At 71.6% G+C, this 56,467-nt stretch carries 51 protein-coding genes and 1 tRNA gene (2 of these 52 cut by a window edge); 28 read left to right on the forward strand and 24 right to left on the reverse strand.

Annotated elements, in window-relative coordinates:
* A protein-coding gene (locus AMK26_RS29880; RefSeq protein ID WP_064069109.1) for a response regulator crosses the window boundary here: on the forward strand, positions 1-593 show its 3' portion. 79 nt of this gene lie to the left of the window's left edge; 593 of the gene's 672 nt are visible here — the last part of the coding sequence; the start codon falls outside the window, past its left edge; it ends in the stop codon at positions 591-593.
* Between the two features lie 65 nt (positions 594-658).
* Here the strand turns inward: AMK26_RS29880 and AMK26_RS29885 are convergent, their stop codons facing one another.
* The 4 genes from AMK26_RS29885 to metH form a co-directional block, all read right to left on the reverse strand.
* Positions 659-2,248, reverse strand: a complete 1,590-nt coding sequence (locus AMK26_RS29885; protein ID WP_198944199.1) for an ABC transporter substrate-binding protein — start codon at positions 2,246-2,248, stop codon at positions 659-661.
* Between the two features lie 63 nt (positions 2,249-2,311).
* The gene (locus AMK26_RS29890) at positions 2,312-3,910 is read right to left on the reverse strand and encodes an ABC transporter substrate-binding protein (protein ID WP_073758336.1); all 1,599 of its coding nucleotides are present in this window, start codon (positions 3,908-3,910) and stop codon (positions 2,312-2,314) included.
* A 480-nt stretch (positions 3,911-4,390) separates the two neighbouring features.
* Positions 4,391-5,092 carry an HAD family hydrolase gene (locus AMK26_RS29895; protein WP_073758338.1) on the reverse strand — a complete coding sequence of 234 codons (702 nt, stop codon included), beginning with the start codon at positions 5,090-5,092 and terminating at the stop codon, positions 4,391-4,393.
* A 146-nt stretch (positions 5,093-5,238) separates the two neighbouring features.
* Positions 5,239-8,772 (reverse strand): methionine synthase, encoded by a 3,534-nt coding sequence (metH, locus tag AMK26_RS29900; protein WP_073758340.1) that lies wholly within the window; start codon positions 8,770-8,772, stop codon positions 5,239-5,241.
* A 234-nt stretch (positions 8,773-9,006) separates the two neighbouring features.
* Here metH and AMK26_RS29905 point away from each other — a divergent pair, with 234 nt between their 5' ends.
* From AMK26_RS29905 to AMK26_RS29930, 6 genes are all read left to right on the forward strand, one after another.
* Positions 9,007-9,771 carry an IclR family transcriptional regulator gene (locus tag AMK26_RS29905; RefSeq protein WP_073758676.1) on the forward strand — a complete coding sequence of 255 codons (765 nt, stop codon included), beginning with the start codon at positions 9,007-9,009 and terminating at the stop codon, positions 9,769-9,771.
* Between the two features lie 232 nt (positions 9,772-10,003).
* Positions 10,004-10,795 carry an MIP/aquaporin family protein gene (locus AMK26_RS29910; RefSeq protein WP_073758342.1) on the forward strand — a complete coding sequence of 264 codons (792 nt, stop codon included), beginning with the start codon at positions 10,004-10,006 and terminating at the stop codon, positions 10,793-10,795.
* 32 nt (positions 10,796-10,827) lie between these two features.
* Positions 10,828-12,354 (forward strand): glycerol kinase GlpK, encoded by a 1,527-nt coding sequence (gene glpK, locus AMK26_RS29915; protein ID WP_073758344.1) that lies wholly within the window; start codon positions 10,828-10,830, stop codon positions 12,352-12,354.
* Between the two features lie 6 nt (positions 12,355-12,360).
* Complete coding sequence (locus tag AMK26_RS29920; RefSeq protein WP_073758346.1) at positions 12,361-13,971, forward strand: glycerol-3-phosphate dehydrogenase/oxidase; 1,611 nt, start codon at positions 12,361-12,363, stop codon at positions 13,969-13,971.
* An 82-nt stretch (positions 13,972-14,053) separates the two neighbouring features.
* A complete protein-coding gene (locus AMK26_RS29925) occupies positions 14,054-14,737 on the forward strand; it encodes a FadR/GntR family transcriptional regulator (RefSeq protein ID WP_073758348.1) in 684 nt (227 codons plus the stop codon).
* Between the two features lie 151 nt (positions 14,738-14,888).
* Positions 14,889-15,863, forward strand: a complete 975-nt coding sequence (locus AMK26_RS29930; protein WP_073758350.1) for a PAC2 family protein — start codon at positions 14,889-14,891, stop codon at positions 15,861-15,863.
* Positions 15,864-15,922: 59 nt separating this feature from the next.
* Here the strand turns inward: AMK26_RS29930 and mshC are convergent, their stop codons facing one another.
* The 4 genes from mshC to AMK26_RS29950 form a co-directional block, all read right to left on the reverse strand.
* Complete coding sequence (gene mshC, locus AMK26_RS29935) at positions 15,923-17,152, reverse strand: cysteine--1-D-myo-inosityl 2-amino-2-deoxy-alpha-D-glucopyranoside ligase (RefSeq protein WP_073758352.1); 1,230 nt, start codon at positions 17,150-17,152, stop codon at positions 15,923-15,925.
* 484 nt (positions 17,153-17,636) lie between these two features.
* Complete coding sequence (locus AMK26_RS29940) at positions 17,637-18,464, reverse strand: SCO1664 family protein (RefSeq protein ID WP_073758354.1); 828 nt, start codon at positions 18,462-18,464, stop codon at positions 17,637-17,639.
* Entirely contained in the window at positions 18,428-19,018 is a 591-nt protein-coding gene (locus AMK26_RS29945; protein ID WP_073758356.1) for a DUF3090 domain-containing protein, read from the reverse strand. Before AMK26_RS29945 ends, AMK26_RS29940 begins: the two co-directional genes overlap by 37 nt.
* A 67-nt stretch (positions 19,019-19,085) precedes the next feature.
* Positions 19,086-19,772: a histidine phosphatase family protein gene (locus tag AMK26_RS29950; RefSeq protein ID WP_073758358.1), complete on the reverse strand. Its 687-nt coding sequence runs from the start codon at positions 19,770-19,772 to the stop codon at positions 19,086-19,088.
* 53 nt (positions 19,773-19,825) lie between these two features.
* Here AMK26_RS29950 and AMK26_RS29955 point away from each other — a divergent pair, with 53 nt between their 5' ends.
* Positions 19,826-20,857, forward strand: coding sequence for a magnesium and cobalt transport protein CorA (locus tag AMK26_RS29955; RefSeq protein ID WP_073758678.1), 1,032 nt, complete (start codon positions 19,826-19,828; stop codon positions 20,855-20,857).
* Between the two features lie 15 nt (positions 20,858-20,872).
* Here the strand turns inward: AMK26_RS29955 and AMK26_RS29960 are convergent, their stop codons facing one another.
* Positions 20,873-21,658, reverse strand: coding sequence for a hypothetical protein (locus AMK26_RS29960; protein WP_073758360.1), 786 nt, complete (start codon positions 21,656-21,658; stop codon positions 20,873-20,875).
* 268 nt (positions 21,659-21,926) lie between these two features.
* The gene (locus AMK26_RS29965; protein WP_073758362.1) at positions 21,927-22,979 is read right to left on the reverse strand and encodes an LLM class F420-dependent oxidoreductase; all 1,053 of its coding nucleotides are present in this window, start codon (positions 22,977-22,979) and stop codon (positions 21,927-21,929) included.
* 164 nt (positions 22,980-23,143) lie between these two features.
* Between AMK26_RS29965 and AMK26_RS29970 the strand changes: the two genes are divergently transcribed.
* Both AMK26_RS29970 and AMK26_RS29975 read left to right on the forward strand, forming a co-directional pair.
* On the forward strand, positions 23,144-24,127 hold the full coding sequence (locus AMK26_RS29970) for an aldo/keto reductase (protein ID WP_073758364.1): 984 nt from the start codon (positions 23,144-23,146) through the stop codon (positions 24,125-24,127).
* 200 nt (positions 24,128-24,327) lie between these two features.
* Positions 24,328-26,568: a helix-hairpin-helix domain-containing protein gene (locus tag AMK26_RS29975; protein ID WP_107421075.1), complete on the forward strand. Its 2,241-nt coding sequence runs from the start codon at positions 24,328-24,330 to the stop codon at positions 26,566-26,568.
* Positions 26,569-27,012: 444 nt separating this feature from the next.
* On the opposite strand, the gene AMK26_RS29980 is transcribed toward AMK26_RS29975, so the two are convergent.
* On the reverse strand, positions 27,013-27,672 hold the full coding sequence (locus AMK26_RS29980; RefSeq protein WP_073758368.1) for a hypothetical protein: 660 nt from the start codon (positions 27,670-27,672) through the stop codon (positions 27,013-27,015).
* Positions 27,673-27,719: 47 nt separating this feature from the next.
* On the opposite strand from AMK26_RS29980, the gene AMK26_RS29985 reads away from it, so the two are divergent.
* Complete coding sequence (locus tag AMK26_RS29985) at positions 27,720-27,908, forward strand: DUF5703 family protein (protein ID WP_005319466.1); 189 nt, start codon at positions 27,720-27,722, stop codon at positions 27,906-27,908.
* Between the two features lie 70 nt (positions 27,909-27,978).
* On the opposite strand, the gene AMK26_RS37445 is transcribed toward AMK26_RS29985, so the two are convergent.
* From AMK26_RS37445 to AMK26_RS30000, 3 genes are all read right to left on the reverse strand, one after another.
* The gene (locus AMK26_RS37445) at positions 27,979-28,806 is read right to left on the reverse strand and encodes a chaplin (protein WP_073758370.1); all 828 of its coding nucleotides are present in this window, start codon (positions 28,804-28,806) and stop codon (positions 27,979-27,981) included.
* 138 nt (positions 28,807-28,944) lie between these two features.
* Entirely contained in the window at positions 28,945-29,178 is a 234-nt protein-coding gene (locus AMK26_RS29995; protein WP_073758372.1) for a chaplin, read from the reverse strand.
* Positions 29,179-29,363: 185 nt separating this feature from the next.
* The gene (locus AMK26_RS30000) at positions 29,364-30,695 is read right to left on the reverse strand and encodes a M20/M25/M40 family metallo-hydrolase (protein WP_073758374.1); all 1,332 of its coding nucleotides are present in this window, start codon (positions 30,693-30,695) and stop codon (positions 29,364-29,366) included.
* 141 nt (positions 30,696-30,836) lie between these two features.
* On the opposite strand from AMK26_RS30000, the gene AMK26_RS30005 reads away from it, so the two are divergent.
* A tRNA-Leu gene (locus tag AMK26_RS30005) sits at positions 30,837-30,921 on the forward strand.
* A gap of 76 nt (positions 30,922-30,997) precedes the next feature.
* Positions 30,998-32,245 carry an ROK family transcriptional regulator gene (locus tag AMK26_RS30010; protein ID WP_073758376.1) on the forward strand — a complete coding sequence of 416 codons (1,248 nt, stop codon included), beginning with the start codon at positions 30,998-31,000 and terminating at the stop codon, positions 32,243-32,245.
* 498 nt (positions 32,246-32,743) lie between these two features.
* Here AMK26_RS30010 and xylA read toward each other — a convergent pair whose 3' ends face one another.
* Positions 32,744-33,913 carry a xylose isomerase gene (gene xylA, locus AMK26_RS30015; protein WP_073758378.1) on the reverse strand — a complete coding sequence of 390 codons (1,170 nt, stop codon included), beginning with the start codon at positions 33,911-33,913 and terminating at the stop codon, positions 32,744-32,746.
* Between the two features lie 86 nt (positions 33,914-33,999).
* Between xylA and xylB the strand changes: the two genes are divergently transcribed.
* From xylB to AMK26_RS30030, 3 genes are read left to right on the forward strand one after another with little or no spacing between them, the layout of a single operon-like run.
* Positions 34,000-35,439, forward strand: a complete 1,440-nt coding sequence (gene xylB / locus AMK26_RS30020; protein ID WP_073758380.1) for a xylulokinase — start codon at positions 34,000-34,002, stop codon at positions 35,437-35,439.
* Positions 35,436-37,703 carry an alpha-xylosidase gene (yicI, locus tag AMK26_RS30025; protein WP_073758382.1) on the forward strand — a complete coding sequence of 756 codons (2,268 nt, stop codon included), beginning with the start codon at positions 35,436-35,438 and terminating at the stop codon, positions 37,701-37,703. The genes xylB and yicI overlap by 4 nt, the downstream gene beginning before the upstream one ends.
* Positions 37,700-38,629, forward strand: coding sequence for an RluA family pseudouridine synthase (locus AMK26_RS30030; RefSeq protein ID WP_073758384.1), 930 nt, complete (start codon positions 37,700-37,702; stop codon positions 38,627-38,629). Before yicI ends, AMK26_RS30030 begins: the two co-directional genes overlap by 4 nt.
* On the opposite strand, the gene AMK26_RS30035 is transcribed toward AMK26_RS30030, so the two are convergent.
* The 3 genes from AMK26_RS30035 to AMK26_RS38110 all read right to left on the reverse strand — a co-directional run bounded on the left by AMK26_RS30035 (position 38,613) and on the right by AMK26_RS38110 (position 40,579).
* On the reverse strand, positions 38,613-39,242 hold the full coding sequence (locus AMK26_RS30035) for an MBL fold metallo-hydrolase (protein ID WP_073758386.1): 630 nt from the start codon (positions 39,240-39,242) through the stop codon (positions 38,613-38,615). The genes AMK26_RS30030 and AMK26_RS30035 overlap by 17 nt on opposite strands.
* Complete coding sequence (locus tag AMK26_RS30040; RefSeq protein WP_073758388.1) at positions 39,242-40,327, reverse strand: S-(hydroxymethyl)mycothiol dehydrogenase; 1,086 nt, start codon at positions 40,325-40,327, stop codon at positions 39,242-39,244. The genes AMK26_RS30035 and AMK26_RS30040 overlap by 1 nt, the downstream gene beginning before the upstream one ends.
* Before the next feature lie 87 nt (positions 40,328-40,414).
* Positions 40,415-40,579: a hypothetical protein gene (locus tag AMK26_RS38110; protein WP_241838113.1), complete on the reverse strand. Its 165-nt coding sequence runs from the start codon at positions 40,577-40,579 to the stop codon at positions 40,415-40,417.
* Here AMK26_RS38110 and AMK26_RS38115 point away from each other — a divergent pair.
* Complete coding sequence (locus tag AMK26_RS38115) at positions 40,532-40,684, forward strand: HIT domain-containing protein (protein ID WP_241838124.1); 153 nt, start codon at positions 40,532-40,534, stop codon at positions 40,682-40,684. The genes AMK26_RS38110 and AMK26_RS38115 overlap by 48 nt on opposite strands.
* Before the next feature lie 84 nt (positions 40,685-40,768).
* Here the strand turns inward: AMK26_RS38115 and AMK26_RS30050 are convergent, their stop codons facing one another.
* Both AMK26_RS30050 and AMK26_RS30055 read right to left on the reverse strand, forming a co-directional pair.
* A complete protein-coding gene (locus tag AMK26_RS30050) occupies positions 40,769-42,235 on the reverse strand; it encodes an amino acid permease (RefSeq protein ID WP_073758390.1) in 1,467 nt (488 codons plus the stop codon).
* A 201-nt stretch (positions 42,236-42,436) separates the two neighbouring features.
* Positions 42,437-43,138: a FadR/GntR family transcriptional regulator gene (locus AMK26_RS30055; RefSeq protein WP_073758680.1), complete on the reverse strand. Its 702-nt coding sequence runs from the start codon at positions 43,136-43,138 to the stop codon at positions 42,437-42,439.
* Between the two features lie 141 nt (positions 43,139-43,279).
* On the opposite strand from AMK26_RS30055, the gene AMK26_RS30060 reads away from it, so the two are divergent.
* From AMK26_RS30060 to AMK26_RS30075, 4 genes are read left to right on the forward strand one after another with little or no spacing between them, the layout of a single operon-like run.
* Positions 43,280-43,789, forward strand: a complete 510-nt coding sequence (locus AMK26_RS30060) for a gluconokinase (RefSeq protein ID WP_073758392.1) — start codon at positions 43,280-43,282, stop codon at positions 43,787-43,789.
* 27 nt (positions 43,790-43,816) lie between these two features.
* The gene (locus AMK26_RS30065) at positions 43,817-45,214 is read left to right on the forward strand and encodes a GntP family permease (RefSeq protein ID WP_073758394.1); all 1,398 of its coding nucleotides are present in this window, start codon (positions 43,817-43,819) and stop codon (positions 45,212-45,214) included.
* 52 nt (positions 45,215-45,266) lie between these two features.
* Positions 45,267-45,692 (forward strand): ASCH domain-containing protein, encoded by a 426-nt coding sequence (locus AMK26_RS30070; protein ID WP_073758396.1) that lies wholly within the window; start codon positions 45,267-45,269, stop codon positions 45,690-45,692.
* Entirely contained in the window at positions 45,689-46,051 is a 363-nt protein-coding gene (locus AMK26_RS30075) for a nuclear transport factor 2 family protein (RefSeq protein ID WP_073758398.1), read from the forward strand. Before AMK26_RS30070 ends, AMK26_RS30075 begins: the two co-directional genes overlap by 4 nt.
* Here AMK26_RS30075 and AMK26_RS30080 read toward each other — a convergent pair.
* A complete protein-coding gene (locus AMK26_RS30080) occupies positions 46,048-47,706 on the reverse strand; it encodes an FAD-binding dehydrogenase (protein ID WP_073758400.1) in 1,659 nt (552 codons plus the stop codon). The two genes, AMK26_RS30075 and AMK26_RS30080, sit on opposite strands and share 4 nt — an antisense overlap.
* A gap of 86 nt (positions 47,707-47,792) precedes the next feature.
* Between AMK26_RS30080 and AMK26_RS30085 the strand changes: the two genes are divergently transcribed.
* From AMK26_RS30085 to AMK26_RS30095, 3 genes are read left to right on the forward strand one after another with little or no spacing between them, the layout of a single operon-like run.
* A complete protein-coding gene (locus tag AMK26_RS30085; protein WP_073758402.1) occupies positions 47,793-48,320 on the forward strand; it encodes an NUDIX hydrolase in 528 nt (175 codons plus the stop codon).
* Entirely contained in the window at positions 48,317-48,709 is a 393-nt protein-coding gene (locus tag AMK26_RS30090) for a YidH family protein (RefSeq protein ID WP_073758404.1), read from the forward strand. Before AMK26_RS30085 ends, AMK26_RS30090 begins: the two co-directional genes overlap by 4 nt.
* Positions 48,709-49,020: a DUF202 domain-containing protein gene (locus AMK26_RS30095; RefSeq protein ID WP_073758406.1), complete on the forward strand. Its 312-nt coding sequence runs from the start codon at positions 48,709-48,711 to the stop codon at positions 49,018-49,020. The genes AMK26_RS30090 and AMK26_RS30095 overlap by 1 nt, the downstream gene beginning before the upstream one ends.
* Before the next feature lie 105 nt (positions 49,021-49,125).
* Here AMK26_RS30095 and AMK26_RS30100 read toward each other — a convergent pair whose 3' ends face one another.
* Positions 49,126-50,064, reverse strand: a complete 939-nt coding sequence (locus AMK26_RS30100) for an NADP-dependent oxidoreductase (protein ID WP_073758408.1) — start codon at positions 50,062-50,064, stop codon at positions 49,126-49,128.
* A gap of 108 nt (positions 50,065-50,172) precedes the next feature.
* On the opposite strand from AMK26_RS30100, the gene AMK26_RS30105 reads away from it, so the two are divergent.
* Complete coding sequence (locus AMK26_RS30105; protein WP_073758410.1) at positions 50,173-50,469, forward strand: hypothetical protein; 297 nt, start codon at positions 50,173-50,175, stop codon at positions 50,467-50,469.
* Positions 50,470-50,478: 9 nt separating this feature from the next.
* Here AMK26_RS30105 and AMK26_RS30110 read toward each other — a convergent pair whose 3' ends face one another.
* Positions 50,479-51,777 carry a glucarate dehydratase family protein gene (locus tag AMK26_RS30110; protein WP_073758412.1) on the reverse strand — a complete coding sequence of 433 codons (1,299 nt, stop codon included), beginning with the start codon at positions 51,775-51,777 and terminating at the stop codon, positions 50,479-50,481.
* A gap of 140 nt (positions 51,778-51,917) precedes the next feature.
* On the opposite strand from AMK26_RS30110, the gene AMK26_RS30115 reads away from it, so the two are divergent.
* The 3 genes from AMK26_RS30115 (at position 51,918) to AMK26_RS30125 (ending at position 56,195) form a co-directional block, all read left to right on the forward strand.
* On the forward strand, positions 51,918-52,940 hold the full coding sequence (locus AMK26_RS30115) for a phosphotransferase family protein (RefSeq protein ID WP_073758414.1): 1,023 nt from the start codon (positions 51,918-51,920) through the stop codon (positions 52,938-52,940).
* 9 nt (positions 52,941-52,949) lie between these two features.
* Entirely contained in the window at positions 52,950-54,173 is a 1,224-nt protein-coding gene (locus tag AMK26_RS30120; RefSeq protein ID WP_073758416.1) for an acyl-CoA dehydrogenase family protein, read from the forward strand.
* A 276-nt stretch (positions 54,174-54,449) separates the two neighbouring features.
* Positions 54,450-56,195, forward strand: coding sequence for a lysyl oxidase family protein (locus AMK26_RS30125; protein ID WP_073758418.1), 1,746 nt, complete (start codon positions 54,450-54,452; stop codon positions 56,193-56,195).
* Between the two features lie 10 nt (positions 56,196-56,205).
* On the opposite strand, the gene AMK26_RS30130 is transcribed toward AMK26_RS30125, so the two are convergent.
* Positions 56,206-56,467 carry the end of a TetR/AcrR family transcriptional regulator gene (locus AMK26_RS30130; protein ID WP_073758420.1) on the reverse strand. Its footprint extends 332 nt past the window's final position, so only the last 262 of its 594 coding nucleotides appear in the window; the start codon falls outside the window, past its right edge; it ends in the stop codon at positions 56,206-56,208.

The following is a 56,467-nucleotide window of genomic DNA, read 5'->3' on the forward strand; positions in this document are numbered from 1 at the left end:
ACATCGCGGTCGTCGGTGAGGCCGGGGACGGCCTCCAGGCTCTCGACCAGGTGCGGGCGCTGCAGCCCGATGTGGTGCTGATGGACATCCGGATGCCCCGCATGGACGGCGTGGAGGCGACCCGGCAGATCACCGGCCCCGGCCGGGACGGACCGGCCAAGGTGCTGGTGCTGACGACCTTCGATCTGGACGAGTACGTGGTGGAGGCGCTGCGCGCCGGGGCCAGCGGCTTCCTGCTGAAGGACGCGCCCGCCAATGAGCTGGTGCAGGCGATCCGGGTGGTCGCGGCGGGCGAGGCGATGCTCGCGCCGAGCATCACGCGCCGGCTGCTCGACAAGTACGCGGACCACCTGCCCTCCGGTGAGGAGCCCGTGCCGGACGCGCTGAACACGCTGACGGACCGTGAGGTCGAAGTGCTGAAGCTGGTGGCGCGCGGGCTGTCGAACGCCGAGATCGCCGCCGACCTGTTCGTCAGCGAGACGACGGTCAAGACTCATGTGGGTCATGTGCTGACCAAGCTGGGCCTGCGCGACCGGGTCCAGGCCGCCGTGTACGCGTACGAGAGCGGTCTGGTGCGTCCCGGCGCCCAGTGACCGGTAGTACGTGAAAGCGGGGTGCCCGACCGGCGTCGGGCACCCCGCTTTCGTATGGGCTGGTATCAGCCCTTCTTGATCTCCCAGAAGCGGAAGACGGTGGACGCGTCCAGCGTCCACTCCAGACCCGTGATGCCGTCGCGGGCGACCGCGTACTGCTTGCCCTGCCACAGCGGCAGGACCGGGAGGTCCTCGGCCACCAGGTCCTGGAGCTTGCCGAAGTCCTCGCCGGCGGCGGTCCGGTCGGCGGTCGCGGCGGTGCGCGGGACGAGCGTGCCGGTGATCTTGCTGTTCTCGTAGTTGTTGTCGAGGACGTTGCCCTCGCCGAAGAACGGCTGCGTGAAGTTGTCCGGGTCCGGGTAGTCGGGGACCCAGCCCTTCACGTAGACGCCGTACTTGCCGGCCTGGATGTCCTTCTCGTACTGGGAGAACTCGACGGACTTGACCGTCGCGTCGAACAGCCCGCTGGTGTTGAGCTGCTTGGCGATCGCCTTGAGCTCCTCGTCGGTGGAGGGGCCGTAACGGCTGGGCGTCGACCAGAGGGTGAGCTTCACCTTGCCGTCGATGCCGGCGGAGCGCAGCGCCTGCTCGGCCTTCTCGGGCTGCGGCTGGTCGCCGTACTCGTTGACGAAGGCCGTGTTGTGGCCGACGATGCCCGCCGGGATGATCGAGTACAGCGGGGTGGTGGTCGACCGGTGGACGTTGGTGACGAGGGCGTCGCGGTCGACGAGGTAGGCGATGGCCTTGCGTACGCCGAGCTTGCCGACGACCGGGTCGTCCACGTTGAACACCAGGTGCTGCACCTCGGCGCTGGACCCCTCGATGACCTCTATCTCGTTCTCGGCCGACGTGTCGGTGGCCTGGATCTCGGCGATGTCGGCCGCGGCGAGGCCACGGTAGGCGACGTCGATGTCGCCCTTCTGCAGGGCGGTGCCCAGAGCCTTGCGGTCACCGTGGAAGAACTTCAGCGTGACGCCGCCGTTCTTCACCTTGGCCGTGCCGCGGTAGTCGGGGTTGGGCGAGAAGACGGCCTCGCCCTCGGTGAACGAGTCGAGCTTGTACGGGCCGGAGCCGACGGCCTTGCCGTCCTCGCGCAGTTCCCCGTCCTTGTACTCGCGGTGGTCGACGATGGAACCCGCACCCGAAGCGATCTTGCTCGGGAAGGTGGCGTCGGGGACCTTCAGGGTGAAGACGACCGTCTTGTCGTCCGGCGTGTCGATCTTGTCGATCGTGGCGAGCAGCGGCGCGGGGCCCGCCGGATCGTTGATCTTCAGCGCCCGCTCGAAGGAGAACTTGACGTCCTCGGAGGTGAGCGGGTTGCCATTGCTGAACTTCAGCCCGTCGCGCAGCGTGCAGCGGTACACCTTGCTGCCGCCCTGGTCGAAGCCGCACTTGTCGGCCGCCTCCGGCTGGGGCACCGAGGCGCCCTTGGGGAAGCTGAGCAGGGACTGGAAGACGTTGTTGAACAGCAGCCACGAGCCCGGGTCGTAACCGGCGGCGGGGTCCGTCGCCAGAACTTCGTCGGACATGCCGACGGTCACCGAACCACTGGAGCCACCGGCGTCGCCGCTCTTCTCCTCGCCGCAGCCGCTCAGCAGGGCGGCCGCAAGCCCCGCGGCGAGCGGGGCCGTCAGCCACTTGTTGTGTGCCTTCACAGGAACCTTGCCTCTGGATCTCATCGCCGGCCGAGCCCGTGTGCGCGGCCGGGTACAGCAGGGTCAGGCGATACCTCGGCCGAGCTCCCAGAGCTGCAGGTCCGAGGAGGTGTTCAGCGCCCACTCGACACCGGTCACGTCGTCGCGGGCGGCGACGTACTGCTTGCCCTGCCACAGCGGCAGCACCGGGACGTCGTCGGCGACGATGTCCTGGATCTGCGCGAAGGCGGACGAGGCGGCGTTGCGGTCTGCCGCGCGGCGCGACTCGGGGAGGAGCCGGCTGCGCGTGGCGCTGTTGACGTAGGGGGTGTTGAGGAAGTTGTCCGCGTCGAGGAACGGCGCGATGTAGTTGTCGGGGTCCGGGAAGTCGGGGAACCAGCCCAGGCCGTACACCGCGTACTCACCGCGCTTCTGGGCGGGGCGGAACTCGGACCACTTGGCGCCTTCGACGGTGACGTCGAAGAGGCCGGTGGCATTGAGCTGGTCGCGCAGCGCCGCGAACTCCTTGGCGGTGCCGTCGCCGTAGTGGTCGCTGGTGTAATGCAGCGTCAGCTTCACCGGGGCGGTGATGCCGGCGTCACGCAGGATGGCGGTGGCCTTCTTGCGGTTCGGCTCGCCGTACTTGTCGAGGAAGGAGTTGGTGTGTGCGGTGATGCTGGACGGGATCAGCGAGTACAGCGGGGTCGCGGTCGCCCCGTACACCTTGCCGGCGAGCTGGTCCCGGTCGACGACGGCGGCCATGGCCTGGCGGACCGCCTTGTCCTTGACGGACGGATCGTCGGTGTTGAAGCCGAGGTAGCGGATCTCCAGGCCGGGAACCTCGGTGACCTTGATGCCGGGCTTGGGGTTCTCGTTGAGGTCCTCGACCTGCTCGGGCGACATCGTCCGGGTGATCATGTCGATGTCGCCGGCTTCGAGGGCCTCGCCCATCGCGCGGGCACCGTCAAAGGACCGCAGCTCGACCTTGTCGTTGCGGAGCTTGATGTCGCCCTTGTAGTGGGCGTTCCTGGTGAAGACGACCTTGGTGACGTGGTCGCCGCTGACCTCGGCCTTCATGGTGTACGGGCCGGAGCCGTCGACCTGGAAGCCGTCGCGGAGCTTCTTGGCCTCGTACTTCTCGCTGCTGACGATGCCGGCGACGGGGGTGGACAGCTTGTACGGGAAGGTGGCGTCCGGGCTCTTCAGGTGGAAGACGATCTCGTCGTCGCCCTTGGTCTCGATCGTGTCGATGTTCGACAGGAGGCCGGCCGCGCCGTTGTCCGACTTGATGGCCAGGGCCCGCTCGATGGAGAACTTCACGTCCTTGGCGGTCAGGGGGGTGCCGTCCGCGAAGACCAGGCCGTCGCGCAGGGTGCAGCGGTAGCTCTCGCTCGCCCGGTCGGTGAAGCCGCACTGGGAGGCCGCCTCGGGCACCGGGGAGCCGCTGCCGCGCGGTACGCGCATCAGGGTCTGGACGGTCTGGCGCAGCACGTTCCAGACGCCGGTGTCGTAGGCGAAGGCCGGGTCGAAGGGGGCGGAGGCGTCCTTGGACGCGGTGAACCGGTCCGTGGTACCGACGACGATGGCGTCACCGCCGGAGCCGCCGCCGGTGCCGCCGCAGGCGACGAGCACGGGGGCGAGCAGGCCGAGCACGGCCGGCAGCACCAAGGTCTTGCGGTTCATTCTGGACGTTCTCCTCATCCGGCACTGGGTACAGCGGTGTGCGGACACTCCGCCGCGTCCGCCCGGTCGGGGCGGAGCGATCGGGCCGGGATACAGAGCGATCGATCCTGTGTTCCCGTGGGCTTGGTGGCCGGACGGGGACACGCGGAAACTGCGGCGAAGTTCTCGGCAAGAGATTAGTAGGCGACGCCACACGTGCAGGAACGGGGCCGAGTTGAGACCGCATCAGACAGTGATCAGTAATGCGGGACCCTCGATCTCTATGCGCCGGAATGATTCGTACACCACTCCACGTATGCGGACACATGGTCATGGAGGAAGTGCCGTGTTCCGGGCATGTGGGCCTTTCCGTCCATGCGGACCGCGACACTCAGAGTGACGAAGGTCACTCTCGAAAAGCCTTTGCCGGGGTAACGGAAAATGCACGGTCAGGTGCGTTGAGTTTTCGCCGCTATTCCGCGTCGCACCCTGGGTGTGCGATCAGTTCATTCGCGTGATCAATGTCCGCAGAAAGCGCAGATCGATCTCTTCCAGCGACCGCACGACGAGACGGCCGTCCGCGGGGGCGATGGGTGCCACGGACGGCACGGCGACCACCCGGCAGCCCGCCGCCTCGGCGGCCGCGACACCGGTGGCGGTGTCCTCGATGACGGCGCATCTGCCCGGCTCGGCGCCGACCCCGCGCGCGGCCAGCAGGTACGGGTCGGGGTGCGGCTTCGTACGGGACACCTCGTCGCCCGCCACGGTGAGCGTGAAGCGGTCGCGGCCGAGCGAGTGCAGGACGCGGTCGATGATGCGGCGGTGCGAGGCGGAGACCAGCGCGGTGGGCACGTTGTGCGCGGCGAGCTCGGCGAGCAGCCGCTCGGCGCCCGGCATGAGGGGGACGCCGCGGCCGATGCGCTGCTCGAAGCGTTCGTTGAGCAGCACGGTCAGCTCGGCGAGGGTGATGTCGGCACCGGTGGCCTCGATGAGGTAGCCGGCGCTGCGGGTCATCGGCCCGCCGACCACCACGTCCCGCCATGACTCGTCGAGGGTGTGACCCAGCTCACCGAAGACCTCGACCTCCGCGTCCCACCAGAAACCCTCGGTGTCGACGAGTGTGCCGTCCATGTCGAGGAAGACCGCCTGCAGGGCGGAGCCCTCGGCCATGCGGGTCAAGGACGCGGGGACCGTACTGGTCATCCGGCACACCTCCATGGAGGGACGAGAAGGCCGATCGCTCTCCCGGTGGGAAGTCTCCTGGGGAGTCCGCTGAGAAATCCCGCTGAGTTCCCACAGGGAAAGCGACCGGCCTGCACTGGACCGACCAGTGTACGTCGTGTCCTGTGTTATCGCGCGTTGAAGTACTTCGCCTCGGGGTGGTGGATGACGATGGCGTCGGTGGACTGCTCGGGGTGGAGCTGGAACTCCTCGGAGAGGTGGACGCCGATCCGTTCCGGCTGGAGCAGGTCGGCGATCTTGGCGCGGTCCTCCAGGTCGGGGCAGGCGCCGTAGCCCAGCGAGAAACGCGCGCCGCGGTACTTCAGCGCGAACATGTCCTCCACGTCCGCCGGGTCCTCGGCCGCGAAGCCCAGCTCGGCACGGACCCGCGCGTGCCAGTACTCGGCCAGCGCCTCGGCCAACTGCACGGACAGGCCGTGCAGTTCGAGGTAGTCGCGGTAGGAGTCGGAGGCGAACAGCTCGGCGGTGGCCTCACCGATCCTCGATCCCACGGTGACGACCTGGAGACCGACGACATCGGTCTCGCCGGACTCCTCGGGGCGGAAGAAGTCCGCCAGGCACAGGCGCCGGCCGCGGCGCTGGCGCGGGAAGGTGAAGCGGGTGCGCTCGTTGCCGCTGTCGTCGAGGATGATCAGGTCGTCGCCCTTGGACACGCAGGGGAAGTAGCCGTGGACGACCGCGGCTTCCAGCAGGTTCTCGGTCTGGAGCTTGTCCAGCCAGCCACGCAGCCGCGGCCGGCCCTCGGTCTCCACCAGCTCCTCGTACGTCGGTCCGTCACCGGTGCGGGCCTGCTTCAGGCCCCACTGGCCCTTGAACAGGGCGCCTTCGTCCAGCCAGGACGCGTACTCCTTGAGCTGGATGCCCTTGACGACCCGGGTGCCCCAGAACGGCGGCGTGGGTACGGGGTTGTCGGTGGCCACGTCGGACCGGACCCCGCTCTCCGGCTCCTGCTCCTCGGCCAGGGCGCCGGCCGTGGGGCGCACCCGGCGCTGCTTGAGCTCGGGCAGGGCGGCCCCGGGCACGCCGCGTTTGACGGCGATGAGCGCGTCCATCAGGCGCAGGCCCTCGAACGCGTCCCGGGCGTAGCGGACTTCGCCCTGGTAGATCTCGTGCAGGTCCTGCTCGACGTAGGCGCGGGTCAGGGCGGCGCCACCGAGGATGACGGGGTAGTCGGCGGCCATGCCGCGCTGGTTGAGCTCCTCCAGGTTCTCCTTCATGATCACGGTCGACTTGACCAGGAGACCCGACATGCCGATGACATCGGCCCGGTGCTCCTCGGCCGCTTCGAGGATCGCGGAGACGGGCTGCTTGATGCCGAGGTTGACCACGTTGTAGCCGTTGTTGGACAGGATGATGTCGACGAGGTTCTTGCCGATGTCGTGCACATCGCCCCGGACCGTGGCCAGGACGATGGTGCCCTTGCCCTCGTCGCCCTCCACCTTCTCCATGTGCGGCTCCAGGTGGGCGACCGCCGTCTTCATCACCTCGGCGGACTGCAGCACGAACGGCAGCTGCATCTGGCCCGAGCCGAACAGCTCGCCGACCACCTTCATGCCGTCCAGCAGGGTGTCGTTGACGATGTCCAGGGCGGGGCGGGTCGTGAGGGCCTCGTCGAGGTCGGCCTCCAGGCCGTTCTTCTCGCCGTCGATGATGCGGCGCTTGAGGCGCTCGTCCAGCGGCAGCGCGGCCAGCTCCTCGGCCTTGCCCGCCTTCATCGACTTCGTGTTGACGCCCTCGAACAGCTCCATCAGCTTCTGCAGCGGGTCGTAGTCTTCACGGCGCCGGTCGTAGATCAGATCGAGCGCGGTGGTGACCTGCTCCTCGTCGAACCGTGCGATCGGCAGGATCTTCGAGGCGTGCACGATCGCCGAGTCCAGGCCGGCCTTGACGCACTCGTCGAGGAACACGGAGTTCAGCAGGATCCGCGCGGCCGGGTTCAGACCGAAGGAGATGTTCGACAGGCCGAGGGTGGTCTGGACGTCGGGGTGGCGGCGCTTGAGCTCCCGGATCGCCTCGATGGTGGCGATACCGTCCTTGCGCGACTCCTCCTGACCCGTGCAGATGGTGAACGTCAGGCAGTCGATCAGGATGTCCGACTCGCAGATGCCCCAGTTCCCTGTCAGGTCGTTGATCAGCCGCTCGGCGATCGCCACCTTCGTCTCGACCGTGCGGGCCTGGCCCTCCTCGTCGATGGTCAGCGCGATCAGCGCCGCACCGTGCTCCTTGGCCAGGGCGGTCACCTTCGCGAACCGCGACTCCGGTCCGTCCCCGTCCTCGTAGTTCACCGAGTTGATCACCGCGCGGCCACCGAGCTTCTCCAGCCCGGCACGGATGACCTCCACCTCGGTGGAGTCCAGCACGATGGGGAGGGTGGAGGCGGTGGCGAACCGGCCGGCCAGCTCCTCCATGTCCGCCACACCGTCCCGGCCCACATAGTCGACGCACAGGTCGAGCATGTGGGCGCCCTCACGGATCTGGTCCCGGGCCATCTCCACACAGTCGTCCCAGCGGCCGTCCAGCATGGCCTCACGGAACTTCTTCGACCCGTTGGCGTTGGTCCGCTCACCGATCGCCATGTACGCCGTGTCCTGCCGGAACGGCACCGTCTGGTACAGCGACGCGGCGCCCGGCTCCGGACGCGGATCGCGCGGCGCCGGCTGCAGCTCCCGCACCCGCTCCACGACCTGCCGCAGGTGCTCCGGCGTCGTACCGCAGCAGCCGCCGACCAGCGACAGCCCGTATTCGCGTACGAACGTCTCCTGCGCGTCCGCCAGCTCGACGGGCGTCAGCGGGTAGTGCGCGCCGTCCTTGCCCAGCACCGGCAGGCCCGCGTTCGGCATGCACGACAGCGGGAGGCGGGAGTGGCGGGCCAGGTAGCGCAGGTGCTCGCTCATCTCGGCCGGCCCGGTGGCGCAGTTCAGGCCGATCATGTCGACGCCCAGCGGCTCCAGCGCCGTCAGTGCCGCACCGATCTCCGAGCCGAGCAGCATCGTGCCGGTCGTCTCCACCGTGACCGAGACGATGAGCGGGAGGTCGACGCCGATGGCGTCAAGGGCGCGGCGGGCGCCGAGGACGGCGGACTTCGCCTGCAGCAGGTCCTGGCACGTCTCGACGACCAGGGCGTCCGCCCCGCCCGTGATCATGCCCTCGGCGCTCTGCTGGTAGGCGTCGCGCAGCTTGAGGTACGGGACGTGTCCGAGGGTCGGCAGCTTGGTGCCGGGGCCCATGGAGCCGAGGACCCAGCGCTGCTGTCCGGTGGAGGAGGTGCACTCGTCGGCGGCCTCGCGGGCGATCCGGGCGGCGGCCTCGGACAGCTCGTACACGCGGTCGGCGATGTCGTACTCCGCCAGCGCGGAGAGGTTCGCGCCGAAGGTGTTCGTCGAGATGCAGTCGACGCCGGCGGCGAAGTACTCGTCGTGGACCGAACGGACGATGTCGGGCCGGGTGATGCTGAGGACCTCGTTGCAGCCCTCGAGGTTCTGGAAGTCCTCGAGGGTGGGGTCCTGTGCCTGGAGCATGGTGCCCATGGCTCCGTCGGCCACGACCACACGGGTGGTGAGGGCCTGGCGGAGGGCTGCGGCTCGGGTCCTGCTGTCAGTGTTCTGAGTGCTGTCAGCGGCGAGGGTCGGCGACGAGGCCATGGAAGTGCTCCCTGGAGTGCGACGGCTGTCGGCTTTGCACCTTCAGGGGAAGGTGCACCGGGCCAGAGTAACCGCGTACCCGCCGGGGTGGACATTTTGTTCCAGAGGTTGGACGGCATGCTGGAGCGGCGGCGTCCGGTCGCACGGGTGCTCGGGGGGTTCCTCGATGTGGCTCATGGTCGGCAACGACCGATAGTGTTCAGCATTGTCGAACTGAGGGAGAAGGGCCGGGCGATGCCGAAGAACATCCAGTCGCTGGAACGTGCGGCGGCGATGCTGCGACTGCTCGCGGGCGGGGAGCGCCGTCTGGGCCTGTCGGACATCGCGTCGTCGCTGGACCTGGCGAAGGGCACGGCGCACGGCATTCTGCGCACTCTGCAGGCGGAGGGGTTCGTCGAGCAGGACGCGGCCTCCGGCCGCTACCAGCTGGGCGCGGAGCTGCTGCGCCTCGGCAACAGCTACCTCGACGTGCACGAGCTGCGCGCCCGCGCCCTGGTGTGGACGGACGACCTGGCCCGCTCCAGCGGTGAGAGTGTCCACCTCGGGGTGCTTCACCAGCACGGCGTACTCGTCATCCACCACGTCTTCCGCCCCGACGACAGCCGCCAGGTCCTGGAGGTCGGGGCCATGCAGCCGCTGCACTCCACGGCCCTGGGCAAGGTGCTGTCGGCGTACGACCCGGTGGCGCACACCGAGGCGCTGGAGGTGGAGCGCGAGGCGTTCACCCCGCGCACCGTCACGGACCTGGAGGACTTCGAGGCCGTGCTGGACATGACCCGGGCGCGGGGCTGGGCGGCGGACGTGGAGGAGACCTGGGACGGCGTCGCCGCGGTGGCCGCCCCCATCCACGACCGGCGCCGGATGCCGGTCGGGGCGGTGGCCATCACGGGCGCCGTGGAGCGGGTCTGCAACGGCGGTGAGCTGCGCCCCGAGCTGGTGGCGGCGGTACGGGACTGCGCCCGCGCGGTCTCCCGCGACCTGGGCGCCGGGCGATTCTGACGCCACGCGCGCATCATCGGTAACGAACGCATTTCGGCCAACAGAACTCTTGACGTCACGTTTATGCGGGGGCAAAACTGCCGTGCATCGGTCGGCATTGTCGAACACCTACCGGCAATCACGCTAGAGTGTGGCAATGCCAGAGGCCGGTTAACGCCCTCACCTGAGGGCGCGGACCACCGGAGGGACCCGGGGTTCGCCTTCCCCTGGACGAAGGACAAAGGAGTCGCGGGTGTCCAGCTCCGACATCTTCATCGGCGAGATCATTGGTACCGCCGTACTCATCCTGCTCGGCGGTGGCGTGGTCGCCGCCGTCGTACTCAAGCGCTCGAAGGCGCAGAACGCCGGCTGGCTGGCCATCACCCTCGGGTGGGGCTTCGCGGTCCTGACCGCCGTCTACATGACCGGCTCCCTCTCCGGCGCGCACCTCAACCCGGCCGTCACGGTCGGCATCGCGGTCAAGGACGGGGACTGGAAGAACGTCCCCGTCTACTTCGCGGGCCAGCTCCTCGGCGCCATGATCGGCGCGGCCCTGGTCTGGATCGCCTACTACGGCCAGTTCCACGCGCACCTCACCGATCGCGAGATCGTGGGCGACCCGGCCGACAAGGCCATCGAGGGTCCGCACAACGAGGCCGCGAGCAAGGCCGGCCCCGTCCTCGGTGTCTTCTCGACCGGCCCCGAGATCCGCAACGTCTGGCAGAACCTGGCCACCGAGATCATCGGCACGCTCGTACTGGTGCTCGCGGTCCTCACCCAGGGCCTCAACGACAGCGGCAAGGGCCTGGGAACCATCGGCGGCCTGATGGTGGCCCTGGTCGTGGTCGGTATCGGCCTCTCGCTGGGTGGCCCGACCGGCTACGCCATCAACCCGGCCCGTGACCTCGGACCGCGCATCGTGCACGCCCTGCTCCCGCTGCCGAACAAGGGCGGCTCCGACTGGGGCTACGCCTGGATCCCCGTCGCCGGCCCGCTGATCGGCGGAGCCCTCGCCGCGGGTATCTACAACATCGCGTTCGCCTGAGCCGTCCTTCTCACAGACTTAACGGAGCAACCGTGACCGACGCACACACCACCGGCCCGTTCATCGCGGCCATCGACCAGGGCACCACCTCCAGCCGCTGCATCGTCTTCGACCGCGACGGGCGCATCGTCTCCGTCGACCAGAAGGAGCACGAGCAGATCTTCCCCAAGCCCGGCTGGGTGGAGCACGACGCCGCCGAGATCTGGACCAACGTCCGGGAAGTCGTCGCCGGCGCCATCGAGAAGGCCGGGATCACCTCGGCCGACGTCAAGGCCATCGGCATCACCAACCAGCGCGAGACCACGCTGCTGTGGGACAAGAACACCGGTGAGCCCGTCCACAACGCCATCGTCTGGCAGGACACCCGCACCGACGCCCTCTGCAAGGAGCTCGGCCGCAACGTCGGCCAGGACCGCTTCCGCCGCGAGACGGGCCTGCCGCTCGCGTCGTACTTCGCCGGTCCGAAGATCCGCTGGATGCTCGACAACGTCGAGGGGCTGCGCGAGCGCGCCGAGCGCGGCGACATCCTCTTCGGCACCATGGACTCCTGGGTCATCTGGAACCTCACGGGCGGCGTCGACGGCGGTCACCACGTCACCGACGTCACCAACGCCTCCCGCACCATGCTGATGAACCTCCACACCATGGAGTGGGACCAGAAGATCCTCGAGTCCATGGGCGTCCCGGCGGCCGTGCTGCCCGAGATCCGCTCCTCCGCCGAGGTGTACGGCCACGTCAAGGGCGGCGTCCTCGACGGCGTCCCGGTCGCCTCCGCGCTCGGCGACCAGCAGGCGGCCCTGTTCGGCCAGACCTGCTTCGCCGAGGGCGAGGCCAAGTCGACGTACGGCACCGGCACCTTCCTGCTGCTGAACACCGGCGAGAAGATCATCAACTCGTACTCGGGTCTGATCACCACCGTCGGCTACAAGATCGGCGACCAGGCCCCGGTGTACGCCCTGGAGGGCTCCATCGCCGTCACCGGCTCGCTGGTGCAGTGGATGCGCGACCAGATGGGCCTGATCAACTCCGCCGCCGAGATCGAGACCCTCGCCTCCTCGGTCGAGGACAACGGCGGCGCGTACTTCGTACCGGCCTTCTCCGGCCTGTTCGCCCCGTACTGGCGCTCCGACGCCCGCGGTGTGATCGCCGGCCTGACCCGGTACGTCACCAAGGCGCACATCGCGCGCGCCGTGCTCGAGGCCACCGCCTGGCAGACCCGCGAGATCACCGACGCCATGACGAAGGACTCCGGCGTCGAACTGGCCGCGCTCAAGGTCGACGGCGGCATGACCTCCAACAACCTGCTGATGCAGACCCTCTCGGACTTCGTGGACGCGCCCGTGGTGCGCCCCATGGTCGCCGAGACCACCTGCCTCGGCGCCGCCTACGCCGCCGGCCTGGCCGTCGGCTTCTGGCCCGACACCGACGCGCTGCGCGCCAACTGGCGCAGGGCCGCCGAGTGGACCCCCCGCATGGACGCTGACAAGCGTGACAGCGAGTACAAGAACTGGCTCAAGGCCGTCGAGCGGACCATGGGCTGGATCGAGGACGAGGAGTAAATCGACATGACCACCCTGCAGAGCGTCCCGGCCCTCGGGACGCACCCGGCTGCCGGTTCCCTGCCGAGCCGTGCCGAGACGCGGGAGCAGCTCTCCAAGGCCACCTACGACCTCCTGGTGATCGGCGGCGGCATCCTGGGCATCTCCACGGCCTGGCACGCCGCGCAGTCCGGGCTGCGGGTGGCCCTGGTGGACGCCGGCGACTTCGCCGGCGCCACCTCCTCCGCCTCCTCCAAGCTCCTCCACGGCGGTCTGCGCTATCTGCAGACCGGCGCGGTGAAGCTGGTCGCGGAGAACCACTTCGAGCGCCGTGCGGTCTCCCGCCAGGTCGCCCCGCACCTGGCGAACCCGCTCACCTTCTACCTGCCGGTCTACAAGGGCGGGCCGCACGGCGCCGCGAAGCTCGGCGCCGGCGTCTTCGCCTACTCGGCCCTGTCCGCCTTCGGCGACGGCGTCGGCCACCTGCTCAGCCCCGCCAAGGCCGCGCAGGACGTGCCGGAGCTGCGCACCGACAACCTCAAGGCCGTGGCCGTGTACGGCGACGACCAGATGAACGACGCCCGCATGGCCCTGATGACGGTCCGCGCCGCCGTCGACGCGGGTGCCACCGTCCTCAACCACGCCGAGGTCACCGGACTGCGCTTCACCAAGGGCCGGGTCACCGGCGCCGACCTCCGCGACCGCACCAGCGGTGACGAGTTCGGGGTGGACGCCCGCCTGGTCCTCAACGCCACCGGCCCCTGGGTCGACCACCTACGCCGGATGGAGGACCCGAAGGCGGCCCCCTCCATCCGCCTGTCCAAGGGCGCGCACCTCGTCCTCAAGCGCACCTCCCCCTGGAAGGCGGCTCTCGCCACCCCGATCGACAAGTACCGCATCACCTTCGCCCTCCCCTGGGAGGACATGCTCCTGCTCGGTACGACCGACGAGGAGTACGAGGGCGACCCCGGCGAGGTCGCGGTGAACGAGAAGGACATCACCCAGATCCTGGACGAGGCCGCGTTCTCCATCCGCGACCAGCAGCTGTCCCGGGACCTGATCACGTACTCCTTCGCGGGTCTGCGGGTGCTGCCGGGCGGGCCCGGCGACACCTCCAAGGCCAAGCGCGAGACGGTCGTCACCGAGGGCCGCGGCGGCATGCTGTCGGTCGCCGGCGGCAAGTGGACGACCTTCCGCCACATCGGCCGTACGGTGATGAACAAGCTGGCGTCCCTGCCCGGCCACCCGCTGGGCGAGGACATGGAGCCGATCTCCCGGCTCCCGAAGAAGCTGCCGCTGCCCGGCATAGCCAACCCCAACGCGGTCGCCCACCGGCTGCTGGTCGACGGCGGTACGCCCGGCCCGCGCATGGCCGCCGACACCGCCCGACACCTGGCCACGCACTACGGCTCGCTCTCCTTCGACATCGCGCGCCTGGCCAACGACGACCCGGAGCTGGCCGAGCGCATCCACCCGGACGCGCCGGAGATCTGGGCGCAGGTCGCCTACGCCCGGGACCACGAGTGGGCCGAGACGGCGGACGACGTGCTGCGCCGCCGTACGACGCTGACGATCCGCGGCCTGGCGACGGACGAGATCCGCGCCAGGGTGGAGGACATGCTCGGCAAGAAGGCCTGACGTACCGGATGACGAGGGCGGCCCCTGAGGGGCCGCCCTCGTTGTACGCTCAGAGATCGGATGTCTGAGGGGGGACCCAGCCATGGCCGTGACCGACGAGGCGATCCAGAGGATCAAGGGGATGATCGTCTCGGGCGCGCTGCGCCCCGGTGACCGGCTCCCCAAGGAGAGCGAACTCGCCGCCGAGCTGGGCCTGTCGCGCAACTCCCTGCGGGAGGCGGTGCGGGCCCTGTCGCTGATCCGCATCCTCGACGTACGCCAGGGAGACGGCACGTACGTCACCAGCCTCGACCCGCAACTGCTGCTGGAGGCGCTCGGCTTCGTCGTGGACTTCCACCGCGACGACACGGCGCTGGAGTTCCTGGCCGTACGCCGCATCCTGGAGCCCGCCGCCACCGGTATGGCCGCGAGCCGCATCTCGGAGGCGGAGCTGGACGCGCTGGAGCGCCGGCTGGAGGCGCTGGGTGACGAGGCGTCGGTGGAGGAACTGGCCGCCGCCGACCTGGAGTTCCACCGCACCATCGTCATGTCCGCGGGCAACGCGGTCCTCGGCGCGCTGCTGGACGGCCTGTCCGGGCCGACGACCCGGGCCCGCGTCTGGCGCGGTCTTGCCCAGCAGGACGCGGTCGGCCGCACGCTCCACGAGCACCGGGCGATCCTCGCGGCGCTCCGCGACCGGGACGCCGAGGCGGCCCGCTCGTGGGCGACGGCGCATGTGGCCGGCGTGGAGCGGTGCCTCAGGACGACGACCGCAGCGCTCGGATGAATCGGCTGGATTCCCGCCGTGTTTCCGCCGGTCGTCGTGGGTAGTGGATCTCGGTCGGTACAGCACTCGGACGTGTACAGGGGCTGCGGGCGGGGCCCCGGAAAGCCGTAAGGTTGGTCCGTACGCACGGAACTTTCGGAAGGAGGCCTGGGTGATCGAGCTCGAGGGGGTTCCCGAGCTGATCGACCCGGTCATGGTGGCCGCGTTCGAGGGCTGGAACGACGCCGGCGACGCCGCCTCCACCGCGGTCGCACACCTGGAACGGGAGTGGAAGGGCGAGGTGTTCGCGGCGCTCGACGCCGAGGACTACTACGACTTCCAGGTCAACCGGCCCACGGTGTACCTGGACGGCGGGGTACGGAAGATCACGTGGCCCACCACCCGGCTGTCGGTGGTCCGGGTGGGCGGCGACAAGCCGCGCGACCTGGTGCTGGTGCGCGGTATCGAGCCGTCCATGCGCTGGCGCTCCTTCTGCAACGAGCTGCTCGGCTTCGCCCACGAGTTGGGCGTGGAGATGGTGGTGATCCTGGGCGCGCTGCTCGGCGACACCCCGCACACCCGGCCGGTGCCGGTCAGCGGCGTCACGTCCGACCCGGACCTGGCGCGCACCATGGACCTGGAGGAGACCCGGTACGAAGGGCCGACGGGCATCGTCGGCATCCTCCAGGAGGCCTGCACGCACGCGGGCGTACCGGCGGTGAGCCTGTGGGCGGCGGTGCCGCACTACGTGTCGCAGCCGCCGAACCCCAAGGCGACGCTGGCCCTGCTCAACCGGCTGGAGGACCTGATCGACCTGCGCATCCCGCTGGGTGAGCTGGCCGAGGACGCGCGGGCCTGGCAGGTCGGCGTGGACCAGCTGGCCTCGGAGGACAGCGAGGTCGCGGAGTACGTCCAGACGCTGGAGGAGGCGCGGGACACCGCGGAGCTCCCGGAGGCGTCGGGCGAGGCCATCGCCCGTGAGTTCGAGCGGTACCTGCGGCGGCGCGACGGCGGCCCGGGGCATGCAACCGAGCTCGGCGACAGCTCGTACCTGCGTGACACGTCGAGCGGGCGGACGCGGCCGCCGAAGCCGCCGAAGGCGGAGGAATCCGACGACGACGGTCCCCCGGACACCCAGGAGGACTGACAGCCGCGGGGCGGCACCTCGGATGAGGTGCCGCCCCGCCGCCGTAACAGGACCCGCGCCTACAGCGCCACGCCCAACAGGGCGTCGACCGTACGCGACACGAGACCGGGCGCGCCCTCGTCCGTACCGCCCTCCGCCTCCTGGCGGGCGACCCAGCGGTCCACGGCCGCGAGGGCGGCGGGGGCGTCCAGATCGTCCGCCAGCGCCTCACGCACCTCGTCGACCAGCCCGTCGGCGGACGGCCCGTCGGGGCGCGAGACCGCGGCACGCCAGCGGCCGAGCCGCTCCACGGCGTCCCGGAGCACCTGGTCGGTCCACTCCCAGTCCGCGCGGTAGTGGTGCGACAGCAGGGCGAGCCGGATGGCGGCCGGGTCGACGCCCTCGCGGCGCAGCGCGGAGACGAAGACGAGGTTGCCCTTCGACTTGGACATCTTCTCGCCGTGCAGGGCGACCATCCCGGCGTGGACGTAGGCCTTGGCGAACGGGTACTCGCCGGTGAGCGCCTGGGCGTGCGAGGCGCCCATCTCGTGGTGCGGGAAGACCAGGTCGGAGCCGCCGCCCTGGACGTCGAAGCCCATGCCCAGATGGTCCAGGGCGATGGCCACGCACTCGATGTGCCAGCCGGGGCGGCCGGCGCCGAGGCTGCCGCCGTCCCAGCTGGGCTCGCCCTCGCGGGCGGCCATCCACAGCATCGGGTCGAGCGGGTTCTTCTTGCCGGGGCGGTCCGGGTCTCCGCCGCGCTCGGCGGACAGGGCCCGCATGAACTCGGCGTCGTAGTGCGAGACCTCACCGAAGTGCGGGTCGACCTCGACGGAGAAGTAGATGTCGCCCTCGAGTTCGTACGCGGCACCCGCGTCCCGCAGCCGCTCGATGAGCGGCACGATGCCGGGTATCGCCTCGACGGCGCCGATGTAGTGCTGGGGCGGAAGCATCCGCAGGGCGGTCATGTCCTCACGGAACAGCGACGTCTCGCGCTCGGCGAGCCCGACCCAGTCGATACCGTCCCGGGCGGCCCGCTCCAGGAGCGGATCGTCCACGTCGGTGACGTTCTGGACGTAGTGAACCTGCCGCTTGGTGTCGAGCCACACGCGCTGAACGAGGTCGAACGCGTTGTAGGTCGCCGCGTGACCGATGTGGGTCGCGTCGTACGGCGTGATGCCGCAGACGTAGATACGGGCGACGGGGCCGGGGTCGAGGGTCACTCGTCCACCGGTCGCGGTGTCGTGGATCCGGAGGTCGCGGCCCTTGCCGGGCAGGGCGGGGACCTCAGAAGCGGGCCAGGCATGCATGTCACGAGCGTAACCGGACGGGTGTTCCGGATACGAACCGGATGCGGGATCATGACCGAATAGGCCCTCTTGCGCGTCCGTACGACCTGTGCATCCGCTGCCGCCCCGCTCGGGTACCCACGAGGCACCCCCTGCGGGCCGTCCCCCACCCACCGCCGGTCGGCAGACGGCGTAAGGCTCCGCCAGGGCCGACGCGGGCCCGCGTCAGAACGCGTCAGAACCGGGGCCAAGGGACCCCGGGCCACCTGCCCGAAGGCTCAGGGCGACGACCCGAACACACGCAACGCGGCACCCGGAGCCGTGCCGCCACGGGGCCTGCGTCAGACAAGGGGTCAAGGCACCGAGGGCTCAGGATGCCGAGCCCCACGGCAAGGCGGTGGCGCGGGACCGTACCGCCGTGCGGACCACGTCGGGCCCAGGGCTCAGGGTGCCCAGCCCGACGGGCAAGCCGGTGGCCCCGGGCCGTACCGCCGTGCGGGTCGGGTCAGACCGGGGGCCAGGGGATGGCGGGCCACTGGCCCGAAGGTTCCGGGTGGTGTCCCGACGCGCGCAGGGCGGCGACGCGGGAGCGTACCGCCGCGATCTCGTCGGGGGTGATCAGCTCCGCCAGACGGGTGGCCAGGGGGGCGCCGGGCGCCAGGGAGGCGGCCAGGCGGGCGAGGACCTCCAGGGCCTCCTCCGGGAGCGGTTCGCCCGCCCAGCCCCACAGCAGGGTCCGCAGCTTGTCGTCCACGTTGAAGGTGACGCCGTGGTCGATGGCGTACAGCCGGCCGTCCGGCGCGGGCAGCAGGTGGCCCCCCTTGCGGTCACCGTTGTTGATCACCGCGTCGAGCACGGCGAGCCGCCGCAGCCGTACGTCGTCGGCGTGCACCAGCAGGGCGGTGCGGTCCTCCCCCACCTGCGCGAGGCCCACCGCCTTCCAGCCCTCCCCCGGTACCTCGTCCTCGACGAGCGCCAGGAGGGAGACGGACGGATCGCCCTCGATCCACAGCTGGACCATGCCCTGGCCGAACGGCCCGTCCCGCAGGACGGTCGGCGGCACCAGGCCCCACCCGGTCGCCTCGGACACCTCGTACGCCGCGACCTCGCGCTGCGCCAGCGTCCCGTCGGGGAAGTCCCACAGGGGGCGCTCCCCGGCGACGGGTTTGTAGACGCAGTCGGCTTCCTGGTCTTCGTACGCGACGGAACAGAACAGCACCGCGTTGGACGCCTCGCGAACCTGGCCGCGTACCGTCAACTCGCCCTTGGCGAGCAGGTCGAGCAGCTCCACCGCCGTCAGGCTCCCCGGCGGTATCCGTTCTGGCGCGGGCATACGTGTCCTTCCGGATCGAGCGGCAGGCTGCACAGCGGGCACGGCGGCCGCCCCGCGTTGACCACGTCCAGGGCGCGCTTGGCGAATGCCCTCGCCTGCGCCCCGGTGAGCCGGACGCGCAGCATGGGCGGGCCGTTCTCCTCGTCCTGGAGGAGCCGTTCCTCGGCCTCCGCGAGGTCCTCCTCGGACTCCACGTCCAGCTCGACGAGCGCCTGCGCCTCGACGATCATGCGCTCTTCCTCGCCGTCCCAGGCCAGCGCCATCGTGCCGACCCGGAACTCCTCCTCCACCGGGGAGTCCAGGGGCGCGGTGTCGGTGACGTCGGAGGGCGCGACGGCCGGCACCGGGGCGTTGCCCCCGGTGCGCCGCACCACCTCGTCGAGCAGCTCGTCGATCCGCTCGGCGAGCGCGGCCACCTGGGTCTTCTCCAGGGCGACGCTGGTGACCCGGCCCCCTGCCGATGCCTGGAGGAAGAACGTACGGCGACCAGGCAGCCCGACCGTGCCGGCCACGAAGCGCTCCGGTGGGTCATAGAGGAATACCTGACGGGACACGTTCCCTCTCCCTTGCTTCAGTTCGGACGGCGGCGCTGCGGCCCGTCCACCCTACTGTGCGAATCGATCACGGTGCTCCCGCGCCGCCGCCGACCTCCGCGGCCTCGCCGCCGGGCTCCTCGCGCGGGATCAGCCCGCCGAAGTCGCCGGTGTCGCCGAGCCGCAGAAGAGACGGCCGCAGGCGGGTGTAACGGATCGCCGTCACGGAACAAGGATCCACATGGATCCGCTGGAACAGATCGAGATGCATTCCGAGGGCGTCGGCCACGAGCGACTTGATGATGTCGCCGTGCGAGCACATCACATAGACCGCGTCCTCCCCGTTTTCCGCCTCCACGCGCGCGTTCCAGTCGCGTACGGCCTCGACGGCGCGCGCCTGCATGGCGCGCATCGACTCGCCGCCGGGGAAGGCCACGTTGGAGGGGTGCCGCTGGACGACCTCCATGAGGGGCTCGTCGGCGAGTTCGGCGAGCTTGCGCCCGGACCAGTCGCCGTAGTGGCACTCTCCGATCCGCTCGTCGGTGTGCAGCGGCAGGCCGGGGCGGGCGTCCAGCAGCGGCTGGAGGGTCTCACGGCACCGCTGGAGCGGGCTGGTGACGGCGGCCGCGAGCGGCACCCCCGCCAGCCGGCCGGGCAGCGCGGCGGCCTGCGCGGAGCCGCGCTCGTCGAGGGTGACACCGGGCGTCCAGCCGGCGAGCACGCCGGCGGTGTTGGCGGTCGAGCGTCCGTGCCGTACGAGGATCAACGTGGCCATGCCTGCCAGCCTAGGCGGCTGGACGGGTGCAAGGTGCCGGGGGCCGGGGAAGAATACGCGCCGTGATCGTGGACTGTGCCATCTACCGGGACGGGCGCCGCAGTGAGGGCCCGTCCGACTTCTCCGCCGCCCTTGCGGAGGCGCGGGCCGCCGATTCGGGCGACTCGTTCCTCTGGATCGGGCTGCACGAGCCGACGGAGGAGGAGTTCGACCACGTCTCGGACGAGTTCGGCCTGCACCCGCTGGCCGTGGAGGACGCCCTCAAAGCGCATCAGCGGCCGAAGCTGGAAGTGTACGACGACTCGCTGTTCATGGTCCTCAAGCCGGTGCTGTACGAGCCGGAGAGCGACGCCGTCAGCACCGGTGAGCTGATGGTGTTCATGGGCGACTCGTTCGTGGTGACGGTCCGGCACGGCGAGGGAGCGCCCTTGTCGGCCGTACGCAAGCGGCTGGAGGCGGAGCCCGAGGTGCTCAAGCACGGGCCGACGGCCGTGCTGTACGCGATCAGTGACGCCGTGGTCGACCACTACATCGAGGTGGCGGGCGAGCTCCAGGTGGACCTCGAGGAGATGGAGACGGAGGTCTTCCAGCCGACGGGCGGCGAAGCGAAGACTGTGTTTTCCCGGGGGGCCGCCCCCGGACCCCCGATCGCGTCACGCATCTACATGTTCAAGCGCCAGGTGCTGGAGTTCCGCCGGGCCACCGGTCCGCTGGCCGGGCCGATGTCCCGGCTGGCGGGCGCGGGCGTGCCGTTCGTCAGCGAGCACGCCCAGCCGTTCTTCCGGGACGTCAGCGACCATCTGACCCGTGCCACCGAGCAGGTGGAGGGGCTCGACCGGCTGCTTTCGGACATTCTGTCGGCCCACCTCGCGCAGATGGGCGTGCGGCAGAACGACGACATGCGGAAGATCTCGGCGTGGGCGGCGATGGCCGCGGTGCCCACGATGGTCGCGGGCGTCTACGGCATGAACTTCGACCACATGTGGGAGCTCCACCAGGTGTGGGGCTACCCGGCTGTGATCGTCCTGATGGGCGTGGCGGTCGTCGGCCTGTACCGGCTGTTCAAGCACCGGGGCTGGCTGTAGGAGCCCGTCCGCCGTTCAGAATGCCGGGGCCGGTTCGGCGGGCCCGCCCAGCGCGTCGCGCCGCTCCGGCATCCGGAGGTCGACCATGCGCCGCCAGCCGCCGGCCCTTTCGTACGCGTACATGCCCCGGATGCCCATCGAGAGGGCCGCCCGCTTGGCGCGCGGCCACTTCAGGATGCGGCCCATGTGGTCCATGACGGCGAGGCTGACGTCACGGTAGACGGCGATCTCGGCGAGGGCGCACTCGCGGAGGGTGCGCTGGATGGTCCGGCCGTGTCCGGCGTACGCGAGGCCGAGCAGTTCCTCGTGGCAGTACGCGAGGTGGTTGTCCTCGTCGTTGCAGATCATCCGGATGGCCTTGCCGACCTCGGGGTGGTCGCCGAAGTGCTTGACGAGCATGTCCATCTGGTCGGCCGCGCGCTGTTCGGTGACCCTGCTGTGCGAGAGGTAGACGAGGATGTCCTCCTCCGACAGCCGCTGGTCCCGGCGCAGCTTCTCGTGGGCCAGGCCGATGCCCCGCTGCTCCAGCAGCATCGTGTAGTCGGTCTCCGGCGGGACGGGGACCGGTTCCAGGCCGCGCTTTTTGAGCAGGGCGGTGAAGATCCGGCCGTGCTTGTCCTCGTCGGCGCCGTGCCGGGTGATCTTGGGGGCGAGTTCCCTCATGCTCTCGGGTACGAGGGCGGCGATGCGGGCGTTCTCCCAGCCGCCCTGGGTCTCCCCGCTGGCCGCGATGGAACAGAACAGCTGATAGGAGTCGTCGTTGTCGATGATCTCCTGGAACAGGCTTCGGGCCGACAGCATCTAGGGCACCTCCATCGCGTCGCGCATACGCGCGTCTCTGCGCACTTCCGCAAAGAGCGAGTCAAATGCCGCACAGGGGGAGGTCGCAACAGCGCGGCCGTGGAAGTCCGCCGGATGGCGGAGCATCGGGGGCGGGGGGAGGGGAACGGCGGTGTCCGCGCGCCCCGGTGGCGCGCGGGGAGTAACCGGGGAGGGGCGTGGAGCGTTGTGCAGCGTGACGGCCGTGGCGGGGATGACCCCGAGCCCCCACCACGGCCGCAGGCTTGTCCTACTCGACCAGGCCGGCCCGCTCCAGGGCCTCGGTGCCCGCCCGCAGCGCCGCGATCCGCTCGTCGAGCGTAAAGCCGGCCGGGGCGAGGGTGAGGGTCGTGACCCCGGCCGCCGCGTAGGCCTGCATCCGGTCGGCGATCCGCTCCACGGAGCCCAGCAGCGTCGTCTGGTCGATCAGCCGGTGCGGGACGACGGCCGCCGCGCCGGTCTTGTCGCCGGAGAGGTACTTCTCCTGAATCTCGGCGGCTTCCTTCTCGTACCCCATGCGCTGGGCGAGCTGGTTGTAGAAGTTCTGCTTGCGGCTGCCCATGCCGCCGACGTACAGCGCGGTGTACGGGCGGAACATGTCGGCGAGCCCGTTGATGTCCTCGCCGACGGCCAGCGGGAGGGTCGGGCAGACGTCGAACCCGTCCATGGTCATGCCGGCCTTCTCCCGCCCGGCGCGGAGGTGCCGGAGCGCGGTGTCCTCCAGGTGCTCGGCGGACGGGAAGATCAGCAGCGCGCCGTCGGCGATCTCGCCGGTCTGCTCCAGGTTCTTGGGGCCGATCGCCGCGATGTAGAGCGGGATGTGCTCGCGCTTCGGGTGGACGGTCAGCTTGATCGGCTTGCCCGGGCCGCCGGGGAGCGGGAGGGTCCAGTGCTCGCCCTCGTGCGTCAGGCGCTCGCGGGCCATGGCCTTGCGCACGATCTCCACGTACTCGCGGGTGCGCGAGAGCGGCTTGTCGAACTTCACGCCGTACCAGCCCTCGGAGACCTGCGGGCCGGAGACGCCGAGGCCGAGGCGGAAGCGGCCACCGGAGAGCGAGTCGAGCGTGGCGGCCGTCATCGCCGTCATGGTGGGCTGGCGGGCCGGGATCTGCATGATCGCGGAGCCGACGTCGATGTTCTCGGTCTGGGCCGCGACCCAGGCGAGGACGGTCGGGGCGTCGGAGCCGTACGCCTCGGCGGCCCAGCAGACGTCGTAGCCGAGGCGGTCCGCCTCCTGGGCGACGGCGAGGTTGTCGCCGTCCATGCCCGCGCCCCAGTAGCCGAGGTTGATGCCGAGCCGCATAGCCGGTCCCCTTACTCGTCGACTCATTTACTGATCAGTAACGATCCGCGTTCGGACTCTAGCGCGCGGGCCCGCGTCCCGTCAGGGGGGAGACGGGCCCGCATCGGCACGAGGTTGTCCACAGGCTCTCTCCGCGTGGGCCTCTGGCCAGTAATCTCGCGGCCATGGAGCAGAGGCATCTCGGCCGTACCGGCCTGCGTGTGTCCCGGATCGGCCTCGGCACCCTCACCTGGGGGCGGGACACCGACGAGCACGACGCGGCGGACCAGCTGAAGGCGTTCTGGGACGCGGGCGGGACGCTGATCGACACGGCGGACGTGTACGGCGGCGGCGAGGCCGAGTACCTGCTCGGGCAGCTCGTGGAGCGGCTGGTTCCGCGGCGCGATCTGGTCATCGCGACGAAGGCCGGCAGCGTCCCGGACCCGGACCGCCGGTTCGACGGTTCGCGCGGGCACCTGCTGGCGGCGCTGGACGCGTCACTGGAGCGGCTGGGGACCGACTACGTGGACCTGTGGCAGGTGCACGCCTTCGACCCGGAGACGCCACTGGAGGAGACGCTCCAGGCGCTGGACATCGCGGTCAGCAGCGGGCGGGCGCGGTATGTGGGCGTGTCGAACTTCTGCGGGTGGCAGCTGGCGAAGGCCGCGACGTGGCAGCTGGCGCCGGGCGCGGTGCGGGCGCGGCTGGCGAGCACGCAGATGGAGTACTCGCTGCTGCAGCGCGGCGTGGAGCGGGAGGTGCTGCCGGCCGCGCTGGACCTTGGCGTGGGGCTGCTGCCGTCGTCGCCGCTGGGGCGGGGGGTGCTGACGGGCAAGTACCGGCATGCGACACCGTCCGATTCGCGGGGCGCGTCGGACCGGCTGGCGCCGTTCGTGGAACCGTACCTGGACGACTCGGCGACCCGGATCGTGGACGCGGTGATCACGGCGGCTGACGGGCTGGCGGCCACGCCGCTGCAGGTGGCGCTGGCGTGGGTGCGGGACCGGCCGGGGGTGGTGGCGCCGGTGGTGGGCGCGCGCAACGCGCAGCAGCTCACGGCGGCGTTGTCAGTGGAGGCGCTTAGTCTTCCTGACGAGATCCGCAGGGCGCTCGACGATGTGTCGGCGCCCGTGCACCGCTATCCCGATCAGGACTGGAGCACGCTGTGACCGCGCTTCCCCGGGGGGCAACCCCCGGCCCCCCGGCCGACGACGACCAGGACGCCACCGCTTCCGCCGCCACCGCCGCCGCGGGGGGCGCGGAGCCGGCCGGTTCCCCTGCCGTCCCGGCATCGCCGGAGAAGCCCGAGCACGGCGCTGCCCCGGCCCGCCCGGACGACGTGGCCGAGGTGGCTACGGCCGAGCACGGCATGGAGGGCGACGCGGCGGAGCCGGACAGGACCGCGCGGGCGGGCGAGGTGGGTGACGCCTCCGGGGGCGGCGCCTCCCAGGGGAGCGGCGACTCTGACGGAGGTGGCGTCTCCCACCGGGGTGACCCCTCGGGGAGCGGTGGGCTCTCCGAGGTGGGGGACGCCTCCGGGGGCGGTGACGGCTCACGGGGAGGCGGCGCCTCTGACGAGGGGGACGTTTCCCGCGAGGGTGACGCCTCTGCGGACGGTGAACCCTCCGGGGGGAGCGGCGACTCCGACGGGGGTGGCGTTTCCGAGGTGGAGGCGGAGCTGGCGGCGCAGCGGGAGCTGCGGGCGCGTATCGAGCAGCGCAAGGCCGAGAAGGGCGGCCCCATCGCGGCGGGCGGCAAGCTGAGCGGCCAGGCCGCCGACCTGCTGGCGGCGGTACGGGCGGTGGAGAGCGGCAAGACGTCCGGCACGGAGTTCTTCGACTCCCCCGCGCCCGCGCCGCGGCGGCCCGCCCCGGAACCCGCCGCGCCCGCACGGCCGGCGGTCGCAGCCGCACCCGTCCGTCCCGCACGACAGGCGGCGCCGGAGACGGTCGCGGCCGTGCGGGCCGTGCTGGGCCAGGGTGGCGCGCCCGAGTCGCTCGCCGGGCAGGTGGCCACCGTGCTCCGGGAGACGGCGGCGGACGTGCTGCGCGAGGACCCCTGGCAGCTGCTGTCGGTGCCGGGGGTACGTCCGGAGCAGGCCGACGGTTTCGCGCGGGCGCTGCTCGGCGCGGAGTGCGGCCCCGGGGACGAGCGCCGGACGGTCGCGCTCATCGGGTGGCTGCTCCAGCGGGCGGCCCTCCAGGGACATACGGCGCTGGACGCGGCGGCCGTGCGGGCGGCGCTGGCGGAGCGTTCGGTGCCCGAGCCGGACGAGGCGGTGCAGCACGCGATCGCCGAAGGCGCGGTGCTGGTCTTCCACGACGGGCCGGCCGGGGACGGGGAGGCGGACCAGGCCGACGACGCGGAGCCCGTACCGGTGCTGCTCGGGCTCGACCGGTACGCGCTCGCGGAGGAGAGCCTCGCCGACACCCTGGCCCGGCTCGCCAGGACCGGCCCGGACGCCCGCTGGCAGGACGCTCCCCCGACCGACCTGACCCGTGCGGTCGCCGCGCACGGGCTCGTCGCGCACACGGGCGGCGAGGCGGCGCGGGCCGAGGCGGTCGCCCTGGCGGAGGCGGCACGCGCACTGGGGCTCCGGGCAGTCGTGGCCACGTACACGGAGAACGGCCGCCGCCGGCTGGGCACGGACGTCGACGCGGTCACCGTCGCCGGGCTGCTGGCCGGGGCGGGGGGTCCGGGCAGGGACGGGGAGGGAGCGCTCGCGCTGGACCTGCTGGTGGTGCTGGATGCCCCGCAGCTGGACGTCGAGACGGCGGCGATGCTGGTGGAGTCGCTGCCGGACGGGTGCCGTCTGGTGCTCAGCGGCGACCCGGGCGTGCTGTGGTCGGCGGGGGCGGGGCGGGTCTTCGCGGACGTCCTGGCGGCGCGGGCGTGCCCGCAGATCGCGTCGCGCACACCGGACCCGGGGCCGATCGGGGAGCTGGTCTCCGGCATCGGGATCGGTGAGCTGAACCAGGTGGAAGCGCCGGGCAAGGAGGTCGTCATCGTCCCGGTGCGGGACGCGGGCGAGGCGGTGCACCGTACGGTGCAGCTGGTCGCGGACTCGGTGCCGCGCGCGATCGGGGTGCCGGCCGAGCAGACCCAGGTGATCACGGTGGGCCATGGCGGTGCGGCGGGGACGCGTGCGCTCAACGCGGCACTCAAGCAGCGGCTGAACCCGGGGCCGGGCCGGTTCGGCGGGTTCGACCCGGGCGACCGGGTCGCCCACGCCCCGTCGCCGGGCCGGACGGTGCCGGGCACGGTGCTCTCGGCGGACGCGGAGGGGCTGCACCTGGACTGCGAGGGCGAGCGTGTCGTCGTACCGAAGGACCGGGTCGAGACGGCGCTCCGCCACGGCTGGGCGCTGACCGCGCACCAGGCGGTGGGCATGCGGTGGCCCGCGGCGGTCGTCGTCCTGCCCGGCGACGCGGCGCAGGCCCTGGACCGGGCGTGGGTCTACACCGCGTTCAGTCGTGGCGAGCGGCACCTGTCAGTGGTTCACGGCGCGGACCAGGCGCTCCCCCGCGCGGTGGCGGAAGTTCTCCCCCACCCGCGCACCACCCGCCTCCGCGCCCTGCTGGAGAGCCTCCTGGCCCCCCAGGAGGACTGAGACCGGCCCGCGGCGGTTCCGCCTGGGGCGGTGCCCGTTCCGGTGCGGGTAGGTGGCCTGCCGGGGGTGGGGGGCGTGGCCCCTCCGGGCTCACCTCCTCGAGGCCGGCGGCCTTGGGTACGGGAAACGGGAGCCCCCCGGCGCCGCCATCCTCTGCGGGGGCGACCCTGCACGGCCCCACCCCGGTCGGCGGGCCTCTGCGGGTCGGTGGGGGACAGAGGGGCACGGCCCCGCCTTGGTCGGTGGCCGGCTGCGGATGGGTGGAGACGGCCGCGGTCGTCCCCGCCCACGCCGCACGATGGCCAGCCGCTGACGGCGCGCGGCCATCTACCAGCGGGGCCACAGGGCGCCCACCGGCGTCCGTACCGGAGCCGCGCACGGTGTGGGACACCACCCGCTGAACGGCGAGGCACCGGCGGGGCGGGGGCGTGTCCGGAGGGCAGGTCAGGCGTTGTCCGGGCGGGCGTCCTCCGGGTCGCCGTGGATGTCGTCCTCGTCGAACACCGCGCTCACATCGAAGCGGCAGATCACACGGCCCGGGTCCGCCTGGTCGAACGGGGTGCTCAGCCACTCCCCCGGTTCCGGAAGCTCGTCCGCGGCCGCGACCCAGAGGGTGGAGTCGCCCTCCTCCAGGCCGAACTCCTTGTGCCGCGACGCGATCTCGTCCGGTTCGAACTCGCCGAACAGCACGCCGAGCGCCGCATGCACGCTCGTACCCACCACCGCGGCGGTCTGCACGCCGTCGTCCTCCCGGTCCAGGTCCGCGATGCGCTGCGACTGGGCCAGCAGGCGCTGTGGCTCGACCACCGCGTAGTCGCGGCGGATCAGCACGGTCAGCGCGTTCGGCTCCTCCGGGCCCTCGTACGGCGGGAGGGAGTCCTCCACGCCGGGGATCTCGAACGGCGTGACCTCGTCGTAGCGGTCGTAGAGCCGCTCGTCGTAGGCCTCGGCCGCGGTGGCGAGGGCGTTGAAGGCGGCATAGACGGCCGGGTCGTCATCACCCGTGCGGTTCTCGACCGCCTCCAGGTGACGGTCCAGTGCGGCTTTGACCGCCTCGGCGGCGGCGCGTACCTCGGCAGCGGTGGGCTGCGCAGCATCAGACATACAGCAGACGCTATCCGTACCGGGCCTCTGCTTGCACAATAGATGCGATGCCGGAATACGAATTTGTCGACGTGTACGTACCTCGCGGGGTGTCCCGCAAGGAGGCGACCCGTCTGCTGACCGACCATGCCGAGTACGGACACTGGGAGTTGGACCGACTGAGTCTCCACAGGGACGGCAGCCGCCGTGTGCGGCTGCGCCGGCGCATCATCCGTCAGGTGCGCGCCACCTGGTGAGGGTGACGAGCAGACCGGAGCGGGCCGCGCGATGGCGTGGCCCGCTCCGTCGTCTCCGTGGGGACGGGGACTACGAGGACTGCCGGGTACGGCGGTAGAGAACCGTGCCCCCGAGCAGCAGGCCCGCGCCCGCCGGGATCAGCATGCCGAGCGGGGCCGCACCGGTCAGCGCGAGCTCGTCGTCCGCCTTCGGCGGGGTGACGGTCTGCGCGCCGGGCTCGTTCGGCTCGATCGGCGAACCGGGCTCTCCCGGGTTCTCCGGCTGCCCCGGCGTACCGGGCTTACCGGGCTTGCCCGGCTCGTCGGGCTCGTCGGGGGTGCCGGGCTCGTCCGGGTTCCCGGGGTTACCGGGCTCGTCCGGGTTCCCGGGGTTGCCCGGCTCATCCGGGTTGCCGGGGTTACCCGGCTCGTCCGGGTTCCCGGGGTGACCGGGCTTGCCCGGCTCGTCCGGCTTACCGGGCTCGCCCGGGTGGCCGGGCTTGTGCGGGTGGCCGTTGGCGCACTCGTTGCCGAACGCCGGGTTCAGCCCCCCGACGACGTTGACGCTGTTGCCGCACGCGTTCACCGGCACATTCACCGGCGCCTGGACGTTGTTCCCCGACGCGACGCCCGGGGAATTCGCCGCCGCCCCGTTCGCCTTGGCGCCGTTCGACTTGTTGACGCACTTGTTCCCGAACGCCGGGTTGAGCGCCCCGACGACGTTCACGGTGTTGCCGCACGCGTTCACCGGCACGCTCACCGGCGCCTGGACATTGTTCCCGGACGCGACGCCCGGGGAATTCGTCGCGGCTCCGTGTGCGTCGGCGCCCGTGTGCGCCTGGGCGTATCCGCCGCCGAGGGCGAGTACGCCGCCCGCGGCCGCCACGAGGGTCAGGCCCTTTCGCGTGACCTGTCGCATAGCTGGTTCCCTGCCTTCTAGGCTTCCCGAATACCTCTGGGCACAGCGCCCGGAGGCCGAATGTCCACCGGCCCCGGAGCGCATGGCACGCACTCCGGGGCCGGCCGGTCTCGGACCCCTAGGGGTCGAGGCTCAACGTCAGTCGTTGATGCAGACGTTGCCGAAGGCCGGGTTCAGCAGGCCGATGATGTTGACCGTGTTGCCACAGGCGTTGATCGGGATGTGGATGGGAACCTGAACCACATTGCCCGAAATGACACCCGGGGAGCCGACAGCGGCACCCTGCGCGCCCGCGTCGGCCATGGCCATGCCCGCGCCCGCCAGCACCAGACCCCCGGTGGCGGCCGCAACCGCGACGACCTTCTTGATCATTATTCCTCCTTGTTGGCAATGCGATCCCAGCCGCGGACCGCATCACCTGTAACGACAGGGAGGTAATCGAGCTACGACCCGGTGACGCCGTTCACCCTTTTCGGTCAGATGTGCACACGCGGGCGATTATTGGAGTTTCGTTTCACCCGACTATTCCAGCTAATCGGCCCGGGGATCGGCGTGCGTCAGCTCGCGTCGATGAAACGGTCCAGCACCCGCACGCCGAATTTCAGGCCCTCCACCGGAACGCGCTCGTCCACGCCGTGGAACATCCCGGCGAAGTCCAGCTCCGGCGGGAGCTGGAGCGGCGCGAAGCCGAAGCAGCGGATGCCGAGGTCGTCGAAGGACTTGGCGTCCGTGCCACCGGAGAGCATGTACGGCACGGCACGGGCGATCGGGTCCTCCGCCTTGAGCGCGGACTGCATGGCGTCCACCAGGTCCCCGTCGAAGCTGGTCTCCAGCGCCTTGTCGGCGTGCACGTCCTCGCGGCGGACGCGCGGCCCCAGGAGCCGGTCGAGGTCGGCCAGGAACTCCTCCTCGTACCCGGGCAGGAAGCGCCCGTCGACATGGGCGGTCGCCTGCCCCGGGATGACGTTGACCTTGTACCCGGCGCCGAGCATGGTCGGGGCGGCGGAGTTGCGGAGGGTGGCGCCGACCATCTTGGCGATGCCGCCCAGCTTGGCGAGCGTGGCGTCCATGTCCTCCGGGTCCAGCGGGGTGCCGAGCGCGTCGGACAGCTCGTCCAGGAACGACCGTACGGTCTTGGTGACCCTGACCGGCCAGGTGTGCCGGCCGAGCCGCCCCACCGCCTCGCACAGCTCGGTGATGGAGTTGTCGGTGTTGGTCATCGAGCCGTGCCCGGCCGTGCCGTCGACCGTCAGCCGCATCCAGTGCATGCCCTTCTGGGCGGTCTCCACCAGGTAGAGGCGCAGGTTCTCGTTGACGGTGAACGAGAAGCCGCCGACCTCGCCGATCGCCTCCGTGACGCCCTCGAAGAGCTCGGGACGCTTGTCCACGAGGTGCCGGGCGCCGTACGTACCACCCGCCTCCTCGTCCGCGAGGAACGCCAGCACGATGTCGCGCGGAGGCTTGCGGCCGCTGCGCAGCCGGTCCCGTACGACCGCCAGGGTCATCGCGTCCATGTCCTTCATGTCGACCGCGCCCCGGCCCCAGACGCAGCCGTCGGCGATCTCGCCCGAGAAGGGGTGGTGCGTCCAGTCGTCGGCGTTGGCCGGGACGACATCGGTGTGGCCGTGGATCAGGAGGGCCGGCCGGGAGGGATCCTCGCCCGCGATCCGCGCCACGGTGGAGGCGCGTCCCCTGTGGGACTCGATGATCTTGGGTTCGAGCCCCACCTCGGCGAGCTTCTCGGCGACGTATTCGGCAGCCGCCCGTTCCCCAGGGCCCGAGTGGTCGCCGTAGTTGCTGGTGTCGATCCGGATCAGGTCGCGGCAGAGGTCGGTGACCTCGTCCTCGCCCCTGACGGTGGCGGTTCGCGCCGTGCTCGACTCACTCACGCTGGTTCCTCCCGCGTCGCTGTGCTGGGTCCTCTCATCCTGCCCCCTCCGGGGGCGCGGACGGGGGCGTGATCGGGCACTCCCAATGTTTGCTATGGTTTTCCACGTCGGAGCGGCCACGGGCCGCGAGACAGACACCTTGTCCGGGTGGCGGAATGGCAGACGCGCTAGCTTGAGGTGCTAGTGCCCTTTATCGGGCGTGGGGGTTCAAGTCCCCCCTCGGACACAGAGAAGAGCGGGTTCGGCCGGTGGCCGGACCCGCTCTTTCGTGCGGGCGCACGTCACATAGGCTCGGCCGCACCATGAAGAACACTCTCGATCCGCTGGAGCCCAAGGCCGACAAGGACACCGTGCGGCGGCACAACCTGAGCCTGGTGCTGCGGGCCGTCCACGACGAGGGCGAGGCCACCCGGGCGGCGGTCTCGGCGCGGGTGGGCCTGACCAGGGCGGCGGTGTCGTCGCTGGTGGAGCAGCTGCTGGCCGGCGGGTTCCTCACCGAGCAGGGCAAGACGTTCAGCGGGCAGGCGGGACGGCCGGGGACCGCGCTGCGGGTGGCGCGTACGGGGCCGGGCGGGCTCGGCGTCGAGATCAACATCGATTACGTGTCCGTATGCGTGGTCGACCTGGCCGGTGCCGACCGCGTACGGCTCACCGAGCACGTGGACAACCGGGGCGTGCCGCCCGGCGCGGTGCTGGAGCGGGCCGCGCGGATCGCGGCGCGGACGCTTCGGTCGGCCGCCGAGCAGGAACTCCGTCCCGCGGGCGCGCGGCTCGCACTGCCCGGGCTGGTGTCCGGCGGCACGGTGCGCCAGGCGCCGAACCTGGGCTGGAACCGGGTGGCGGCGGAAGGGCTGTTCGGGCAGGCGCTGAGCCGGTTGCTGCCCGAGGGGCGCCCCCTGCCCGTCGGCTCGGACAACGAGGCCAACGCTGCCGCCCTGGCCGAGCTCTGGTTCGGCGACTTCCGCGGGCCCGAGCGGGTGCGCAGCTTCCTGTACCTGTCGGGCGAGATCGGGGTCGGCGGCGCGATCGTCGTCGACGGTGAGCTGTTGCGCGGGGCACACGGGTTCGCCGGGGAGATCGGGCACATGGTGGCCGACGCGGAGGGGCCGCAGTGCCGATGCGGTTCGCGGGGGTGCCTGGAGCAGTACGCCGGTCAGGCCGCGCTGCTGCGGGGCGCTGGCCTCGACGAGGCGGCGGGAATGCCGGGGGTTGCGGAGCTGGAACGGCGCGCCCTTGCGGGTGACACCCGGACGGTGGCCGCCCTGGAGCGGGCCGGGCGGATGCTGGGGCTGGTGGTGTCCGGGGCGGTGAACCTGCTGGACCCTGACGCGGTGGTGCTGGGCGGGATCTACCGGCCGCTGATGCCGTGGCTGGGCCCGGCGGCGGACCGGGAGCTGACCCTTCGGGTCGTGTCGGGCCTGTGGCCGGCGGGGAGCGGGCGGCTGCGGGGCTCGTCGTCGTCGGGCGACGCGGCGCGGGGGGCGGCGGCGCGGGTGGTCCGGGACGTGATCGCCGACCCGGCGGCCTACGCGATACGCGCCGCGCGGTAACCATTCCGGGGCCTGCGCCCCGGGGCCCCGGTGGGGCCCGGTCGGGGCGGAAGCGCGCCGTACGGCGCGGGCCGGGTCGGCTGCGGCGGCCGGTGCGGCGCGTCAGGCGCGTGCGGCCCGTGCGGCGCGGCGGGGTCGGTTGCGGGCGGTGGGCCGGGGTCGGGGCCCCTCCGGGCTCACCTCCTCGCGGTCGGCGGGGTGCCCACGTACTTTCCTCGCCGTTTCTCGCCGCCGATCCGCTGCGGGGGCGACCCTGCACGGCCCCTCCTCGCCGTCGTCGGAGCCAGCGAACCCGATCGCGCTAACCAGGTTCCCTCGCCCCACCGGGCCGCAGTCGGCGTACGACCGGGGCGGGGCCGTGCAGGGTCGCCCCCGCAGAGGCTGGCGGCGCCGGAAGGGCTCCCATCCCGACGTACCCAAGGCCGCCGGCCTCGAGGAGGTGAGCCCGGAGGGGCCACGCCCCCGCCCACCGGTGGGCGGGGGGTGTGACCGGGCGGGTCAGCGGGTGGCCAGGAGGTGCTCCAGGGCGAGCTGGTCGAGGCGTTCGAAGGACAGGGAGCGTTCGGCCGCGGCGGTGACGTCGAAGGTCTCGTACGCCGTGGGGTCGGCCAGCAGGGCGGACAGGCCGTCGGCGGCGGTGGGGCGGGCCAGGTCGGGGAGGCGGGAGGCCGTCAGGGCGGCCTGGACCTCCGGGTCGGCGCGGAAGGCGGCGGCGCGCTCCTTGAGGATCAGGTAGTTGCGCATGCAGTTCTTCGCGGACTCCCACACGCCGTCGAAGCCGTCGGTGCGGACCGGCTTGAAGTCGAAGTGGCGGGGGCCGTCGTAGCCGGCGCTCTCCAGGAGGTCGACCAGCCAGAACGCCTGGCGGAGGTCGCCCGCGCCGAAGCGGAAGTCCTGGTCGTACTTGATGCCGGACTGGCCGTTGAGGTCGATGTGAAAGAGCTTGCCGGCCCACAGGGCCTGGGCGATGCCGTGCGGGAAGTTGAGGCCGGCCATCTGCTCGTGGCCGACCTCGGGGTTGACGCCGACGAGTTCGGGGCGTTCCAGGCGCTCGATGAAGGCGAGGGCGTGGCCGATGGTGGGCAGGAGGATGTCGCCGCGCGGCTCGTTGGGCTTGGGCTCGATGGCGAAGCGGAGGTCGTAGTTCTGGCTGGTGACGTACTCGCCGAGGAGGTCGAAGGCTTCCTTCATCCGGTCGAGGGCGGCCCGTACGTCCTTCGCGGCGCCCGACTCCGCGCCCTCGCGGCCGCCCCAGGCCACGTACACCTTCGCGCCGAGCTCGACGGCCAGGTCGATGTTGCGGATCGTCTTGCGCAGCGCGAAGCGGCGGACGTCGCGGTCGTTGGCGGTGAAGGCACCGTCCTTGAACACCGGGTGGGTGAAGAGGTTGGTGGTGGCCATCGGCACCTGCATGCCGGTGCGGTCCAGGGCGTCACGGAACCGCTTGACGAGCGCCTCGCGCTCCGCTTCGGAGGACCCGAAGGGGATCAGGTCGTCGTCGTGGAAGGTCACGCCGTACGCGCCGAGGGCGGCCAGGCGCTCGACCGATTCGACGGGGTCGAGGGCGGGGCGGGTCGCGGTGCCGAAGGGGTCGACACCCTGCCAGCCCACGGTCCACAGCCCGAACGTGAACCTGTCCTCGGGTGTGGGAATGAAGCGTTCCGACATGTTCCGACCTCCAGCGTCTATTTGTTTTCTCGCATTACTAATACGCTACGGAGAGTCCGTCGCCAAGAGAGCGGGAGTGGTAACCGATGCTGTCGTCCCCGGTCGTCATCGGCGTGGACAGTTCCACCCAGTCCACCAAGGCGGTCGTCGTGGACGCCGCCTCCGGGCGTGTCCTGGCGATGGGCCGGGCCGCCCACACGGTCAGCGGCGACGCCGGGGCGCGCGAGAGCGACCCGGAGCAGTGGTGGCGGGCGCTCACCGAAGCCGTCGCCGAGGCCCTGGCGGGCGTCGACGCCCGTACGGTCACCGGCGTCGCCGTCGCCGGCCAGCAGCACGGCCTGGTCGTCCTGGACGCCGCCGGCCGCCCGCTGCGCCCCGCCCTGCTGTGGAACGACACCCGCTCCGCCCCGCAGGCCGCCGCCCTCGCCGCCGAGCTGGGCGCCGACGGCTGGCTGGCCCGTACCGGTTCCGTGCCCGTGGCGTCGATGACGGCCACCAAGTGGCAGTGGCTGCGCGAGCGGGAGCCGCGCACCGCCGAGGCGGTCGCCGCCGTGCGCCTCCCGCACGATTTCCTGACCGAGCGCCTGAGCGGGACGGCCGCGACCGACCCGGGCGACGCGTCGGGCACCTGCTGGTACAACACGGGGACGGGCGCGTACGACCCCGGACTGCTCGGCCTCCTCGGCCTGGACCCGGCCCTCCTCCCGCCCGTCGCCCCGACCGGCGCCACCCGCACCGGCTCGCTGACCGCCACGGCGGCCAAGGAGCTGGGCCTGCCGGAAGGCATCGCCGTCGCCGCGGGCACAGGGGACAACATGGCCGCCGCCGTCGGCCTCGGGCTGGGCGCCCGGGGCCTGCTCGACCACCCGGTGGTCTCCCTGGGCACCTCGGGCACCGTGTTCGCCGCCACCCGCACCCGGCCCGCCACGGCGGCGCTCGCCGGCTTCGCGGCCACCGACGGCACGTACCTGCCCCTGGGCTGCACCCTGAACTGCACGCTCGCCGTGGACAAGGTGGCCGCACTGCTGGGCCTGGACCGCGAGGACGCGGCGCCCGGTGGCGAGGTGGTCCTCCTGCCGTACCTCGACGGCGAACGCACCCCCGACCTGCCGGGCGCCTCCGGTCTGCTCACCGGGCTCCGGCACGCCACCACCCGGCAGCAGCTCCTCGGGGCCGCCTACGAGGGCGCCGCGTTCACCGTTCTGCGGGCGCTGGAGGCCCTGCCCGGCGCCGACCCCGCGGCACCTCTCCGGCTCATCGGCGGCGGCGCCCGGGGGCGCACGTGGGTCGAGACCGTACGCCGCCTGTCCGGGCGGCCCGTCGTGCTGCCCCGTACCGCCGAACTCGTCGCCCTCGGCGCCGCCGCCCTGGCCAAGGGCGCCGCGACCGGCGAGGACCCGGTGGGCGTCGCGGCCGCCTGGGGCAGCGGCGAGGGTGAGACGCTGCCTCCCGTCGAACGGGACCGGGCAACCTGGGACCGGATCGCCGCCGCCCTGCCCGCTCTCACCTCCCTGGGAACCCGATGAAGTTCACCGACGGCTTCTGGCTCATGCGCGACGGCGTGCAGGCCTCGTACGCCACCGAGGTGCGCGATCTGCACGTCAGCGACGACCACGTCACCGCGTACGCGGCGGTCAGGCGCGTGGAGCACCGCGGCCACACCCTCAACTCGCCGCTGATCACGGTGGAGTGCTTCTCCCCCGCCGAGGGCGTCATCGGGGTCCGAACCACCCACCACGCCGGGAAGGCGCACCGAGGCCCGGACTTCGCCCTCCGGAGCGGCCCCCACGCGGCGAAGACCCGGCGCGACGGCTCGGTCACCGAGCTGACGAGCGGACCGCTGACCGTCCGCCTGGACCGGGAGGGCCCCTGGGGGCTGACGTTCCTGGACGCGGACGGGCGGCGGCTGACCGCCGTCGAGGCCAAGGGGACGGCGTTCGCCACGACGGCCGACGGCGCCCACCACATGGTCGCCCAGCTCGCGCTCGGCGTCGGCGAGTACGTGTACGGCCTGGGCGAGCGGTTCACGCCGTACGTGAAGAACGGGCAGAGCGTCGACATCTGGCAGGCGGACGGCGGCACCAGCAGCGAGCAGGCGTACAAGAACGTCCCGTTCCACCTGTCGTCGAGGGGCTACGGGGTGTTCGTGAACCACCCGGGCAGGGTGTCGTACGAGGTCGGCTCGGAGTCGGTCGGGCAGGTGCAGTTCAGCGTCGAGGACCAGTCGCTGGAGTTCTACGTCGTGGCAGGGCCGACGCCCAAGGAGGTGCTCGCCCGCTACACGGCGCTGACCGGGCGGCCCGCGCTCCCGCCGGCCTGGTCGTTCGGGCTGTGGCTGACGACGTCGTTCTGCACGCCGTACGACGAGGAGACGGTGACCGCGTTCGTGGACGGCATGGCGGAGCGGAACATCCCGCTGTCGGTGTTCCACTTCGACTGCTTCTGGATGCGTGAGTACCAGTGGTCGGACTTCCGGTGGGATCCGGATACCTTTCCGGATCCGGAGGGGATGCTGGCGCGCCTCAAGGAGCGGGGTCTGCGGGTCAGCATGTGGATCAACCCGTACGTCGCGCAGAAGTCGGCGCTGTTCGAGGAGGGGGCGCGCCACGGCTATCTGGTGCGCAGGCCCGACGGCGACATCTGGCAGTGGGACCTGTGGCAGGCCGGGATGGGGCTGGTCGACTTCACGAACCCCGGTGCCCGTGCCTGGTTCCGGTCGAAGCTGAAGACGCTGCTGGACCAGGGCGTGGACTGCTTCAAGACGGACTTCGGCGAGCGGGTCCCCACGGATGTGGTGTGGCACGACGGCTCCGACCCGGAGCGGATGCACAACTACTACGCGCAGATGTACAACCAGTGCGTCTTCGAGCTGCTGGAGGAGGAGCGGGGCGCCGGGGAGGCGGTGCTGTTCGCGCGGTCGGCGACGGCGGGCGGGCAGCGGTTCCCGGTGCACTGGGGCGGGGACTGTTTCGCCTCGTTCGAGGCCATGGCGGAGTCGCTGCGCGGCGGACTGTCGCTGTCCCTGTCCGGGTTCGGCTTCTGGAGCCACGACATCGGAGGCTTCGAGGGGACGCCCGACCCGGAGGTGTTCAAGCGGTGGCTGGCCTTCGGGCTGCTGTCGTCGCACAGCCGGCTGCACGGCAACATGTCCTACCGGGTGCCGTGGGAGTTCGGCGACGAGGCGGTGGAGGTGGCGCGCCAGTTCACCGAGCTGAAGCACCGCCTGATGCCGTACCTGTACGGGGCGGCCGCCGAGGCGCACCGGAGCGGGACGCCGCTGATGCGGCCCATGCTGCTGGAGTTCCCGGACGACCCGGCCTGCCGGACGCTGGACCGGCAGTACATGCTCGGCCCGGATGTGCTGGTGGCCCCGGTGTTCACGGCGGACGGGGAGGTGGAGTTCTACGTGCCGGAGGGGGTGTGGACGCACCTGCTGACGGGCGAGACGGTGACCGGGCCGGGCTGGCGGCGCGAGCGGCACGGGTTCGACAGCCTGCCGCTGTACGTACGGCCGGGCGCCGTGCTGCCGCTCGGCGCGGACGACCAGCGGCCGGACGGGGACTGGCTGGAGGGCCTGACACTGCTGGTCACGCCGGGGCGGGGCCATGGGCCGGTGACGGTGCCGGATCAGCGGGGGGCGCCTTCCGCCACGTACACCGTCGTACGGGAGGGGTCGGCGCTGCGGGTGACGGCGAGCGGGACGGACCGGCCGTTCCGGGTGCGGGTGGTCGGCGTCGGGTCCGCCCGGGGCGCGGGCGAGGTGACCGTACCGCTTACCGTGGGGCGGTGAGACGCAGAACCAAGGCCCCGGCGGCCCCGCTGCCGCAGCGCGCCGGTGTCGACCCGGTGCGGCTGCGGCTGCCCGCCGACCCGGACGGGGCGTGGGCCACCGTCCGGGACCACCTGTTGGGGCGGTACGCGGCGGCCGTCGGAGCCGAGCGGGTGGACGCGATGCTGGAGCAGGGGCGGTTCGTCGGGGCGGACGGGGCGCCGATCGGGGCGGATGAGCCGTACACGCCGGGGCGGTACGTGTGGTTCCACCGGGACTTCCCGGCCGAGGAGCGGGTGCCGTTCGAGGTGGGCATCGTGTACCGGGACGAGCGGATCGTCGTCGCCGACAAGCCGCACTTCCTGGCCACGACGCCGCGCGGGCGGCACGTCACGGAAACGGCGCTGGCACGGCTGCGGCGCGACCTGGGGCTGCCGGAGTTGCAGCCGGCGCACCGGCTGGACCGGCTGACGGCGGGGCTCGTGCTCTTCGTCGTACGGCCGGAGGACCGGGGCGCGTACCAGACGCTGTTCCGGGACCGGCGGGTGCGCAAGGAGTACGAGGCGGTGGCCGCGTACGACCCCTCGCTGGAGCTGCCGGTGACGGTACGCAGCCGGATCGTGAAGGAGCGGGGCGTACTGGCGGCGCGTGAGGAGCCGGGCGAGCCGAACAGCGAGAGCCGTATCGAGCTGCTGGAGCACCGGGGCGGGCTCGGCCGGTACCGGCTGGTGCCGGCGACCGGCCAGACCCACCAGCTGCGGGTCCATATGGCCCGCCTGGGCGTGCCGATCCTGCACGACCCGCTGTATCCGGTCGTGCGGGAGGACGGGCCGGAGGACTACACGCGTCCGCTGCAACTGCTGGCGCGGACGCTGGAGTTCACCGACCCGGCCGACGGCACGTCCCGGCGGTTCGTGAGCCGGCGGGCGCTCAGTGGCCTCGCTTGACCCACTCCTGAAGGTGCGGGGCCTCGGCGCCGATCGTGGTGGTGTCGCCGTGTCCCGTACGGACGACGGTGTCCGGCGGCAGGGTGAGCAGGCGGTCGCGGATCGAGTCGATGATCGTCGGGAAGTGCGAGAAGGACCGGCCCGTCGCGCCCGGGCCGCCCGCGAAGAGCGTGTCGCCGGTGAAGACGGTGCCCAGGTCGGGCGCGTACAGGCAGACCGCGCCGGGCGCGTGGCCGGGGGTGTGCAGGACGGTGAGGTCGGTGCCCGCGATGGTGAGGACCTGCCCGTCGGTGAGTTCCCCGTCCGGGTGGTGGTCGGGGTGGGTCTGCTTCCACAGCGGCAGGTCGTCGGGGTGGAGCAGGATCCGGGCGCCGGTGGCGGCGGCGAGGGCGGGTGCGGCGTCGACGTGGTCGTTGTGGGCGTGCGTGCAGACGATGGCCCGCAGCGTACGGCCGTCGAGGGCGGCGAGGATGGCGTCGGCGTCGTGCGCGGCGTCGATGACGACCGCTTCCGCGCCGTCGCCGACGATCCACACATTGTTGTCGACGTCCCAGGTGCCGCCGTCCAGCGAGAAGGTGCCGGAGGTGACGAGGTGCTCGATGCGCGCGGTCATCAGAAGACCACCACCGAGCGCAGGACGTCACCCTCGTGCATCCGCGCGAACGCCTTCTCGACGTCGCCGAGGCCGATCGTCTCGGTGACGAAGGCGCCCAGGTCGATGCGGCCCTGCTGGTGCAGGTCGATGAGCATCGGGAAGTCGCGGGAGGGCAGACAGTCGCCGTACCAGGACGACTTGAGCGCGCCTCCGCGCCCGAAGACGTCGAGCAGCGGAAGCTCCAGCGTCATCTCGGGGGTCGGTACGCCGACGAGGACGACCGTGCCGGCGAGGTCGCGGGCGTAGAACGCCTGCCGGTACGTCTCAGGGCGGCCGACCGCCTCGATGACGACGTCCGCGCCGAAGCCGCCGGTCAGCTCGCGGATCGCCTCGACGGGGTCGCTGGTGCGGGAGTTGACCGTGTGGGTGGCGCCCATCGAGCGGGCGGTGGCCAGCTTCCGGTCGTCGATGTCGACGGCGATGATCCGCGCGGCGCCCGCGAGACGGGAGCCCACGATCGCCGCGTCGCCGACGCCGCCGCAGCCGATGACGGCGACCGAGTCGCCCCGGCCGACCTGGCCGGTGTTGATCGCCGCGCCGATGCCGGCCATCACCCCGCAGCCGAGCAGACCGGCGACGGCGGGGGCCACGGACGGGTCGACCTTGGTGCACTGGCCGGCGGCGACCAGCGTCTTCTCGGCGAACGCCCCGATGCCGAGCGCGGGCGAGAGTTCGGTGCCGTCGGCGAGGGTCATCTTCTGCCGCGCGTTGTGCGTGTCGAAGCAGTACCAGGGCCTGCCGCGCCGGCACGCCCGGCATGTCCCGCACACGGCCCGCCAGTTGAGGATCACGAAGTCGCCGGGCGTGACGTCGGTGACGCCCTCGCCGACGGACTCGACCACGCCCGCGGCCTCGTGGCCGAGGAGGAACGGGAAGTCGTCGTTGATGCCGCCCTGTTTGTAGTGCAGGTCGGTGTGGCACACCCCGCACGCCTGGATCCGCACGACGGCTTCACCGGGGCCTGGGTCCGGGACCACGATCGTCTCCACCCGCACGGGTTCGTTCCTCCCGGGGGCAACGACCCCTTGGACCTGCTGCGCCATCGCGGCTTCCCTTCGTCGTGCTGGTGTCCAGGACCACTATCGCCGTCGCGGCGGCACATCGGGGCATATTCCAGCCGGATGGGGTGACTACTGCGGTACGAGGTCCGCCGGTTCGGCGGCCGCGGAGGAAGGAGCGGCTTTGGCGACCACCGGGCCACGGCGCGGATCGTCCACGAGGACACCACGGCCCTCTCCTTCCTGCCCCTGCGGCCCGCCACGGACGGCCACACCCTCGTCGTACCGAAGAGGCACGCGCCGGACCTGTGGGCGATGCCGGACGCCGACGCCCGGCAGCTGCTCGGCACCGCGATGATGGTGGGCCGTGCCGTACGTACGGCGTCCACGGCCGGCTCGTGAGCGTCGGCCGCGTGTGCCGGTATGCGGAGAGCCCCCGCCGGACGGGTGTCCGGCGGGGGCTCTCCGTACGTACGACGCGGGGCGTCAGTCCCGCGGCTGAGAGGCCGCCAGCGCGCCCACCCGCTTGCGGACGGCGAACCAGCCGCCGACGAGCAGGGCCGCGATGAGCGGCAGGCAGTTGACGGTGGTCCGGCCGACGCCGCCGCCGTACCACATCAGGAACAGGACCGAGGCGAGGAAGACCAGCGTCACGATCTGCGTGTACGGGGCCCAGGGCAGCCGGTAGGAGGGCCGGGTGACCTTGCCCTCCTTGGAGCGGGACCAGAACAGCAGCGAGCAGAGCATGATCATGCCCCAGGTGCCGAGGATGCCGATGGAGGCGAGGTTCAGCACGATCTCGAAGGCCTCGCCGGGCATGACGTAGTTCAGGCCGACGCCCAGCACGCCGAAGGCGGCGGTGAGGAGGATGCCGCCATAGGGAACCTGCCCCTTGTTCATGCGGGCGGTGAACTTGGGCGCGGAGCCCGCCATCGCCATCGAGCGCAGGATGCGGCCGGTGGAGTACAGGCCGGAGTTCAGGCTGGACAGGGCGGCGGTCAGGACGACCAGGTTCATGATGTCGGACGTGCCCGGGATGCCGAGCTTGTCGAAGACGGTGACGAAGGGGCTCTGGTCGCCGGTGAACGAGGTGTACGGCAGCAGCAGCGAGAGCAGGACGACCGAACCGACGTAGAACAGACCCACGCGCCACATGATCGAGTTGATCGCCTTCGGCATGATCTTCTCGGGGTTCTTGGTCTCACCGGCGGCGACGCCGACCAGTTCGACGGAGGCGTACGCGAAGACGACACCCTGGACGACCATCAGCATGGGGAGCATGCCGAGCGGGAACATGCCGCCGTTGTCGGTGACGGTGGCGAGGCCCGGAGTGTGGCCGCCGACCTCGTGCTGCGTGGCGACGAGGAAGATTCCGACGCACATGAAGATCACGAGCGCCGCGACCTTGATGATCGCGAACCAGAACTCCATCTCGCCGAAGTACTTCACCGAGATCAGGTTCGCGGTGAGGACGACGGCGAGGGCGATCAGGGCGAGGACCCACTGCGGGATGTCGCTGAACATGGCCCAGAAGTGGGCGTACGTCGCGGCCGCCGTGATGTCGGCGACGGCGGTGGTCGACCAGTTGAGGAAGTAGAGCCAGCCGGCCGTGTAGGCGCCCTTCTCGCCCATGAACTCACGGGCGTACGAGACGAAGGCGCCGGAGGACGGGCGGTAGAGCACCAGCTCACCGAGGGCCCGTACGACGAAGAAGGCGAAGACGCCGCAGACGGCGTACGCGATCGCCAGGGAAGGACCCGCGCCCGCCAGGCGGCCACCGGCGCCGAGGAAGAGGCCGGTGCCGATCGCGCCACCGATGGCGATCATGTTGACGTGGCGGGACTTGAGGTCCTTGCTGTAACCGGCGTCACCGGCGTCGATGTGGGGGGCGCCCGTCGCCGCCGGGGAACCAGGGCTCAGGGTGTCGGCCGCAGGCATGGTGCGGTCACTCATCTGGAAGTCGCCTTTGTGAGGGATCGTGCGGTTTCAGCCCGTACGCCGGTGATGAAGGTGGTCACCGTGGCAAAAGGCCAGGGCACATAGTCACGGCTACGCTGCCGTTTTGGCTGTGGCCTATGTCACGTACAGGCTGATCTGAGATGTTTTTGAGGTTACCGGCTGGTTAATCAGCATTGAGCAGCTTAAGGGGTGGCACTACGGCGCGAGGACGTCCAGCTCCCGCAGAGCCCCCATCGCGATCTCCCGGGTGAGCTCCTCGGCCCGGACCGCGTCGCGTTCCCGTACGGCCTCGGCGACCTGGACGTGGAGGGTGACGGCGGCCGGGTCGGGGTCCTCGAACATCACGCGGTGGTGCGTACGGCCGGTGAGGACCTCCGCCACCACGTCGCCGAGGCGGGCGAACATCTCATTGCCGGAGGCGTTGAGGACGACACGGTGGAAGGCGATGTCATGGACGAGGTACGCCTCCAGCTGCCTGCCGCGCGAGGTGGCGACCATGCCGAGTGCCTGCTCGGTGAGCTCCCGGCACTGCTCGGGGGTGGCGTGGGTGGCGGCGAGGCCGGCGGCGACCGGTTCGACGGCCGAGCGCAGCACGGTCAGCGAGCGGAGCTGGCGGGGGCGGTCGGTGCCGGCCAGCCGCCAGCGGATGACGCGCGGGTCGTAGACGTTCCACTGCTCGGTGGCGCGCACGGTCACGCCGACGCGGCGGCGCGACTCCACCAGGCGCATGGACTCCAGGACGCGGACGACCTCGCGGATGACGGTGCGTGACACCTCGAAGCGCTGGGCGAGCTCGTCGGTGCGCAGCACGCTGCCCGGCGGGTACTCACCTGCCGTGATGGCAAGGCCCAGGGTGTCCAGCACATGTGTATGGAGTCCCTGGGCCTGCGTCGTCATGTGCATAGCGTAACCGGCGCAAATAAGTATGACTTTTAAGTCACAGGCTCTTGAATATGTCCTACGCCATGGGTTTCAGTGTGCGGCGACGCCACCGGCGTCGGAAGTCGATGTCGAGGAAGACAGCGAGGCGCACCACTCATGCAGCAACCCCCAGTCGTCGTCGTGATGGGCGTGGCGGGCACCGGCAAGACCACCATCGGTCCGCTGGTCGCCGAGCGCCTCGGCGTGCCCTACGCCGAGGGCGACGACTTCCACCCCGAGGCGAACATCGCCAAGATGTCGGCCGGCGTCCCGCTGGACGACGACGACCGGTGGCCCTGGCTCGACGCGATCGGGCGGTGGGCGCAGGGTCGGGCGGGCCTCGGCGGGGTGGTGAGCAGCTCGGCGCTCAAGCGCGCCTACCGCGACCGGCTGCGGGCGGCCGCGCCCGGCGTCGTCTTCCTGCACCTGACCGGCGACCGAGCGCTGATCGAGGAGCGGATGGCCGCGCGCACGGGGCACTTCATGCCCACCGCGCTGCTGGACTCGCAGTTCGCGACCCTCCAGCCGCTCGCGGACGACGAGGCCGGTGTGGCCGTCGACGTCTCCGGCTCTCCCGAGGACATCACCGACCGGGCCGTCGCCGCACTGCGCCGGCTCGCCTCCTGACCCCCACCCGACCCGAGGACTCCCCCTGTGACCAGTCTCAACGTCGAGATGCTGGCAGCGGACGCCACCGAGCCGATCACCTCGGCCGGCAACGCCCAGCTGGGCATCGCCGTCCTGGCGGGCATCGCCGTCATCGTCCTGCTCATCACCAGGTTCAAGCTCCACGCCTTCCTGGCCCTGACCATAGGCTCGCTCGGGCTCGGCGCGTTCGCCGGCGCCCCGCTCGACGCGACCATCACCTCGTTCACCAAGGGCCTCGGCTCGACCGTCTCGGGCGTCGGTGTGCTCATCGCCCTCGGCGCGATCCTCGGCAAGCTGCTCGCCGACTCGGGCGGCGCGGACCAGATCGTCGACACGATCCTGGCGAAGGCGGGCGGGCGCGCCATGCCGTGGGCGATGGTGCTGATCGCCTCGGTCATCGGGCTGCCGCTGTTCTTCGAGGTCGGCATCGTGCTGCTGATTCCGGTGGTGCTGATGGTCGCCAAGCGCGGCGGCTACTCCCTGATGCGGATCGGTGTGCCGGCGCTGGCCGGTCTGTCCGTGATGCACGGCCTGATCCCGCCGCACCCCGGCCCGCTGGTCGCCATCGACGCGATCGGGGCGGACCTGGGCGTGACGCTGGCGCTCGGCATCCTCGTCGCCATCCCGACGGTGATCATCGCCGGCCCGCTGTTCTCGCGGTACGCGGCGCGGTGGGTGGACGTCCCCGCCCCTGAGCGGATGATTCCGCAGCGTACGTCCGACGACCTGAAGCGGCGGCCGGGCTTCGGCGCCACCGTGGCGACCGTGCTGCTGCCCGTGGTGCTGATGATGGCCAAGGCGCTGGTGGACATCGTCGTCGACGACCCGGAGAACCACGTCCAGCGGGTGACCGACGTCATCGGCTCGCCGCTGATCGCGCTTCTCGCGGCGGTCCTGGTGGGCATCTTCACGCTGGGCCGGGCGGCCGGGTTCACCAAGGAGCGGATCTCCTCGACGGTCGAGACGTCGCTCGCCCCGATCGCGGGCGTGCTGCTGATCGTCGGCGCGGGCGGCGGCTTCAAGCAGACCCTGATCGACGTGGGCGTGGGTCAGATGATCCTGGACTTCTCCGAGGACTGGTCGATCCCGGCGCTGCTGCTGGCCTGGCTGATCGCGGTGGCGATCCGGCTGGCGACCGGCTCGGCGACCGTCGCCACGATCTCGGCGGCCGGGCTCGTCGCACCGCTGGCGGCCGACATGTCGACCTCGCACGCGGCGCTGCTGGTGCTGGCGATCGGCGCGGGTTCGCTCTTCTTCAGCCATGTCAACGACGCCGGGTTCTGGCTGGTGAAGGAGTACTTCGGAATGAGCGTCGGCCAGACGATCAAGACCTGGTCGGTGATGGAGACGATCATCTCGGTCGTCGGGATCGTGTTCGTGCTGCTGCTCTCCCTGGTGCTGTAGCCGGGGGGTATCTCCTCGCAGCCGGGGCGGCAGCCTGCCAGACTGTCGCCCCATGGCGAACCCCGAACAGCTCAAGCCCTACCTGCTGGCGTTCCCCGGGCCGTTGCGCGACCAGTTGGTCGCCGCCGTTCTGTCCGGGCGGAAGGTGTCGACGACGGGACTGCTCGCCGAGTACGAGGCCGAGGCCGAGGAACTCCCGCCGGTGGGCGAGCGGTCGGCGCTCATCGACTCCGACGGCCGCGAGGTCGCGGTGCTGGAGCTGACCGAGGTCCGGGTACTGCCGCTCGGCGAGGTGGACCTGCGACATGCCCTGGACGAGGGCGAGGGGTACACGTCGGTCGCCGAATGGCGGGCGGGGCACGAGAAGTTCTGGCACAGCCCCGAGATGCGCGAGGCCCTCGGCAACCCGGACTTCACGGTCGACGACACGACAGTGGTGGTCGCCGAGCGGTTCCGGGTCGTGGAGCGGCTGCGGTGAGCGGCGTCGACGAGGCCGTCGCGGGCGAGCTGCGGCTCCTCGACCCGGCCGTACGGGCGTCATGGACCGAGGCGGCGCGGCTGCTGCACCCGGACTTCGGGGAGGTCGGCGTCTCCGGGCGGCGGTGGGACCGGGAGTCGATGCTCGCCGCGCTGCCGGACATGGGGGGCGGTGGGCCCGGTTGCGAGGTGTCCGGCATGACGGGCGTCCAGCTCGCCCCGGACCTGGTGCACCTGACGTACGAGACGGTCGTCGAGGGCCGCCGGGCGCGGCGCAGCTCCCTGTGGCGGCGTTCACCCGGGGGCGACTGGCGGATGTACTACCACCAGGCGACGCCGGTACCGGAGGGCATGCCCTAGGAGCCGGTCGCCTTCGCCGCCGCCCTTCCCGCCGCCCGGCCGGAGAAGAGGCAGCCGCCGAGGAAGGTGCCCTCCAGGGAGCGGTAGCCGTGGACGCCGCCGCCGCCGAAGCCGGCGGCTTCGCCGGCCGCGTACACGCCGGGCAGTGGGGAGCCGTCGGCGGTCAGGACGCGGGAGGAGAGGTCGGTCTCCAGGCCGCCCAGCGACTTGCGCGTGAGGATGTTCAGGCGTACGGCGATCAGCGGGCCGGCCTTGGGGTCGAGGACGCGGTGCGGGGTGACCGTACGGATCAGCCTGTCGCCCAGGTACTTGCGGGCGCCGTGGATCGCCGTGACCTGGAGGTCCTTGGTGAAGGGGTTGGCGATCTCCCGGTCGCGGGCGGTGATTTCGCGGCGCAGCGCGGCCTCGTCGATCAGCGCTTCCTTCGTGAGCGCGTTCATGCCGCGCACCAGGGACGGCAGGTCCTTCTCGATGACGAAGTCGGCGCCGTGGTCCATGAACGCCTTGACCGGGCCGGGGACGTCGGCGCGGGCGCGGTCGAGGACGCCGCGTACGGACTTGCCCGTGAGGTCCGGGTTCTGTTCGGAGCCGGAGAGGGTGAACTCCTTGCCGATGATGCGCTGGTTGAGGACGAACCAGGTGTAGCCGTGCCCGGACTTCATGATGTGTTCGAGCGTGCCGAGCGTGTCGAAGCCGGGGAAGAGCGGGACGGGGAGCCGGCGGCCGCGCGCGTCGAGCCAGAGGGAGGAGGGGCCGGGCAGGATGCGGATGCCGTGCCGGGCCCAGATGGGGTTCCAGTTCTCGATGCCCTCGGTGTAGTGCCACATCCGGTCGCGGTTGATGTGGTGGGCGCCGGCCGCCTCCGCGATGCCGAGCATCAGGCCGTCGACGTGGGCGGGCACGCCGGAGAGCATCTTCTCCGGCGGGGTGCCGAGCCGGTCCGGCCACTGGGCGCGGACGAGGTCGTGGTTGCCGCCGATGCCGCCGGAGGTGACGATCACGGCCTGCGCCCGGTACTCGAACGCTCCCGCGACCTGCCGGCTGCTGGCCGTGCCACGCTCGGCGTCCGACGGCTCCAGGATCTCGCCGCTGACGGTGTCGACGGCGCCCGCGGTGCGGCCGAGGCCGGTGACGCGGTGACGGAACCGCAGGCGTACGAGGCCCCTGGCGACGCCCGCGCGGACGCGCCGCTCGAAGGGGGCGACCAGGCCGGGTCCTGTGCCCCAGGTGATGTGGAAGCGCGGCACCGAGTTGCCGTGCCCGGTGGCGTCGTAGCCGCCGCGCTCGGCCCACCCGACGACGGGGAAGAAGCGGACGCCCTGCCGGTGCAGCCAGGCCCGCTTCTCGCCGGCCGCGAAGTCGACGTACGCCTCGGCCCATTGGCGCGGCCAGTGGTCCTCGGGGCGGTCGAAGCCGGCCGTGCCGTGCCAGTCCTGGAGGGCGAGGGCGTGGCTGTCGCGGATGCGCATGCGGCGCTGCTCGGGCGAGTCGACGAAGAACAGGCCGCCGAACGACCAGTGCGCCTGGCCTCCGATGGACTGCTCGGGCTCCTGGTCGAGGAGGATGACGCTGCGCCCCGCGTCGACCAGTTCGGCGGTGGCGACCAGGCCGGCGAGGCCCGCCCCGATCACGATCACATCAGCGTCGTACGCCATGGGTCCTCATCCTTGTCGGCCGGGTGTTCCGATCTTCCGTACGCGGCAGTAACTCGTCAACCGTCGTGCGGTGGTTTCATGGCGGCATGACCCCTGCTGACGAGATCCTGGACGTCGTCGACGAGCACGACGAGGTGGTGGGGCAGTTCCCGCGCGGCGAGGTGTACGCGCGGGGCCTGCGCCACCGCTGTGTGTTCGTCCTCGCGCGGGACGCCGAGGACCGGGTGTTCGTCCACCGCCGCACGGCGACGAAGCTGGTCTTCCCGTCCCTGTACGACATGTTCGTGGGCGGTGTCGTCGGCGCGGGCGAGAGCTACGACGCGGCGGCGCTGCGGGAGGCGGAGGAGGAGCTGGGCGTACGCGGGCTGCCGCGCCCCACGCCGCTGCTGAAGTTCCTGTACGAGGACGGCGGCGGGCGCGGGGCGTGGTGGTCGGCCGTGTACGAGGTGCGGTGCACCGTGCCGGTGGATCCGCAGGTGGAGGAGGTCGCCTGGCACGGGTTCCTGCCGGAAGCAGAGCTTCGGGCGCGACTGGGCGCGTGGGAGTGGGTGCCGGACGGGCTGGCGGCATACGAAAGGCTGCGCGAGCACCGCGCCGGTAGGCTGATCATGTGAGCGATTTCGTGCGGGGTCTGCGGCTGTGGTTCGCGCCGCAGCGGATCCGGGAAGAGGGCGACACGCCCGACTACCGGTTCTCCCTCGCCAATGAGCGCACGTTTCTGGCCTGGCTCCGCACCGCGCTGGCGCTGGTCGGCGGCGGGTTCGCGGTGGACCAGTTCCTGCCGGACCTGCGCTGGGGCGTCCGGGTCGGGATGGCGCTCGCGCTGCTCGCCGCCGGGGCGCTGTGCGCGCTGCGGGCGGTGAACCACTGGGTGCGGTGCGAGCGGGCCATGCGGCGGGACGAGGACCTGCCCGTCAGCCGCTTCCCGACGCTGCTGAGCCTCGCCGTGGGGCTGGTCGCCGGCGCGATGGTGGTGGTCGTCCTCTTCGGCTGGCGCGGCTGATGAGCGCCGACGCCCGCGATCCGGGGCTGCAGCCGGAGCGGACGCGGCTGGCGTGGCGGCGTACGACGCTGTCGGCGACCGTCGCCGCGCTGCTCGCCGCCAAGCAGGCCGTGCACGACGGGGTCACGGCGGCCGGGCTGGTGGGCACGGGGCTGTCGCTGCTGGTGTGGCTGGCGTTCCTGGGCGTGGCCCACCGGCGGATGCGGACGCTGGGCGCGGCCCGGCCGGCGCCGCTGACGCCGAGCGGGGCGGTCGTGGCGGCGGCGTGCACGGTGGCGCTGGCCGCGTTCGCCGTGGCGGTGGTGGTGTGACCGCCTGCGGCGGGGCCGCCCTCCGGTGACGGTCCGTCCCGTCGGCCCGTCGGTCCATCAGTCCGTCAGCCCGTCGGTCCATCAGTCCGTCGGCCCCTCGGCCCGTCACTGGTCGGACCAGTCGACGGTCACGATCACCTTGCCGTGCAGGCCGCCCTCCATGTTGGCGCGCTGGGCGTCGGCGGCCTGTTCCAGGGGGAACGTCCTGGCCACCCGTACGGTCAGGGCGCCTTCCTCGACCAGCTCGGCGAGCGCCGTGAGGTCCGCCATGTCGGGGCGTACCCAGCAGTAGCGGCCGCCCAGCCCGATCACCTCGCCGTCGACGATGGACGCCAGCCGGCCCTCGGGGGCGAGCAGGTTGGCCGAGTCCTTCAGGACCTGGCCGCCGACCGTGTCGAACGCGGCGTCCACGCCGTGCGGGGCCAGGGCCCTGACGCGGCCGGCGAAGCCGTCCCCGTACAGCACCGGCTCCGCCCCCAGCTCGCGGGCCCGGTCCTGGCCCTCCTCGCGGACCGCGCCGATGACGCGGGCGCCGAGGTGCCGGGCGATCTGGACGGCCATCGAGCCGACGCCGCCCGACGCGGCGTTGACCAGGACGGTGTCGCCCGGCCGCACCTCCAGCGCCCGGTGCAGCACCTGGTAGGCGGTGAGCCCGGCCAGCGGCAGGCCCGCCGCCTCCTCGAAGCCCACGTTGCGCGGCTTGCGCGCGAGGGTGCGGACGGGCGCCGCGACGTACTCGGCGAACGTGCCGTGGCACAGCACGTCCTCGCGTACGTACCCCATGACCTCGTCCCCGACGGAGAACTCGGGAACGGACACTCCGGGCTGGACGACGACGCCGGAGACGTCCCAGCCGGGGATCACCGGGAAGACGGTGTCGAAGGACGTGTCGAGGTACCCGGCCTGGGCCTTCCGGTCGACCGGGTTGACGGCCGCCGCGCGCACTTTGACCAGCACCTTGTCGGGGCCCACCTTGGGGTCGGGGTGGTCGCCGAACTCCAGGACCTCCGGACCGCCGTACCGGCTGTAGCTGATCGCCTTCATGGTCCGACCCTCCGGCCGGTTCCGGCCGCACGCAAGCCGAAACAGATCATTCCCGACAAAAAGAACTAGCCTGGAGGTGTTGTCGACGTCCACGCCGGAGGCCCCGCGATGACCGTCCTCCATCAGGAACACCTCTCCCACACCCACCCGCACGGCCCGGCCTGCGGACATCAGGCCGTGGTCCACAACCACCACCTCGACTACGTCCACGACGGGCATCTGCACCGGGAGCACTCCGGGCACTGGGACGAGTGCGAGCCCGGTGAGCACATCGCCCACAGCGGTCACGCCCATGAGCACGGGGACAACTGCGGGCACCCGGCCGTCGCGCACGGCGACCATGTCGACTACGTGCACGACGGGCACCGGCACGCCGCGCACGACGGTCACTGGGACGACCACTGAACGGCGGCTTCACCATCGGGGGACGGCGGGGGTGACCCACTCCGGGTCCGCCTGCCGCATCGCCGCCGCGTCGTCGCGCTCGCGCAGGGTGCCGTCGTCGTCGAGCCAGCGCCGGTGGAGGGCGGCGAGCCGTTCGCGGTCCAGCTCGACGCCGAGGCCGGGCGCGTCGGAGACGGCGAGCCGGCCGTCCCGGAAGACGTGGCGGGCGGTGATGACGTCCTCGGTCTGCCAGGGGTAGTGACTGTCGCAGGCGTAGTCGAGGTTGGGGACGGTGGCCGCGACATGGGTCATGGCGGCGAGGCTGATGCCCAGGTGGGTGTTGGAGTGCATGGACAGCCCCACGCCGAAGGCCCGGCAGACGGCGGCGAGTTCACGCGTCCGGTGCAGGCCGCCCCAGTAGTGGTGGTCGGAGAGCACCACCTGGACGGCGCCGCGCGCGAAGGCCCCGGCGATCTCGGGGAACGTCGTCACGCACATGTTGGTGGCGAGGGGTACGTCGGTACCGGCGGCGACCTCCGCCATGCGGTCGGTGCCGCTCGCCGGGTCCTCCAGGTATTCGAGGACGCCGCCGAGTTGCCGCGCGACGTACAGGGACGTCTCCACGGACCAGGCCCCGTTGGGGTCCAGGCGCAGCGGCCGGCCGGGGAACGCCTCGGCGAGGGCGCGGACGGCGGCGATCTCCTGGTCCGGCTCGAAGACACCGCCCTTGAGCTTGAAGGAGCGGAAGCCGTGGCCGGCGACGAAGCGCCGGGCCTGGGCGACGATGCCGGCCGGGTCGAGGGCGGCGCCCCAGTCGTCCTTCTCGCCGCCGGCGGGGTGCTCGGCCCAGCGGTAGAAGAGGTACGCGCTGTAGTCGACGGTGTCGCGGACCTTGCCGCCCAGGAGGGCGTGCACGGGCAGGCCGAGCGTCTTGCCGAGCGCGTCCAGGCAGGCGACCTCGACGGCGGAGACCACGGACAGGCGCAGCTTGTCGGCGGTACGGACGCCGCGCAGCCCGCCCGCGTCGACGCCCTGCGGGTCGCCCTCGGGGGTGGGTGAGCCGCCGCACACGCGCTCGGCGAGCGTGAACAGGCCGTTCACGTCCGTGACCGGGTGGCCGGGGAGCGCCTCGGCGAGGGGGCGGGCCGGGGCCAGGTACGCGCCGTCGCCGTAGGTCTCGCCGACTCCGGTGACGCCGCCCCGGGTGACGACCTCCACGATGAGGCGAGGGGTATAGGGCTGGTGGACGCCCTGGGTGTTGAGGAGGGGCGGGTCGGAGATGAGGACCGGGGTGAGCCGGACGTCGTCGATCAGCAGCGCGGTATCCATACGTGAACCTTATTCAGCGGCGTAACCGGAGAACCAGACGCCTGCAGCCGGTTTCCGGACCAGCACTGGACGACATACCGACTGGTCGGTCATGCTGCTGCGTACTGCCACTGTCCTTCCCGTCACCGGAGGTGCGAACGATGAGCTCAGCTCCCCCACCAGGTATCGATCCCGAGCGGTTGCGCGGCTTCCTGGACCGCGAGCGGCCCGGCCTGGTGAGCGGACCGCTCAGCGCCCGCCTCGTCGAGGGCGGCCGGTCGAACCTCACGTACGTCGTCACCGACGGCACCGGCCAGTGGGTCGTGCGCCGCCCGCCGCTCGGCCACGTCCTGGCCACCGCCCATGACATGAGGCGCGAGCACCGGGTGATCAGCGCCCTGCACCCGACGGCCGTCCCGGTCCCGGAGCCGCTGGTGCTGTGCGAGGACGAGGAGGTGCTCGGAGCGCCGTTCTACGTCATGGAGTTCGTGGCCGGCACGCCGTACCGCACCGCCGGGCAGCTCACCCCGCTCGGCCCCGAGCGCACCCGCGCCGCGGCCCTGGGCCTGGTCGACACGCTGGTCGACCTGCACGCCGTGGACCCCTCGGCGGTGGGGCTCGGCGACTTCGGCCGCCCCGACGGCTTCCTGGACCGGCAGCTGCGGCGCTGGGGCAAGCAGCTGGACGCCTCGCGCAGCCGCGACCTGGCCGGGATCGACGAGCTGCACGCCGCGCTGGGCCGCGCGCTGCCGTCCTCCCCCGCCCCGACCGTCGTCCACGGCGACTACCGCCTGGACAACGCCCTGCTGGGCGAGGACGACCGGGTCAACGCCGTCCTGGACTGGGAGATGTCCACGCTCGGTGACCCGCTCACCGACCTGGGCCTGCTGGCCATGTACAGCGTCCGGCTGGACCTGCCGCACTCCCCCGTCTCCACCACCGCGGCCGCGCCCGGGCACCCGGAGCCCGCGGAGCTGATCGAGCGCTACGCCGCCCGCTCCGGCCGCGACACCTCCGCCATCTCCTGGTACACGGCGTTCGCCTGGTTCAAGCTCGCCGTGATCCTGGAGGGCATCCACTACCGCTACACCCTCGGGCAGACCGTCGGCGCCGGCTTCGACCGGATCGGCGACCTCGTCCCCGTCTTCATCGAGCACGGCCTCACCACCCTCCAGGAAGGCTGACCGACACCCATGGACTTCGCATTCGACGCACGTACCGAGGAACTGCGGGGGAAACTCCTCGCCTTCATGGACGAGTTCGTCTACCCGGCCGAAACGGTCGCCGAGGAACAGCGCGCGAAGCTCGCCTCCCCCTGGGACACCCCGGCCGTGGTCGAGGAGCTGAAGGCCGAGGCGCGCAGGCGGGGCCTGTGGAACCTGTTCCTTCCCGATGAGGAGTACGGGGCGGGCCTGACGAACCTCCAGTACGCGCCGCTCGCCGAGATCACCGGCCGCTCCCCGCATCTGGCGCCCACCGCGCTGAACTGCGCGGCGCCGGACACCGGCAACATGGAGGTGCTGTTCCAGTTCGGCACGGAGGCGCAGAAGAAGCGGTGGCTGGAGCCCCTGCTCGCCGGGGAGATCCGGTCCGCGTTCGCGATGACCGAGCCGGAGGTCGCCTCGTCCGACGCGACGAACATCGAGACCCGGATCGCGCGAGCCTCCGACGGGACGACCGACTACGTCATCAACGGCCGCAAGTGGTACATCTCCGGTGCGATGAACCCGGACTGCGCGATCTTCATCGTGATGGGCAAGACCGACCCGGACGGCGAGGACGTCCGCCGCCAGCAGTCGATGGTCCTGGTGCCCCGCGACACCCCGGGGCTGCACGTCCGGCGCGCGATGCAGGTGTACGGGTACGAGGACCACTCCCACGGCGGTCACGCCGAGGTCGTCTTCGAGGACGTCCGCGTCCCGGCGGAGAACCTGATCGGTGAGGAGGGCGGCGGGTTCGCCATCGCCCAGGCCCGTCTCGGCCCCGGCCGGATCCACCACTGCATGCGGCTGATCGGCATGGCCGAGCGGGCGATCGAGCTGATGTGCCGCCGGGCCGTGTCCCGTACGGCCTTCGGCAAGCCGCTGGCCGCCCAGGGGCAGGTGCAGGGGTGGATCGCGGACGCCCGGGTGACGGTGGAGCAGTTGCGGCTGCTCGTGCTGAAGACCGCCTGGCTGATGGACACGGTCGGCAACCGGGGCGCGCACACCGAGATCCAGGCCATCAAGATCGCGACACCGCGCGCGGTGGTGGACATCATCGACAAGGCGGTCCAGGTCCATGGCGCGGGCGGCGTCAGCCAGGACTTCCCGCTCGCCGAACTGTGGGCCTCGGCGCGGACGCTGAAGCTGGCGGACGGTCCCGACGAGGTGCACCAGCGGTCGCTGGCGCGGCGGGAGCTGAAGAAGTACCTCTGACTCCGGCACGGTGGTCAACAGCGGTACGAGCCCGGGGCGTTGCGCCCCGGGCTCTTACCACATACGAGCAGCCTGCGCGGCCGGAACGGCACTAAGACGGCGTGATCCGGTGTCCGCGGCCTACTTTCGGCCAAGGATCCCCCGACTCACCGGGGCCCGGACAACCCACAGTGCCGTCCGCCTCCTCTCACGGACCGGAGACAGCCGCGGCGCGCCATGACCACGCGCGCCCGCCGGCCTCCGCCGTCCCGACAGGCACTCGTAGAACGAGGAACGATGACCAGATCCCACCAGGCCCGCCTCGGGCGCTCGGTGATCGCCGGAGCCGCGGCCATCGCCGTGACCGCCGGTATCGTCGCCGCCGCGCCCGACGGCAGGACGGCCACCGCCGCCCAGGCCACGCCGCAGCTCAGCCTGATCGCCGCATCGGCATCGGTGACCCTCGACTCGTACAAGGAACAGCCGGGCGTCTACCTCGACCTCGGTACGTACCTCACCGCCGAGAACGCCCCCTTGGAACTCAAGGTGACCCGTAAGTCCTACAAGGACCCGGTCGTCGCCACGCAGATCATCCGTGACGGGGCCAAGACCCGGACCAAGACCCTTCCCGGCGGGCTGGTGAAGGACTTCACGGGGCTGCCCGGTTTCGTCCAGATCACCATGATCAACGCGGCCGGCAAAACCGTGCTGAACAAGGCCGAGGACTTCTGCCCGAACAACGCCTCGGGGCGGGTGCGGCCCGACGCTCCGGCCTCGTCGAAGTACCCCGAGAGCTGCCCCGTCAACCCGTTCACGCTCGGCTCGGTGTGGGGTGTGGAGAAGGGCTGGGCCGCCAACACGTACGCGGGCTACTCCTCCACGCCCGTCGCCCTGCCGGCCGGGAAGTACACGGCGAAGGTCTCCGTGGCGAAGCGCTACCGCGATCTGTTCGGCATCGCCGACAAGCCGCAGACGGTCAAGGTGACCGTGCGCGAGATCGACTCGGAGGGCGGTGGCGGCGGGGCGCCCGCCGCCCGCCACGGGTCCCACGCGGCCGGGCACTCCGCCCCGGCGGGTCACGGCGCCGCCTCCGGGCACGCCGGGCACGGCGCCGTGCCCCCGGCCGCGCCCGCGGCGCCGACGAGCGGCGCGGGACCCTCGTACAACGTGGGCCACGGGCCCCACACGCCCGCTCCGCCCGCCCTGCCCTGGGCGGTGAAGAAGGCGGGCCTCAAGGCGGGCGCGCGGCTGGGTGACGCGGCCGGGCAGACCGACGGCTCCCGCAAGGCCCCCGCGGTGAAGGCCGCGCCCAAGCGTCCGACCGGCAAGGCGACCGTGCCGAACGTGCCCAAGCCCGACCTCCGTTCGCTGCCCGCCTACGGCATCACCATCAGCGAGCCCGCCACCGAGGGCCCCGACAAGGGCAAGGACTTCCTCGCCTTCAGCGCCAACGTGTGGAACGCGGGCCCCGCGCAGCTGGTCGTCGACGGCTTCCGCGCGCCCGGCAAGGAGCTGATGGACGCCTACCAGTACTTCTACGACGCGAACGGCAAGCAGGTCGGCTACACCCCGACCGGCACCATGGAGTGGGACCCGCGCCCCGGCCACGAGCACTGGCACTTCACCGACTTCGCCAGCTACCGGCTGCTGAAGGCCGACCAGAAGGAGGCCGTGCGCAGCGGCAAGGAGGCCTTCTGCCTGGCCAACACCGACGCCGTCGACTACACGGTGAAGAACGCCAACTGGCACCCGTACAACACCGACCTGTCCACGGCGTGCGGTCAGCAGAACTCGATCTCCGTCCGTGAGGTCCTCGACGTCGGCTCCGGCGACACCTACACCCAGGACCTGCCGGGTCAGTCGTTCGACATCACCACGCTGCCGAACGGCACGTACTACATCCAGGTGCTGGCCAACCCGGAGAAGCGGCTCAAGGAGACCGACCTGAACAACAACAGCGCCCTGCGCAAGATCGTCCTCGGCGGGAAGAAGGGCGCGCGTACGGTGACCGTGCCGGCGCACGACCTGGTGAACGCCAACTAGTTCCCCGCTGTCACGGCCGCAAGGCCCTCAGCAGCAGGTCGGCCAGGTGGCCGGCCACCTGCTGGGGGCTGAGCGGCCCGTCCGGGCGGTACCAGGTGGACAGGTGGTGGACGGAGCCGAAGTGGTAGTCCACCACCAGGTCCGCGGGCGTGGCCGACGAGAACACGCCCGCGGCCTGTCCCTCCTCGATGAGGGCCCGGAACCGCTCGTGGTAGCGGCGCCGTTCCGCACGTACCTGCTTGTTCTTCTCCGGGCTCAGATGGTGCATCGAC

The organism is Streptomyces sp. CB03234 (assembly GCF_001905885.1).
Classification (GTDB): domain Bacteria; phylum Actinomycetota; class Actinomycetes; order Streptomycetales; family Streptomycetaceae; genus Streptomyces.

Coding starts and splice junctions, on each gene's coding strand:
- AMK26_RS29890 (WP_073758336.1), bottom strand. CDS start 3,910: ATGAACCGCAAGACCTTGGTGCTGCCGGCCGTGCTCGGCCTGCTCGCC.
- AMK26_RS29895 (WP_073758338.1), bottom strand. CDS start 5,092: ATGACCAGTACGGTCCCCGCGTCCTTGACCCGCATGGCCGAGGGCTCC.
- metH (WP_073758340.1), bottom strand. CDS start 8,772: ATGGCCTCGTCGCCGACCCTCGCCGCTGACAGCACTCAGAACACTGAC.
- AMK26_RS29905 (WP_073758676.1), top strand. CDS start 9,007: ATGCCGAAGAACATCCAGTCGCTGGAACGTGCGGCGGCGATGCTGCGA.
- AMK26_RS29920 (WP_073758346.1), top strand. CDS start 12,361: ATGACCACCCTGCAGAGCGTCCCGGCCCTCGGGACGCACCCGGCTGCC.
- AMK26_RS29925 (WP_073758348.1), top strand. CDS start 14,054: ATGGCCGTGACCGACGAGGCGATCCAGAGGATCAAGGGGATGATCGTC.
- mshC (WP_073758352.1), bottom strand. CDS start 17,152: ATGCATGCCTGGCCCGCTTCTGAGGTCCCCGCCCTGCCCGGCAAGGGC.
- AMK26_RS29940 (WP_073758354.1), bottom strand. CDS start 18,464: ATGCCCGCGCCAGAACGGATACCGCCGGGGAGCCTGACGGCGGTGGAG.
- AMK26_RS29950 (WP_073758358.1), bottom strand. CDS start 19,772: ATGGCCACGTTGATCCTCGTACGGCACGGACGCTCGACCGCCAACACC.
- AMK26_RS29960 (WP_073758360.1), bottom strand. CDS start 21,658: ATGCTGTCGGCCCGAAGCCTGTTCCAGGAGATCATCGACAACGACGAC.
- AMK26_RS29965 (WP_073758362.1), bottom strand. CDS start 22,979: ATGCGGCTCGGCATCAACCTCGGCTACTGGGGCGCGGGCATGGACGGC.
- AMK26_RS29970 (WP_073758364.1), top strand. CDS start 23,144: ATGGAGCAGAGGCATCTCGGCCGTACCGGCCTGCGTGTGTCCCGGATC.
- AMK26_RS29975 (WP_107421075.1), top strand. CDS start 24,328: ATGGAGGGCGACGCGGCGGAGCCGGACAGGACCGCGCGGGCGGGCGAG.
- AMK26_RS29980 (WP_073758368.1), bottom strand. CDS start 27,672: ATGTCTGATGCTGCGCAGCCCACCGCTGCCGAGGTACGCGCCGCCGCC.
- AMK26_RS29985 (WP_005319466.1), top strand. CDS start 27,720: ATGCCGGAATACGAATTTGTCGACGTGTACGTACCTCGCGGGGTGTCC.
- AMK26_RS37445 (WP_073758370.1), bottom strand. CDS start 28,806: ATGCGACAGGTCACGCGAAAGGGCCTGACCCTCGTGGCGGCCGCGGGC.
- AMK26_RS29995 (WP_073758372.1), bottom strand. CDS start 29,178: ATGATCAAGAAGGTCGTCGCGGTTGCGGCCGCCACCGGGGGTCTGGTG.
- AMK26_RS30010 (WP_073758376.1), top strand. CDS start 30,998: ATGAAGAACACTCTCGATCCGCTGGAGCCCAAGGCCGACAAGGACACC.
- xylA (WP_073758378.1), bottom strand. CDS start 33,913: ATGTCGGAACGCTTCATTCCCACACCCGAGGACAGGTTCACGTTCGGG.
- xylB (WP_073758380.1), top strand. CDS start 34,000: ATGCTGTCGTCCCCGGTCGTCATCGGCGTGGACAGTTCCACCCAGTCC.
- yicI (WP_073758382.1), top strand. CDS start 35,436: ATGAAGTTCACCGACGGCTTCTGGCTCATGCGCGACGGCGTGCAGGCC.
- AMK26_RS30035 (WP_073758386.1), bottom strand. CDS start 39,242: ATGACCGCGCGCATCGAGCACCTCGTCACCTCCGGCACCTTCTCGCTG.
- AMK26_RS30040 (WP_073758388.1), bottom strand. CDS start 40,327: ATGGCGCAGCAGGTCCAAGGGGTCGTTGCCCCCGGGAGGAACGAACCC.
- AMK26_RS30050 (WP_073758390.1), bottom strand. CDS start 42,235: ATGAGTGACCGCACCATGCCTGCGGCCGACACCCTGAGCCCTGGTTCC.
- AMK26_RS30055 (WP_073758680.1), bottom strand. CDS start 43,138: ATGACGACGCAGGCCCAGGGACTCCATACACATGTGCTGGACACCCTG.
- AMK26_RS30060 (WP_073758392.1), top strand. CDS start 43,280: ATGCAGCAACCCCCAGTCGTCGTCGTGATGGGCGTGGCGGGCACCGGC.
- AMK26_RS30070 (WP_073758396.1), top strand. CDS start 45,267: ATGGCGAACCCCGAACAGCTCAAGCCCTACCTGCTGGCGTTCCCCGGG.
- AMK26_RS30080 (WP_073758400.1), bottom strand. CDS start 47,706: ATGGCGTACGACGCTGATGTGATCGTGATCGGGGCGGGCCTCGCCGGC.
- AMK26_RS30085 (WP_073758402.1), top strand. CDS start 47,793: ATGACCCCTGCTGACGAGATCCTGGACGTCGTCGACGAGCACGACGAG.
- AMK26_RS30095 (WP_073758406.1), top strand. CDS start 48,709: ATGAGCGCCGACGCCCGCGATCCGGGGCTGCAGCCGGAGCGGACGCGG.
- AMK26_RS30100 (WP_073758408.1), bottom strand. CDS start 50,064: ATGAAGGCGATCAGCTACAGCCGGTACGGCGGTCCGGAGGTCCTGGAG.
- AMK26_RS30105 (WP_073758410.1), top strand. CDS start 50,173: ATGACCGTCCTCCATCAGGAACACCTCTCCCACACCCACCCGCACGGC.
- AMK26_RS30110 (WP_073758412.1), bottom strand. CDS start 51,777: ATGGATACCGCGCTGCTGATCGACGACGTCCGGCTCACCCCGGTCCTC.
- AMK26_RS30115 (WP_073758414.1), top strand. CDS start 51,918: ATGAGCTCAGCTCCCCCACCAGGTATCGATCCCGAGCGGTTGCGCGGC.
- AMK26_RS30120 (WP_073758416.1), top strand. CDS start 52,950: ATGGACTTCGCATTCGACGCACGTACCGAGGAACTGCGGGGGAAACTC.
- AMK26_RS30125 (WP_073758418.1), top strand. CDS start 54,450: ATGACCAGATCCCACCAGGCCCGCCTCGGGCGCTCGGTGATCGCCGGA.